The organism is Haloechinothrix halophila YIM 93223, assembly GCF_000504245.1.
Classification (GTDB): Bacteria; Actinomycetota; Actinomycetes; order Mycobacteriales; family Pseudonocardiaceae; genus Haloechinothrix_A; species Haloechinothrix_A halophila.
Window position 1 is genome coordinate 226,867 of record NZ_KI632509.1, and the last position, 57,671, is coordinate 284,537.

At 68.2% G+C, this 57,671-nt stretch carries 54 protein-coding genes (2 of these 54 only partly in view); 11 read left to right on the forward strand and 43 right to left on the reverse strand.

The genetic code is table 11. From position 1 onward, the window contains the following. Nucleotides 1-855: the 3' portion of a glucose-1-phosphate thymidylyltransferase RfbA gene (rfbA, locus tag AMYHA_RS01120; protein WP_034267056.1), read on the forward strand. 27 nt of this gene lie to the left of the window's left edge; the window shows 855 of its 882 coding nt (coding positions 28-882); its start codon lies beyond the left edge, outside the window; the stop codon is at nt 853-855. On the opposite strand, the gene htpX is transcribed toward rfbA, so the two are convergent. The 3 genes from htpX to ddaH form a co-directional block, all read right to left on the reverse strand. Beyond that, nucleotides 856-1,701 carry a zinc metalloprotease HtpX gene (gene htpX, locus AMYHA_RS01125; RefSeq protein ID WP_034267058.1) on the reverse strand — a complete coding sequence of 282 codons (846 nt, stop codon included), beginning with the start codon at nt 1,699-1,701 and terminating at the stop codon, nt 856-858. It abuts the gene before it with no gap. Nucleotides 1,702-1,997: 296 nt separating this feature from the next. Continuing rightward, nucleotides 1,998-3,506, reverse strand: a complete 1,509-nt coding sequence (locus tag AMYHA_RS01130; protein WP_034267061.1) for an alpha/beta fold hydrolase — start codon at nt 3,504-3,506, stop codon at nt 1,998-2,000. 176 nt (nt 3,507-3,682) lie between these two features. Then, nucleotides 3,683-4,522 carry a dimethylargininase gene (gene ddaH / locus AMYHA_RS01135; RefSeq protein ID WP_407919898.1) on the reverse strand — a complete coding sequence of 280 codons (840 nt, stop codon included), beginning with the start codon at nt 4,520-4,522 and terminating at the stop codon, nt 3,683-3,685. 96 nt (nt 4,523-4,618) lie between these two features. Here ddaH and AMYHA_RS01140 point away from each other — a divergent pair, with 96 nt between their 5' ends. The 4 genes from AMYHA_RS01140 (at nt 4,619) to AMYHA_RS01155 (ending at nt 9,180) form a co-directional block, all read left to right on the forward strand. Continuing rightward, nucleotides 4,619-5,062 carry an Lrp/AsnC family transcriptional regulator gene (locus tag AMYHA_RS01140; RefSeq protein WP_034267066.1) on the forward strand — a complete coding sequence of 148 codons (444 nt, stop codon included), beginning with the start codon at nt 4,619-4,621 and terminating at the stop codon, nt 5,060-5,062. A gap of 23 nt (nt 5,063-5,085) precedes the next feature. After that, a complete protein-coding gene (locus tag AMYHA_RS01145) occupies nt 5,086-5,859 on the forward strand; it encodes an enoyl-CoA hydratase (protein WP_034275320.1) in 774 nt (257 codons plus the stop codon). Nucleotides 5,860-6,062: 203 nt separating this feature from the next. Further along, nucleotides 6,063-7,991: a 2-oxoacid:acceptor oxidoreductase subunit alpha gene (locus AMYHA_RS01150; protein ID WP_051399405.1), complete on the forward strand. Its 1,929-nt coding sequence runs from the start codon at nt 6,063-6,065 to the stop codon at nt 7,989-7,991. Nucleotides 7,992-8,112: 121 nt separating this feature from the next. Beyond that, complete coding sequence (locus AMYHA_RS01155; RefSeq protein ID WP_034267069.1) at nt 8,113-9,180, forward strand: 2-oxoacid:ferredoxin oxidoreductase subunit beta; 1,068 nt, start codon at nt 8,113-8,115, stop codon at nt 9,178-9,180. A 37-nt stretch (nt 9,181-9,217) separates the two neighbouring features. On the opposite strand, the gene AMYHA_RS25410 is transcribed toward AMYHA_RS01155, so the two are convergent. The 20 genes from AMYHA_RS25410 to menD all read right to left on the reverse strand — a co-directional run bounded on the left by AMYHA_RS25410 (nt 9,218) and on the right by menD (nt 32,742). After that, nucleotides 9,218-10,669 carry a sunset domain-containing protein gene (locus AMYHA_RS25410; RefSeq protein WP_051399406.1) on the reverse strand — a complete coding sequence of 484 codons (1,452 nt, stop codon included), beginning with the start codon at nt 10,667-10,669 and terminating at the stop codon, nt 9,218-9,220. Nucleotides 10,670-10,733: 64 nt separating this feature from the next. Further along, the gene (locus AMYHA_RS01165) at nt 10,734-11,765 is read right to left on the reverse strand and encodes a polyprenyl synthetase family protein (protein ID WP_051399407.1); all 1,032 of its coding nucleotides are present in this window, start codon (nt 11,763-11,765) and stop codon (nt 10,734-10,736) included. Between the two features lie 135 nt (nt 11,766-11,900). Next, nucleotides 11,901-13,484, reverse strand: a complete 1,584-nt coding sequence (gene nuoN, locus AMYHA_RS01170) for an NADH-quinone oxidoreductase subunit NuoN (RefSeq protein ID WP_034267072.1) — start codon at nt 13,482-13,484, stop codon at nt 11,901-11,903. Continuing rightward, nucleotides 13,484-15,055: an NADH-quinone oxidoreductase subunit M gene (locus AMYHA_RS01175; protein ID WP_034267076.1), complete on the reverse strand. Its 1,572-nt coding sequence runs from the start codon at nt 15,053-15,055 to the stop codon at nt 13,484-13,486. The genes nuoN and AMYHA_RS01175 overlap by 1 nt, the downstream gene beginning before the upstream one ends. Next, nucleotides 15,052-16,947: an NADH-quinone oxidoreductase subunit L gene (gene nuoL, locus AMYHA_RS01180; RefSeq protein WP_034267079.1), complete on the reverse strand. Its 1,896-nt coding sequence runs from the start codon at nt 16,945-16,947 to the stop codon at nt 15,052-15,054. The genes AMYHA_RS01175 and nuoL overlap by 4 nt, the downstream gene beginning before the upstream one ends. 9 nt (nt 16,948-16,956) lie before the next feature. Then, on the reverse strand, nt 16,957-17,256 hold the full coding sequence (gene nuoK, locus AMYHA_RS01185; protein ID WP_034267082.1) for an NADH-quinone oxidoreductase subunit NuoK: 300 nt from the start codon (nt 17,254-17,256) through the stop codon (nt 16,957-16,959). Next, a complete protein-coding gene (locus AMYHA_RS01190) occupies nt 17,253-18,137 on the reverse strand; it encodes an NADH-quinone oxidoreductase subunit J (protein ID WP_034267084.1) in 885 nt (294 codons plus the stop codon). The genes nuoK and AMYHA_RS01190 overlap by 4 nt, the downstream gene beginning before the upstream one ends. Beyond that, complete coding sequence (nuoI, locus tag AMYHA_RS01195) at nt 18,134-18,700, reverse strand: NADH-quinone oxidoreductase subunit NuoI (RefSeq protein WP_034267086.1); 567 nt, start codon at nt 18,698-18,700, stop codon at nt 18,134-18,136. Before nuoI ends, AMYHA_RS01190 begins: the two co-directional genes overlap by 4 nt. Then, nucleotides 18,687-20,072, reverse strand: a complete 1,386-nt coding sequence (gene nuoH / locus AMYHA_RS01200) for an NADH-quinone oxidoreductase subunit NuoH (RefSeq protein ID WP_084036679.1) — start codon at nt 20,070-20,072, stop codon at nt 18,687-18,689. Before nuoH ends, nuoI begins: the two co-directional genes overlap by 14 nt. Beyond that, the gene (locus AMYHA_RS01205) at nt 20,069-22,552 is read right to left on the reverse strand and encodes an NADH-quinone oxidoreductase subunit G (protein WP_034267089.1); all 2,484 of its coding nucleotides are present in this window, start codon (nt 22,550-22,552) and stop codon (nt 20,069-20,071) included. Before AMYHA_RS01205 ends, nuoH begins: the two co-directional genes overlap by 4 nt. 67 nt (nt 22,553-22,619) lie before the next feature. Beyond that, nucleotides 22,620-23,924: an NADH-quinone oxidoreductase subunit NuoF gene (gene nuoF, locus AMYHA_RS01210; RefSeq protein ID WP_034267092.1), complete on the reverse strand. Its 1,305-nt coding sequence runs from the start codon at nt 23,922-23,924 to the stop codon at nt 22,620-22,622. 48 nt (nt 23,925-23,972) lie between these two features. Then, nucleotides 23,973-24,695: an NADH-quinone oxidoreductase subunit NuoE gene (gene nuoE / locus AMYHA_RS01215; RefSeq protein WP_034275330.1), complete on the reverse strand. Its 723-nt coding sequence runs from the start codon at nt 24,693-24,695 to the stop codon at nt 23,973-23,975. Then, a complete protein-coding gene (locus AMYHA_RS01220) occupies nt 24,692-25,975 on the reverse strand; it encodes an NADH-quinone oxidoreductase subunit D (RefSeq protein WP_407919899.1) in 1,284 nt (427 codons plus the stop codon). The genes nuoE and AMYHA_RS01220 overlap by 4 nt, the downstream gene beginning before the upstream one ends. Nucleotides 25,976-26,055: 80 nt before the next feature. Further along, nucleotides 26,056-26,841 (reverse strand): NADH-quinone oxidoreductase subunit C, encoded by a 786-nt coding sequence (locus AMYHA_RS01225; RefSeq protein ID WP_034267097.1) that lies wholly within the window; start codon nt 26,839-26,841, stop codon nt 26,056-26,058. Between the two features lie 7 nt (nt 26,842-26,848). Further along, complete coding sequence (locus AMYHA_RS01230; RefSeq protein WP_084036683.1) at nt 26,849-27,490, reverse strand: NuoB/complex I 20 kDa subunit family protein; 642 nt, start codon at nt 27,488-27,490, stop codon at nt 26,849-26,851. Nucleotides 27,491-27,535: 45 nt separating this feature from the next. After that, nucleotides 27,536-27,928: an NADH-quinone oxidoreductase subunit A gene (locus AMYHA_RS01235; protein ID WP_034275334.1), complete on the reverse strand. Its 393-nt coding sequence runs from the start codon at nt 27,926-27,928 to the stop codon at nt 27,536-27,538. Between the two features lie 380 nt (nt 27,929-28,308). After that, a complete protein-coding gene (locus tag AMYHA_RS01240; protein ID WP_034267100.1) occupies nt 28,309-29,610 on the reverse strand; it encodes a geranylgeranyl reductase family protein in 1,302 nt (433 codons plus the stop codon). Nucleotides 29,611-29,779: 169 nt separating this feature from the next. Continuing rightward, on the reverse strand, nt 29,780-30,472 hold the full coding sequence (locus AMYHA_RS01245) for a demethylmenaquinone methyltransferase (RefSeq protein WP_034267103.1): 693 nt from the start codon (nt 30,470-30,472) through the stop codon (nt 29,780-29,782). 103 nt (nt 30,473-30,575) lie between these two features. After that, complete coding sequence (locus tag AMYHA_RS01250) at nt 30,576-30,998, reverse strand: DUF3592 domain-containing protein (RefSeq protein WP_034267106.1); 423 nt, start codon at nt 30,996-30,998, stop codon at nt 30,576-30,578. 52 nt (nt 30,999-31,050) lie between these two features. Further along, nucleotides 31,051-32,742, reverse strand: coding sequence for a 2-succinyl-5-enolpyruvyl-6-hydroxy-3-cyclohexene-1-carboxylic-acid synthase (menD, locus tag AMYHA_RS01255; RefSeq protein ID WP_034267109.1), 1,692 nt, complete (start codon nt 32,740-32,742; stop codon nt 31,051-31,053). A 54-nt stretch (nt 32,743-32,796) separates the two neighbouring features. Here menD and AMYHA_RS01260 point away from each other — a divergent pair, with 54 nt between their 5' ends. Next, nucleotides 32,797-33,720, forward strand: coding sequence for a 1,4-dihydroxy-2-naphthoyl-CoA synthase (locus tag AMYHA_RS01260; RefSeq protein WP_034267111.1), 924 nt, complete (start codon nt 32,797-32,799; stop codon nt 33,718-33,720). 153 nt (nt 33,721-33,873) lie between these two features. After that, nucleotides 33,874-34,404: an SRPBCC family protein gene (locus tag AMYHA_RS01265; protein ID WP_034267115.1), complete on the forward strand. Its 531-nt coding sequence runs from the start codon at nt 33,874-33,876 to the stop codon at nt 34,402-34,404. A 9-nt stretch (nt 34,405-34,413) separates the two neighbouring features. On the opposite strand, the gene glmS is transcribed toward AMYHA_RS01265, so the two are convergent. Together glmS and AMYHA_RS01275 are read right to left on the reverse strand one after the other, a co-directional pair. Further along, nucleotides 34,414-36,240: a glutamine--fructose-6-phosphate transaminase (isomerizing) gene (glmS, locus tag AMYHA_RS01270; protein WP_034267117.1), complete on the reverse strand. Its 1,827-nt coding sequence runs from the start codon at nt 36,238-36,240 to the stop codon at nt 34,414-34,416. A gap of 13 nt (nt 36,241-36,253) precedes the next feature. Next, nucleotides 36,254-36,532 (reverse strand): hypothetical protein, encoded by a 279-nt coding sequence (locus AMYHA_RS01275; protein ID WP_231104589.1) that lies wholly within the window; start codon nt 36,530-36,532, stop codon nt 36,254-36,256. Between the two features lie 154 nt (nt 36,533-36,686). On the opposite strand from AMYHA_RS01275, the gene menE reads away from it, so the two are divergent. Further along, complete coding sequence (gene menE, locus AMYHA_RS01280; protein WP_034267119.1) at nt 36,687-37,820, forward strand: o-succinylbenzoate--CoA ligase; 1,134 nt, start codon at nt 36,687-36,689, stop codon at nt 37,818-37,820. A gap of 100 nt (nt 37,821-37,920) precedes the next feature. Then, nucleotides 37,921-38,793 carry a 1,4-dihydroxy-2-naphthoate polyprenyltransferase gene (locus AMYHA_RS01285; protein WP_034267122.1) on the forward strand — a complete coding sequence of 291 codons (873 nt, stop codon included), beginning with the start codon at nt 37,921-37,923 and terminating at the stop codon, nt 38,791-38,793. Between the two features lie 4 nt (nt 38,794-38,797). On the opposite strand, the gene cds1 is transcribed toward AMYHA_RS01285, so the two are convergent. Further along, a complete protein-coding gene (gene cds1 / locus AMYHA_RS01290) occupies nt 38,798-39,868 on the reverse strand; it encodes an L-cysteine desulfhydrase Cds1 (protein WP_034267125.1) in 1,071 nt (356 codons plus the stop codon). Next, complete coding sequence (locus tag AMYHA_RS01295; protein ID WP_034267127.1) at nt 39,865-40,164, reverse strand: DUF4229 domain-containing protein; 300 nt, start codon at nt 40,162-40,164, stop codon at nt 39,865-39,867. The genes cds1 and AMYHA_RS01295 overlap by 4 nt, the downstream gene beginning before the upstream one ends. Nucleotides 40,165-40,472: 308 nt before the next feature. On the opposite strand from AMYHA_RS01295, the gene AMYHA_RS01300 reads away from it, so the two are divergent. Together AMYHA_RS01300 and AMYHA_RS01305 are read left to right on the forward strand one after the other, a co-directional pair. After that, entirely contained in the window at nt 40,473-40,688 is a 216-nt protein-coding gene (locus AMYHA_RS01300) for a BldC family transcriptional regulator (protein WP_034267129.1), read from the forward strand. A gap of 159 nt (nt 40,689-40,847) precedes the next feature. Next, the gene (locus tag AMYHA_RS01305; protein WP_034267131.1) at nt 40,848-41,033 is read left to right on the forward strand and encodes a hypothetical protein; all 186 of its coding nucleotides are present in this window, start codon (nt 40,848-40,850) and stop codon (nt 41,031-41,033) included. A 47-nt stretch (nt 41,034-41,080) separates the two neighbouring features. Here the strand turns inward: AMYHA_RS01305 and AMYHA_RS01310 are convergent, their stop codons facing one another. The 16 genes from AMYHA_RS01310 to AMYHA_RS01385 form a co-directional block, all read right to left on the reverse strand. After that, nucleotides 41,081-42,418 (reverse strand): MinD/ParA family ATP-binding protein, encoded by a 1,338-nt coding sequence (locus AMYHA_RS01310; RefSeq protein ID WP_034267134.1) that lies wholly within the window; start codon nt 42,416-42,418, stop codon nt 41,081-41,083. A gap of 112 nt (nt 42,419-42,530) precedes the next feature. Continuing rightward, the gene (gene ccsB / locus AMYHA_RS01315; protein WP_034267137.1) at nt 42,531-43,562 is read right to left on the reverse strand and encodes a c-type cytochrome biogenesis protein CcsB; all 1,032 of its coding nucleotides are present in this window, start codon (nt 43,560-43,562) and stop codon (nt 42,531-42,533) included. After that, nucleotides 43,562-45,175: a cytochrome c biogenesis protein ResB gene (resB, locus tag AMYHA_RS01320; RefSeq protein WP_034267139.1), complete on the reverse strand. Its 1,614-nt coding sequence runs from the start codon at nt 45,173-45,175 to the stop codon at nt 43,562-43,564. Before resB ends, ccsB begins: the two co-directional genes overlap by 1 nt. Further along, nucleotides 45,172-45,951, reverse strand: coding sequence for a cytochrome c biogenesis CcdA family protein (locus AMYHA_RS01325; protein WP_034267142.1), 780 nt, complete (start codon nt 45,949-45,951; stop codon nt 45,172-45,174). The genes resB and AMYHA_RS01325 overlap by 4 nt, the downstream gene beginning before the upstream one ends. A 29-nt stretch (nt 45,952-45,980) precedes the next feature. Continuing rightward, nucleotides 45,981-46,574, reverse strand: a complete 594-nt coding sequence (locus AMYHA_RS01330; protein ID WP_034267145.1) for a TlpA disulfide reductase family protein — start codon at nt 46,572-46,574, stop codon at nt 45,981-45,983. A 47-nt stretch (nt 46,575-46,621) separates the two neighbouring features. Further along, complete coding sequence (locus tag AMYHA_RS01335) at nt 46,622-47,260, reverse strand: histidine phosphatase family protein (protein ID WP_034267148.1); 639 nt, start codon at nt 47,258-47,260, stop codon at nt 46,622-46,624. After that, nucleotides 47,257-48,552, reverse strand: a complete 1,296-nt coding sequence (gene hemL, locus AMYHA_RS01340; RefSeq protein WP_034267151.1) for a glutamate-1-semialdehyde 2,1-aminomutase — start codon at nt 48,550-48,552, stop codon at nt 47,257-47,259. The genes AMYHA_RS01335 and hemL overlap by 4 nt, the downstream gene beginning before the upstream one ends. Nucleotides 48,553-48,665: 113 nt before the next feature. Next, on the reverse strand, nt 48,666-49,085 hold the full coding sequence (locus tag AMYHA_RS01345; RefSeq protein ID WP_051399408.1) for a hypothetical protein: 420 nt from the start codon (nt 49,083-49,085) through the stop codon (nt 48,666-48,668). Between the two features lie 55 nt (nt 49,086-49,140). Then, the gene (locus AMYHA_RS01350) at nt 49,141-49,650 is read right to left on the reverse strand and encodes a DUF3093 family protein (protein ID WP_051399409.1); all 510 of its coding nucleotides are present in this window, start codon (nt 49,648-49,650) and stop codon (nt 49,141-49,143) included. Then, complete coding sequence (locus AMYHA_RS01355; protein WP_051399410.1) at nt 49,647-50,276, reverse strand: hypothetical protein; 630 nt, start codon at nt 50,274-50,276, stop codon at nt 49,647-49,649. Before AMYHA_RS01355 ends, AMYHA_RS01350 begins: the two co-directional genes overlap by 4 nt. 3 nt (nt 50,277-50,279) lie before the next feature. Then, the gene (gene hemB, locus AMYHA_RS01360) at nt 50,280-51,251 is read right to left on the reverse strand and encodes a porphobilinogen synthase (protein ID WP_084036685.1); all 972 of its coding nucleotides are present in this window, start codon (nt 51,249-51,251) and stop codon (nt 50,280-50,282) included. A gap of 180 nt (nt 51,252-51,431) precedes the next feature. Continuing rightward, nucleotides 51,432-52,904 (reverse strand): LPXTG cell wall anchor domain-containing protein, encoded by a 1,473-nt coding sequence (locus tag AMYHA_RS01365; protein WP_157361695.1) that lies wholly within the window; start codon nt 52,902-52,904, stop codon nt 51,432-51,434. A gap of 146 nt (nt 52,905-53,050) precedes the next feature. Then, the gene (locus AMYHA_RS01370; RefSeq protein WP_034267157.1) at nt 53,051-54,592 is read right to left on the reverse strand and encodes a bifunctional uroporphyrinogen-III C-methyltransferase/uroporphyrinogen-III synthase; all 1,542 of its coding nucleotides are present in this window, start codon (nt 54,590-54,592) and stop codon (nt 53,051-53,053) included. Nucleotides 54,593-54,781: 189 nt separating this feature from the next. Beyond that, nucleotides 54,782-55,729 (reverse strand): hydroxymethylbilane synthase, encoded by a 948-nt coding sequence (gene hemC / locus AMYHA_RS01375; protein ID WP_034267160.1) that lies wholly within the window; start codon nt 55,727-55,729, stop codon nt 54,782-54,784. A 14-nt stretch (nt 55,730-55,743) separates the two neighbouring features. Next, complete coding sequence (locus tag AMYHA_RS01380; RefSeq protein ID WP_034267162.1) at nt 55,744-57,081, reverse strand: glutamyl-tRNA reductase; 1,338 nt, start codon at nt 57,079-57,081, stop codon at nt 55,744-55,746. Beyond that, nucleotides 57,082-57,671 carry the 3' portion of a redox-sensing transcriptional repressor Rex gene (locus tag AMYHA_RS01385; protein WP_231104590.1) on the reverse strand. Its footprint extends 238 nt past the window's final position, so the window shows 590 of its 828 coding nt (coding positions 239-828); its start codon lies beyond the right edge, outside the window; it ends in the stop codon at nt 57,082-57,084.

A 57,671-nucleotide genomic window follows, 5' to 3' on the forward strand; every position in this document is an offset into this window, starting at 1 on the left:
ACCGGCACGCGGCTGCACCCGATCACACAGGCAGTGTCGAAGCAGCTTCTGCCGATCTACGACAAGCCGATGGTCTACTACCCGATCTCGGTGCTGATGCTGGCGGGCATCCGCGAAATCCTGATCATCTCGACGCCAACCGACCTGCCGCAGTTCCGAAAACTGCTCGGTGACGGCCAGCAGCTCGGCCTCGAGTTCAGCTACGCCGAGCAACCCAGCCCCAACGGTCTCGCCGAGGCGTTCCTGATCGGCGCCGAGTTCATCGACGGCGACGACGTCGCGCTCGTGCTCGGCGACAACATCTTCTACGGCCAGGGCTTCTCGAACCGGCTGCGGGACGAGGTCGCCCGGCTGGACGGCTGCACGTTGTTCGGCTATCCGGTCACCGACCCGCAGCGCTACGGCGTTGGGGTGAGTGACGACGACGGCAGGTTGATCTCGATTGAAGAAAAACCCGCCGACCCCAAGTCCAATCGGGCGATCACCGGGCTCTACCTCTACGACAATCAGGTGGTCGAGATCGCGCAGTCGCTCACGCCGTCAGCGCGCGGCGAATTGGAGATCACCGACATCAACCTCGCCTACCTGCGGCAAGGGCGCGCCCGCTTGGTCGACCTTGGCCGGGGATTCGCCTGGCTCGACACCGGCACGCACGACTCGCTACTCGAAGCGAGCCAGTTCGTGCAGGTGCTGGAACATCGCACGAGCGTGCGTATCGCCTGTCTGGAGGAGGTCGCCCTTCGGATGGGCTACATCGACCCGGACCAGTGCTTCACGCTCGGTCAGAAGCTAGCGAAGTCCGGGTACGGCGATTACATAATGACCGTGGCACGCGCGGAGGGCGCGACCGGCTGATCACAGCTCGCGCCGGGACATCTCCTCAAGACGTCGAATGCGGTCGTCCATCGGCGGGTGCGAGGCGAACATCCTGGACAGCGACTCGCCGCCGCGGAACGGGTTGGCGATCATCATGTGCGATTGGGAGACCACTCTGGGCTCCGGGGCGAGGGGTGTCGCCGCCGTACCGCGTTCCAGCTTGCGCAAGGCGGACGCCAGCGCGAGCGGGTCGCCGGTCAGCTCGGCACCCGATTCGTCGGCCTGGTACTCACGCGAACGACTGACTGCCATCTTGACAATGCCCGCGGCGAGCGGACCGATGAACATCAACAGCAGACCGAGGAACGGATTGCCTTCCCGGTTGCCGCCGAACATCGCGATGTAGGAAAGGAACGTCACCACGCTGGCCAGTGCGCCCGCGACGGACGAGATCAGGATGTCGCGGTTGTAGACGTGCGACAACTCGTGGCCGAGCACGGCACGTAGCTCGCGCTCGTTGAGGATCTCCAGGATGCCCTGGGTGCAGCACACCGCCGAGTTTCGTGGATTACGGCCGGTGGCGAAGGCGTTCGGGGCCTGCGTCGGGCTGACGTACAGCCGCGGCATGGGCTGCCTAGCCGACGTCGCCAACTCTCGCACGATCCGGTACATCGCGGGCTGTTCTGCCTCGGACACTGGGCGCGCACGCATCGCCCGGAGCGCGAGCTTGTCTGAATTGAAGTAGGCATAGCCGTTCACGCCCAGCGCGATGAGCAGGCCGATGAACAGTGCACCTTCGCCGAACATGCCGCTGATCACGATGATGAGGGCGCTCATCAGGCCGAGCAGCAACGCGGTCTTCAAACCGTTGCGATGCTTATGCACGGGCCCTCCCACTCTTCAGCTAGCCCCTGAACATGGCCTCAGCCGTTCAACGTCCGGGCGACAAAGCGAGTTCCGTAGTGGCATTCGACCATATGGCCTAGCGGTGGCAGGGTGGCTGGCGCGCGCGACGAAGGGCGTCTTCACATCGCTATGTGATGCGAAGACGCCCTTCACAGCGTTGGGTTACCGGCACACGGCGTCCCGAGTGCGCAATACAGCGTCCCGAGCGACGAACACGGCGTCCTGAATGCAGGACACAGCGTCCCGAACGCAGGACACGACGCGCAGCGTCGTGCCTATGGCACCACGGGGAGCTTCGCCGTGACGTCTGCCAGCCGCAGGCCGCCTGGTGTACGACTGCCGTGCAGGGCGAACATGTCCGACGTCGGGCTCACGGTGAGGAACAACGACTCGCCTTCCCCAACCGTCGCGGCGACCGAGGGCAGCTCGATGTTCCGCCGGGTGCCGAGGTTGATGCTCTCCTCGCGGTGCGGCAGGACGTTGTTCTGGATCACCTGCGCATCGGCGGGCGAGGTGCCGACGCTGAGCGCGAAGAACGCCCTGCTGTCCAGGCCGAGCGCGGTGACCAGCGCGTCAAGATGTGGCGTGCCCGCGATGGTCAGCGGACCGTCGGCGATCTTGATCGCCTGCGGCACGCCCGCCGTCGTGGTCGTGGTGATGTCGGGCAGCTCGAACTCCACCGTCGCATCAACGGCGTCGACGCTGAGGCAGTCGCCGCCGGACGTCATCAGGTGGTAGCGCCCGTGCCCGGCGAGCTCGCGCGGCGCCCCCTGCAGGTTCTCTTGGTAGAACCGCAGTTCAAGGTCGTCGTAGCCACCTGCCAGCTTCTCCGAACAGGCGTCACCGGACACCGCGCTCCCAAGCGGCAGGACGTTCGGCAGCGCGTGGCCGCCGTTGTAGCCGATGAGCAGGCTCTTGCGGCGAGCACGGTCGGTCAGCGCGCGGTCGAAGTTCTTGATCGCCTGGTCGAGCGGGAACAGGTTGTCACTGATGCCCTGTCGCAGCAGCACCGGGATATCCAGCTTCCTACCGGCTTCGACGTGGAACGCGGGACCGTTGTTGCGGAAGAACTCATCCTGGCTGGCGGGCCAGTCACCGGTGGCGATGCCCTCCGCGAACCCGGCGTGCACCGTCGACGTGTGCGCGTCCAAGCCAACGGCGTAGAGCCCGCTCACCCAGGTGCTGCGCACGACCTCGTTCGGCGCGAGGCTTTCGTTGAGCGAGTACCAGGTGATCTGCGGAGCGAGCGCGTCGAAGCGGGTGCGACCGGTCTCCATCAGCTCGGTGAACGCGCCCACGAACTGGTAGCCGCCGCCGTACGACCCGCCGAGCGCGCCGAGCACCGGGTCGTTCCGGCCGTTCTGCTTCACCCAGTCCAGTCCAGCGACGTAGTCGATGACGTTGATGACGTCCTGCCCCTCGAACGCCGGGTCCTCCACGTGTGCCTTGCCACCGCTCTCACCGAAGCCGCGCTGGTCGATGCTGACCACGCCGAAGCCAGCGTCGAGATAGCGCTGGAACGAGCCTGGCATGGACGTCCTGCTGCCACCCCAGCCGTGGCTGTGCAGCAGCACCGGGGCGCGGTTGTCCTTGGACGCGCTCGCCGGTTTGAACACGCTCACGCAGATGTCGACCGGACCGGGCTCCAGCGGGTCGGTCTCCGGCACGCTCGGAATGCAGACATTGTCCGGCTCAGGTGTGTCCGCGCTCGCGGGAATGGGCGCGGCGACCGCGATCCCAGCGCCCACCGCGATCGACGTCGCCAGACTGAGAAGGCTGCGCATCGAGAAGGTCTCCTTGTCGTCAATGCGTCGTAATGCCTTCTTCAACGACCAAGACGCGAATGCGATTCGCGCCACACGACGTCACGGGCGTGCAATACGGCGTCCCGAACGCGCCATACGGCGTCGAGAATGCAGGACACAGCGTTCTGAGTGCAGGACACGCCCCCGTGGGGGTCTCAGTCGCGCAGCTCCAGGGTGCAGCACTTCGGGCCGCCGCCAGCCTTGCGCAGCTCCGTCATGTCGACCATGACCGGCTCGTAGCCCCGGTCGGACACCTGCTCAGCGAGGTTCGTCGCCTGCGCGGGCAGCACGACGTTGCGGCCGTCGGAGACGCCGTTGAGGCCGAGCACCGCGGCGTCGTCCGGGCCCGCCAGGATGGCGTCCGGGAACAGCCGCTCCAGCACACGCTGTGAGCCCTCGGAGAACGCGCCGGGGAAGTACGCCACCTCGGCGGGGTCACCGTCACGCGCTGGGGCGAGCACCATCAGCGCGGTGTCCAGGTGGTAGTAGCGCGGGTCGACCAGCCGCAGCGACACCACCGGTACGCCGAGCACCTCCTGCGCCTCGGCGTGCGCGGCCGGATCGGTGCGGAAGCCGGTGCCCGCAAGCAGCACGTCGCCGGCCCAGGTCAGGTCGCCTTCGCCTTCGTTGACCTCGCTCGGCATCACGATGTCGGCGAAGTCGTGCTCCGCGAACCAGCGCCGGTACAGGTCGGCCTCTGCCTGCCGTTCCGGCGCGCGGAACCGAGCACCGAGCACCCGTCCGCCGATGACGGTGCCCGAGTTCGCGGCGAACACCATGTCCGGCAGCCCCAGCTGCGGCTCGATCTCCTCGACGGTGTGGCCGAGCCGCAGGTAGGTGTCGCGCAACTCCTGCCACTGTGCCATCGCCACGTCGACGTCAACCGGCTTCGACGGGTCCATCCACGGATTGATGGCGTAGGTGACCTCGAAGAACCGTGGCGGGCACATCAAGTACCTGCGGGTCTCGGGGGTGCGTGAGCGGGACCGGGACATGCGAAGCGCTGCTGCCGTCATACCGATGAATGTAGCGACGTAAATTATGTGCCATCAATTGCTTGATCTTGCGTCTTTATCTGCTAAATGTTGCGTATGAACACCCTCGATCAGCGAATCATTTCGCAACTCCTCGGCAACGCCCGCGCCAGCTACGCCGAGATCGGCAAAGTGGTCGGACTGTCGGCGCCAGCGGTCAAGCGCAGGGTGGACCGGCTGCTCGACTCCGGCGTCCTGCGCGGGTTCACCGCCGTGGTCGATCCGCAGGCACTCGGCTGGGGCACTGAGGCATTCGTCGAACTGCACTGCCGCGGCAACGTCTCGCCGACGCGGATCAGGGCGCACGTCGAATCGTTGCCCGAAGTGGCCGCCGCATACACGGTCTCTGGCGCGGCGGACGCGATCATCCACCTCCGCGCCGCCGACATCCACCACCTCGAATCCGCGCTGGAACGGCTACGGGCGCTCGACATCGTGGAGAGCACGGTGTCGACAGTCGTGCTGTCGACGTTGCTGGAACGGCCACCAGTACCCCAGTGACGCGCGCCGATACGATCGCGGCCATGACCGCAGAGATCCAGGTGGCCCACGACAGCAACGTCGCCATCATCACGGTGCACGATCCCGAGCGGCGCAACGCGCTGACGCTGCCGCTCTCGGCCGACCTCGCCGCCGCCATCGCGGACGCCGAGCGCGACGAGTCGGTGCACGCCGTCGTCGTCACCGGCACACCGCCCGCCTTCTGCGCCGGAGCGGACCTCAGCGCACTCGGCGAAGCCAAGGACGAGGGACTGCGCGCGATCTACGCCGGATTTCTCGCGGTCGCCAACTGCACGCTGCCGACGATCGCCGCCGTGGGTGGCGCCGCCGTCGGCGCGGGACTGAATCTCGCGCTCGCCGCCGACGTCCGGCTCGCCGGACCGTCCGCGCGGTTCGACGCGCGCTTCCTCAAACTTGGCCTTCATCCCGGCGGTGGCATGACGTGGATGCTGCAGCGGATCGTCGGCCCGCAAACCGCCACCGCCATGACGCTGTTCGGCGAGATCCTCGACGCCGAGGCTGCCACGGCGCGCGGCCTGGCGCACCGGGTCATCGACGGCGACCACGACGCGCTCGTCGCGGCGTCCGTCGAACTGGCGCAGGGCGCGGCGAAGGCCCCGCGTGGCCTGGTACTCGACACCAAACAGTCGATGCGAACCACCCACACGCTCACCGAGCACGCCGACGCCGTCGACACCGAGATCGTGCCGCAGGTGCGGTCCATCGAGTCCCCCGAGTTCGCGGAGCGGCTGGCCGCGATGAAGGCGAAGATCAGCGGCGAGAAGACATCAAAATAGAACATGTTCTACAATGGGCGTCGGTAATGTCCACCGACTGGAACAGCACGACAGCGGTTGGCCGCTGATCAACGAACCGAGCTAGCCTCGAATAGTGAGCATGCGCACATGCGCTGGCAGAGTGCCAGCACCACCGCCAAGGTGACAGCAGGCCAAAACTGTCACCGGTGCCGCCCGTGCAGAAGAGAGGGACAGCCGCGCCCATGAGCCGCGAGACAACGACGTCGCCCGCGAACGCCACCACCGATGTCACCAAACTCGACCGAGTCGTCATCCGGTTCGCGGGGGACTCCGGCGACGGCATGCAGCTCACCGGCGACCGGTTCACGTCAGAAGCCGCCGCGTTCGGCAACGACCTCGCGACGCTGCCGAACTTCCCCGCCGAGATCCGCGCGCCGCAGGGCACCATCCCGGGCGTCTCGTCGTTTCAGGTGCATTTCGCCGACTACGACATCCTCACCCCCGGTGACCGGCCGGACGTCCTCGTCGTCATGAACCCGGCCGCGCTCAAGTCGAACGTGGCCGACGTGCCGCACGGCGGCATCCTCATCATCAACACCGACGAGTTCAGCAAGCGCAACCTGACCAAGGTCGGCTACGACGCGAACCCGCTCGAGGACGGCTCGCTGGAGCCGTACCAGGTGTACGAGGTCGGGATGTCCACGCTCACGCAGGGCGCGCTCGCCGACACCGGCCTCGGCAAGAAGGACGCCGAGCGCTGCAAAAACATGTTCGCGCTCGGGCTGCTGTCCTGGATGTATCACCGGCCGACCGAGAGCACCGAACGCTTCCTTGCCGAGAAGTTCGCGAACAAGCCGCAGATCGCGGAGGCGAATCTGCTGGCGTTCCGCGCGGGCTGGAACTACGGCGAGACCACAGAGGCGTTCGCGAACACCTACGAGGTGGCCCCCGCGAAGCTGCCGCAGGGGACCTACCGGCAGATCACCGGCAACAACGCGCTCGCCTACGGCATCGTCGCGGCGGGCCAGCAATCCAAGCTGCCGGTTGTGCTCGGCTCGTACCCGATCACCCCGGCCTCGGACATCCTGCACGAGCTGTCCAAGCACAAGAACTTCAACGTCACCACGATCCAAGCCGAGGACGAGATCGCGGGCATCGGCGCGGCGCTCGGCGCGGCCTACGGCGGCGCGCTCGGCGTGACGTCGACGTCCGGCCCCGGCGTGGCGCTGAAGTCCGAGACGATCGGGCTCGCGGTGATGACCGAGCTACCGCTGCTGGTCATCGACGTCCAGCGCGGCGGACCGTCCACCGGGCTGCCGACCAAGACCGAGCAGGCCGACCTGTTGCAGGCGATGTTCGGCCGCAATGGCGAATCACCCGTGCCGATCGTCGCGCCGTGCACGCCAGGCGACTGCTTCGACATCGCACTGGAGGCCGTGCGGATCGCGCTGACCTACCGGACGCCGGTGATGCTGCTGTCCGACGGCGCGATCGCCAACGGCTCCGAACCATGGCTCGTCCCGGACGTCGCCGACCTGCCTGACCTGTCGGTGGAATTCGCCTCCGAGCCGAACGCCATGGACGGCTCCGACGAGCACTGGCCGTACGTCCGCAACACCGACACGCTGGCGCGCGAGTGGGCCGTGCCCGGCACGCCCGGCCTGCAGCACCGCATCGGTGGGTTGGAGAAGGCCGACAACCAGGGCCACATCTCGTACGACCCGGACAACCACGACCGCATGGTGCGGCTGCGCCAAGCCAAGATCGACGGCATCGATGTTCCGGATATCACCGTTGACGACCCCGGCGGCAACGCGCGGGTGCTCGCGCTCGGCTGGGGATCGAGCTTCGGGCCGATCGGCGCCGCCTGCCGCCGGGTGCGGAATTCCGGGATGGACATCGCCCAGGCGCATCTGCGCCATCTCAACCCCCTCCCGGCCAACCTCGGACGCATACTTGAGTCGTACGACACTGTTGTCTTGCCCGAGATGAATATGGGGCAGTTGGCGATGTTGCTCCGATCGCGCTACCTGACCGACATCCGCAGCTACACCAAGGTGGCAGGGCTGCCGTTCCGCGCGGCGGAACTGGCGGAAGTGTTCACCGACATCATCAACGACACGGAAGGCAGTGGCGAAGCGGACCACGTGCTCACGGAGGCCACCGAATGACCGCCCCAACCGGCTGCTCGACTCGGCCCAGCGAGGGTAGGCCGAAGGCCTGCCCGAGTGGCCGAACGATGAGCAGCGCAAGCCCGACCAACCATGCGACGTCGAGCAGGCGGGAGGACCGATGAGCATCGACCTGGGACTGCCCGAACTCGGCGGACTCGCAGACGTCCCCACAGCGTCTGATTCGGACGCCCCGCAGAAGGCCAAGGACTACAAGTCCGACCAGGAGGTGCGCTGGTGCCCCGGGTGCGGTGACTACATCGTGCTCAACACCATGCAGTCCTTCCTTCCCACGCTCGGGTTGAAGCCGGAGAACATCGTGTTCGTCTCCGGGATCGGCTGCTCGTCGCGGTTCCCGTATTACATGAACACCTACGGGATGCACTCCATCCACGGCCGCGCCCCCGCGATCGCGACCGGGCTGGCGACGTCCCGGCCTGACCTGTCGGTGTGGGTGATCACCGGTGACGGCGACGCGCTCTCGATCGGTGGCAACCATCTCATCCACGCGCTGCGACGCAACGTGAACTTCAAGATCCTGCTGTTCAACAACCGGATCTACGGGCTCACCAAGGGCCAGTACTCCCCCACGTCGCAAGAGGGCATGCGCACCAAGTCGACGCCGATGGGCTCGCTGGACCACCCGTTCAACCCCATCTCGCTGGCACTCGGCGCCGAGGCCAGCTTCGTCGGACGCGCGCTGGACTCCGACAAGAAGGGCCTCACCGAAGTGCTGACCGCGGCCGCACAGCACCGCGGCTCGGCGTTCGTGGAGATCTACCAGAACTGCCCGATCTTCAACGACGGCGCGTTCGACGTCCTCAAGGACAAGGACGAGGCCGCACGCCGGATCATCCCGCTGCGGCCCGATGAGCCGATCACGTTCGGGCCCGAGAACGAGTACGGCATCGTCCGCTCCGGGTTCGCCGGTCTGGAGACCGCGAAGGTGTCCGAGGTCGGCATCGACAACGTCGTCGTCCACGACCCGACGGTGACCGACCCGGCATACGCCTTCGCGCTCTCCCGCATCGGCGGGCAAGAACTGGAACACACCCCGACCGGCATCTTCCGCCAGATCAACCGCACGACCTACGACGACGCCGCCCGCGCCCAGGTCGCCCAGGCAGCGGAAGCGAAGCCCGCCGACCTCCAGGCGCTGCTGCGGGGCAACGACACCTGGACGGTGTGAAACCCGGAGCTGACAGGGGTTCCGGCCCCGGTCCGCTCTACTGCACCGGGCGGAAGCCGACGCGCTCGGCGTCGTTCGGGGTGGCGAACCAGACCTCGGGGATCATGCTCGCGAACTGTGGTGAGCCTTCGGCGCAGTAGCGCAGTTCCGTCACGCTCGCCTTCACCGTGAACGACGGGTCCGGCCTGCCGCCACCTGGCAGCGGCATCGCGGAGCCGGGACCGAACGGCCCCGGCGGGACCTCGGCCGCATCGGCATGGCCACTCGCCTGCGCGACCCCGCCCGCCTGCTCGCCCTGGCGCGGCTCGAACAACGAGCCGCTGCTGACGCCGCGCTGCGGAGTACGTCGCGTTACCGGACGGATCGACGGCTCGATCGGACGCGGTGGGGCAAAGCCGCCCCGGATGCGGTTCGACGCGCCACGCCTGCGCCTCGGCAGTCCGGTCACCGGGTCGGTATCCGGTTCCGCGCCGTCGTCCTGCTGCTCGGCCGCAGGGTCAGGCGCCTCTACCGTGCCGGTGGCGTCAGGCGCGGATGGCTGCGCGGCTGGGGACGGGTAGCCGTTGCCGTTCTGGCCTTCGTCCTCGTAGGCAGCATCCGGCTCGGCGGGGCCGGACGGCTCGAACAAGCCACCGGGCCGCTGCGCGGGAGCCGCGCGCCGGTCGGTGACATCGGACTCCGCGTCGAAATCGTCGAGGCCGCCTAGTTCGGGCTGCTCGTCGATGTCGCCAAGCCGACCCCGCTCGCTGGACCCGGACAGGTCAGCGGGCGGTTGCTGCTGCCAGCTGGCGGGGTGGACGCGGCCGGTGAACTCCTGCTCCGCGTACTCGTCCCGCTCGTATTCCGACTCGTAGTCCTGCTCATCTTCCGCGTAGTCGCGGTAATCCTCGGGATATCCCTGGGCGTCCTCCGGATACTCCCGCTCGTACTCCTCCCGATACTGGCGCTCCAGCTCGCGGTGGAAGTCCTCCTCCTCCTGCTGCCCGTACGGCGCGGGCGGTTCCGCGGGCACGAACTCGCGCTGGTCCGGCACCTGAGTGTGCTGACCGGGTACCTCTGGCCGCTGCTCGGGCGCTTCGGGAGGCACATCAAGCCGTTGTTCCGGCACCTGCTGCGTGCGCTGTTCGGGCGCCTCACTGCGCTGCGTCCTCACGTCCTGCAGGCTGTCTCGTTCCAGCCACCGCGTGTGCGGGTGGGGCTCGGCGTCTTCCTGCTCCTGGGACTGCTGCCCCGGCCACGCGGGCTGCGACGGCGGCTGCTGGTACGGCGCATGCGGGTGTCCGGCCTGCTGCTCGGGCCGCGGCGGAATCTGCTGCGGCTGGGCGTGGCCGGTGGGCGACTCGGGCGTAGGCCGTTCACCGCGTGGCTGGCGCTCCAACTGCTGCACCCGCTGCTGCGCGGGGCGCACCAACAGCACCCACGTCAGCACCGCACCGATGAGGAACGCGAGCAGACTCCAGAACCAGACTTGCCCAAACAACGAGGACATGTTTCGGATGTCTCCTTCCCGCTGCGGAACGCGGCTACCGTGTCGGGCGCCGCGCCAGCGTGGCTCAGTGCGTACGCTCCGCTAGGTAGTCGGTGACTGACTCACAGGCTTCCCTCGCAGGTGACGCTGGTAGCGCCGTCAGCTCGATTCGTGCTCGCTGAGCGTAGTAGGTCAAGGTCTCACGAGCGTGCTTGAGCCCCGCTGAAGCACGCAACAGCTCAAGAGCTTCGGTGACGTCAGCACTTGTGGTCAACGGCGCCGCAAGCAATTCCATCAGCCGGGTGTTTTCTCGGTCGTCTTCGAGTGCGTAGAGCATCGGAAGCGTCCGAATACCTTCCCTCAAATCGGTGCCTTGCACCTTTCCGAGTTCCTCGGACGGTGACGCTATGTCAATGATGTCGTCCGAGATCTGGAACGCGATACCGATCAGCTCGCCAAAGCTGCGCAGCGCGTCGACGCGCTTCTGCTCCGCCCCGGACAGCATCGCGCCGAACCGGCCAGCCGTGGCGATCAGCGAACCGGTCTTCTGCCCGATGACGGTCAAGTAATGCTCGATCAGGTCGTCGCCGTCGCGCGCGCCGGTCGTCTCGCGCATCTGGCCCGTCACCAGCTCACCGAACGTCTCCGCGATGATCCGGGACGGGTCGGGGCCGAGGTCGGCCACTAGCCGCGACGCGTTGGCGAACAGGTAGTCACCGGTCAGGATCGCGATGGTGTTGTCCCACCGCGCGTTGGCGCTCTGCGCGCCACGGCGCATCGTGGCCTCGTCCATGACGTCGTCGTGGTACAGCGTCGCGAGGTGGACCAGCTCAACCGCCGCCGCGGCCGTGATGACCCGTGACCTGCCGTCCTCGCCCTCCGCGCCGAATTGACCGGCCAGCAGCGTGAACAACGGGCGGAACCGCTTGCCACCCGCGTCCACGAGATGCACCGCCGCGTCGCTGATGAATTGGACGTCGCTGCGAACCACCTCGCGCAACACGGACTCGACTTCGCCGAGACCTTCGGCCAGATCGGCGAGAAGGCCCTCGTCGTCGATTCGCAGCCCTACGGCCGCCTGCAGGTCAGCCACGGTTCGGCGCTTCGCATCAGACACGCTTGCCAGCCTAAAGGTAGGCACGGCACATGACTAAGGCGGTGCGTCCCGGAATACCCGCTCAGCTGTGATGTATAGCACGCCACCAAACTGCCGGAATGGTCCTGGCGCGAAGCCGCCAGCGGCGGCCATCGGCTACGGCACGAAACCACCCGCGCTGGCCCAGTTCAGCGCGAACGCGGGCACGATGCCGAGCACCAGCGTCGCCGCGGTGCCGAGCGTGATCGCCGCCGTGGTGAACGCGCCGGGCACGGTCACCGCGGGGCCCTCCGCCGCGGGCTCGGAGAAGTACATCAGCACCACGACCCGCAAGTAGAAGAACGCCGCCACGGCGCTGGCGACCAGCGCGATCACAACGAGCGCCGCGTTGCCGTCGGCCAGTGCCGCCGAGAACACCGCGAACTTGCCGATGAACCCGCTGGTCAGCGGGATACCGGCCAACGCGAGCAGCAGGAAGGTGAACACCCCAGCCACCAGCGGCGAGCGCTTCGCCAGCCCCGCCCAGGACGACAGGTCGGTCGCCTCGCCATTGGCATCGCGGACCAGGCTGATCACGCCGAACACCGCGATCGTGGTGAAGCCGTAGGCCAGCAGGTAGAACAGCGTCGACGACAGTCCGTCCTCGGTCAGCGTCATCGCGCCGACGACGAGGAACCCGGCATGGGCGATCGACGAGTAGGCGATCATTCGCTTCAAGTCGCGCTGGGTCAGGCCGAAGATCGCGCCGATGGCCATCGAGATCACCGCGATCAGCCACAGCGGGACTTCCCATTCCCAGCTGGCCGGTTCGAACGCCACGGTGAGTACCCGCAGCATCCCGCCGAACGCCGCCACCTTGGTGCACGCCGCCATAAACCCGGTGACCGGGGTGGGCGCACCCTGGTAGACGTCCGGCGTCCAGGTGTGGAACGGCCCGACGGACCCCTTGAACAGCAGCCCGACGACGACCAGCCCGATACCGGCGTAGAGCAGCGTGTCGGAGGCCGAGCTGCCCGCCGTGGCCGCGGCGATCTCGGCCAGCTTGACCGAGCCCGCGTAGCCGTACAGCAACGCGACGCCGTAGAGAAAGAACGCGCTGGCGAACGCGCCGAGCAAGAAGTACTTCACCGCGGCTTCCTGCGAGAGCAGCCTGCGCCTGCGCGCGAGCCCTGCCATCAGGTAGAGCGGCAGGCTCAGCACCTCGAGCGCGATGAACATCGTCAGCAGGTCGTTGGCCGCGACGAACGTCATCATGCCGCCAAGCGCGAACAGCGTCAGCGGGAAGATCTCGGTCTGCATCCCCGTGACGTTCGCCTGCTCCCGCGTCTGCAGCCCGCCGGACTGTAAGCCGGCCTGCGAGATGAACGCGCCGCCAGGTTCGAGCGAGCGGTCCCCGATCATCAGCAGCGAGGCGAGCCCCAGCGCGAGCAGCGTGCCCCACAGGAACAACGCGGGCGTGTCCACTGCGATGGCGCCAGTCGTCGCGCCCTGCGCCATGAACGTCGTGATGCCGCCTTCCGGGGCGTCGCTGATATAGGCGGCGAGCGCGATGCCCGCGCCGACGATCCCGGTCAGGCTCAGCGCGATCTGCGACGACCAGCGCTGGTGCTTGGGCAGGAACGCCTCCAGCAGCACGCCGATCGACGCGGCGCCAAACACGATGAGGATCGGCAGCACGGCGGCGAAGTCGATCGCTGGGACCTGCAACTGCTCGCCCTGCGCGAGGAACTGCTGCGGCATCACTCGTTGCTACCTTCCGAGTCGGACGCTGTGGACACGATGCTCACGGTCTGGTCGACGACGGGGGTGACGACGTCGAGCGCGGGCTTCGGGTAGAAGCCGAGCCCGATGATCAGCACGACCAGCGGCGCGAGCACGCCGAGTTCTTTCAACGACACGTCCCTGACGGACTTCTTCGCGCCCGTCTCCGGCGCCTCGACGGCACCGGGGCCGCCACTGGCGCCGAGCAGCGCGTCACCGCGCACCGGCCCCTGCATGACGCGCTGGTACAGCCACAGCACGTAGACGGCCGCGAGCACCATGCCGATGGTGGCCAGCGTGGTGAACACCGGACGCGTCTCGAACGAGCCAAGCAGCACAAGGAACTCGCTGATGAACGAGTTCGTGCCAGGCAGCGACAGCGTGGACAGTCCAGCCAGCAGGAACATCCCGGCGAGCACCGGTGTCAGCTTCGCCATGCCGCCGTACGCGGAGATCGTCGTCGAGCCGCCGCGCGCGATGACCATTCCGATCACGATGATCAGCATGCCGGTGGCGAGACTGTGGTTGAGCATGTACGTCACCGCGCCGACCTGGGCCTGCGCCGTGAACGCGAAGATGCCGAGCGCGATGAACCCGAAGTGCGCGATGGACACGTAGGCGATGAACCGCTTCATGTCCTGCTGGCCCGCGGCGAGGATCGAGCCGTACAGCACGCCTGCCACCGCGAGACCGAGCACCAGCGGAGCGAGCTCCTTGCTGGCGTCTGGGAACAGCGGAATGCTGTAGCGCAGGAAACCGAACGTGCCGACCTTGTCAAGCACGCCGACCAGCAGCACAGCGACGCCGATCGGCGCCTCCCCCGCCGCGTCCGGCAGCCAGGTGTGGAACGGCACGAGCGGTGCCTTGACCGCGAAGGCGAGGAAGAAGCCGAGGAACAGCCAGATCTGCGTCGTCAGCGGCGCGTTCGGCACCACCTGAGCCAGCGTCTCCCAGTCGAAGGTGCCGGTCCCGAGCTCATCGGCGGCATGGACGTAGGCCCCGATCGCGGCGGCCAGCATGATCAACCCGCCGAGGAACGAGTACAGGAAGAACTTCACCGCCGCGTACTGCCTGCCCTTGCCGCCGTAGCCGCCGATCAGGAAGTACATCGGGATCAGCATGACCTCGAACAGCACGTAGAACAGGAAGACGTCGGTCGCGGCGAACACCGCGATCGTCAGCGACTGCTGCACCAGGATCAGCGAGAGGTACCCGCCAGCGCTGCGGCCTTCCGGCAGCTTGTCGGTGAAGCCGAGCAACCCGATGATCATCGGGACGAGCACGCCGATGACCGCGATCATCAGTAGCGCGATGCCATCGATGCCGAACGAGATGTGGATGTCGAACGGCGGGATCCAGTCGATGCTGCTCGTCTGCTGCAGCCGCGCGCCGTCCGGGTCGTAGCTCAGCCACAGCGGGGCGACCAGCGCCAGCGTGACCAGTGAGAAACCGAACGCGGCCGCCGTGGCGAGCCGGTCGTTGGCGCGCAAACCCGCGACGGCGACCGCCCCGACGAGCGGCAGCAAGATGATTGCGAGCAAGAGGGTCATGCGAACCTCACCATCAACAGCAGGCCGACCAGCAGGAACGACCCGACCAGCATGGACAGCGCGTACGAGCGGACGAAGCCGGTCTGTAGCCGCCGCAGCCTGCCGGAACTACCGCCGAGCAGCGCGGCGAGGCCGTTCACGAAACCGTCGACGCCCTTGTTGTCGACGTAGACAAGCGCCCGCGACAGCCAGGTGCCCGGCCGGGCGAACACCGCCTCGTTCAGCGCGTTGCCGTACAAGTCGCTGCGGGCCGCGCGAACGACGGCGCCAACCGGCTGCCGCTCGACGGCGATCTCTCGCCGCCCGAAGATCAGCCACGCCAGCAGCACACCCAGTGCGGAGATCCCGACGACGATGAACGGAACCGCGCTGTGCGGGACCACACCGTGCTCCGCCTCCTGCAGCGCGCCGAGCGAAGGGGCCAGCCATTCCGCGAGCTGGCCGTTGAACACGAAGAACGCGCCAGCGCCAGCCGAGCCGATCGCGAGGATCATCATCGGGATGGTCATCACCGGCGGCGACTCGTGCGGGTGGAAGTCGCGGCCGTCCTCGCTCTTCAGCTCGGTCCAGCGCCGCTTGCCGAAGAACGTCATCAGCATCAGCCGGGTCATGTAGAACGCCGTCAGCCCGGCGCCGAGCACCGCTGCCCCGCCGAACACCCAAGCCCGCCAGGTCTCCTCCTGGGCGAACGCGGCGGCGATGATGGCGTCCTTGGAGAAGTAGCCCGCGGAGAACGGGAAGCCGATCAGCGCGAGGTAGCCGATGCCGAAGGTGACGAAGGTGATCGGCATCGTGCGCCACAGCCCGCCGAACTTGCGCATGTCGACCTCGTCGTTCATGCCGTGCATCACCGAGCCTGCCCCGAGGAACAGTCCCGCCTTGAAGAAGCCGTGGGTGAGCAGGTGCATGATGCCGAGCGCGTAGCCGATCGGCCCGAGCCCGACCGCGAGCATCATGTAGCCGATCTGACTGACCGTGGAGTACGCGAGCACCTTCTTGATGTCGTCGTAGGCGCAGCCGATGATCGCCCCGAGCAGCAGCGTGAACGCACCGATGATGACGACGGCGAGCTGCGCGTTCGGGGTGGCGTTGTAGATCGGGTTGGCCCGCGCGATCAGGTACACGCCTGCGGTGACCATGGTTGCCGCGTGGATCAGGGCCGAGACCGGGGTCGGGCCTTCCATCGCGTCCGGCAACCACGCCTGCAGCGGGAACTGGCCGGACTTACCGCAGGCGCCGAGCAGCAGAAGCAGGCCGATCGCGAGGATGACACCGCTGTCGACGTCGCCGATACCGGCGAACACCTCGGTGTAGGACACGCTGCCGATGTGCTTCCACATCAGGAAGATCGCCAGCGCGAGGCCGACGTCGCCGACCCGGTTCATGATGAACGCCTTCTTGGCCGCCGTCGCCGCGGACGGCTTCCACTGGTACCAGCCGATCAGCAGGTACGAGGCGAGGCCGACACCCTCCCAGCCGAGGTACAGCGAGACGAAGTTGTCGCCGAGCACCAGGATCAGCATCGCGGTGACGAACAGGTTGAAGTAGCCGAAGAAGCGACGCCGGTCGGTGTCGTCGGACATGTAGCCGATCGCGTAGATGTGGATCAGCGACCCGACTCCGGTGATCAGCAGCACGAACACCAGCGAGAGCGCGTCGATGCGCAGTCCGAGATCGACCTGGAGGTCGGCGACCGGCATCCAGGAGTACAGCGTGGTGTCGGTCGGCTTTCCGTCACTGGCGAAGAACAGCGCCACCCCGTAGGCGAATGACGCGAGCACGGTCGCGCAGCCGAGCAGATGCCCCCAGGCGTCCGTCCGCCTGCCGCCTGCCAGCAGGATGAGCGCGCCGAGCGCCGGGAAGGCGACCAGCAGCCATGATGATGCGATCACACGGGCTCCCTAGTACTTCAGCAGGTTCGTGTCGTCGACGGATGCGGACCGCCTGGCACGGAAGATCGCCATGATGATCGCGAGTCCGACGACCACCTCGGCAGCGGCGACGACCATGACGAAGAACGCCATCACCTGACCGTCCAGCTCGCCGTTGATCCTGGCGAAGGTGACCAGCGACAGGTTCACCGAGTTCAGCATCAGCTCGATGCACATGAACACGACGATCGCGTTGCGCCGCACCAGCACGCCGACCGCGCCGATCGCGAACAGCAGCGCGGACAGCAGCAAGTAGTAGGTGGGGGTCACTTCCGCTCACCCTCCTGTTCGCTCCCCTGCTCGTCTTCGCCAGCGAGCAGCGCGCGGGAGTCGTCGTGCTCGGCCTGCGAGCCGAGGACGCGGTCTTGCTCGGCGATGAGCCGGGCGGTATTGGTCGACTCGATCAGCTCGGACAGCGACTCCGGCGCGATCGAGCCGTCCGGCAGTAGCGCTGGCGTGGCGACCGAGTTGCCGGTCGCGAACACGCCTGGCCCAGGTTGCGGCGAACGGCGCTTGTACTCGCCCCTGAACCGCGCCTCGACCAGATCTCGCTGGCTGCGCTTGGGGCCTTCGCGGCGGTCGCGGTAGGCGAGCACGATCCCAGCCAGCGCCGCCACGATCAGCAGCGCTGCGGTCAGCTCGAAGGCGAACAGGAAGTCGGTGAACACCAGCCTGCCGAGGCCACCAGCACCACCACCGCGCGCCGGGTCGTACGGGTCGGGCGGCACCTGGGCCTGGACGTTCACCAGCGACCGGGCCAGCGCGCCGACGAGCAGCGTGGCGAAGCCGATGCCGAACAACGCGGCGAGCAGCCGCTGCCCGCGCAGCACCTCGACCATCGAATCCGCGCTGTCCCTGCCCGCCATCATCAGCACGAACAAGAACAGCATCATCACCGCGCCGGTATAGACGATGATCTGTGTGAAGCCGAGGAACGGCGCACTCTGCACGATGTAGAGCACGCCGAAGCTAAGCATCGACACCACCAGCCACAACGCCGAGTGCACCGCGTTGCGCACGAAGATCATGCCGAGGCCACCGGCGAGCGCGAGCGGGCCGAGCACCCAGAACGCGATCGCCTCGCCGGTGCCGACGACGTCCTCACCGCCTTGCTGCGCCAGCACCACAGCGGCCTGCGAGAAGGAGGTCACTGGATCGCCTCCTCCTTGCTTGTCTCGACGGTCTCGCCCTCAGGCACGCCCCTGCCGCGCGCGAGCTCGGGGCCCTGCACGTAGTAGTCCTGCTCGTTCTCGCCGAGCCGCATCGGGTGCGGGGGCTCCTCCATGCCTGGCAGCAGCGGCGCCATCAGGTCTTCCTTGGTGTAGATGAGCTTGCGCCGGTCGTCATCGGCGAGCTCGTAGAAGTTGACCATCGTCAGCGACCGAGTGGGGCACGCCTCGATGCACAGCCCGCAGCCGATGCAGCGCAGATAGTTGATCTGGTAGTCGAAGCCGTAGCGCTCGCCAGGCGAGTAGCGCTCCTCCTCCGTGTTGTCCGCGCCCTCGACGAAGATCGCGTCAGCGGGGCAGGCCCAGGCACACAACTCGCAGCCGACACACTTCTCCAGCCCGTCAGGGTGCCGGTTGAGCTGGTGCCTGCCGTGCCAGCGCGGCGCGCTTGGGTAGAAGTCCTCGGGGTACTGCTCGGTGACGACCTTCTTGAACATCGTCGCGAACGTGACGCCGAATCCCTTGAGAGGATCAAACATTCCCATCGTCGGCCTCCTTGCCGGTGCCGTCTGTGGTGGTTGCGCTGCTCCCGCCCGCTGTGCTCGCGCCAGCGCCGACCTCAGCTCGCTTGCGCCTACGCTGTTCCCGTTCCAGGGCGGCCTGCCTCGGCGTCAGCTTCGGCACTTCCAGGTCGAGCGGCGGCAGCGGGTAGCCGCCACCGGTCGTGGGTACGCCACTGTCCTCCTCGACCCGTTTCTCCGGGATCAGCAGGCTCAGCAGCACGATCAGCAGGATCGCGACCGCGCCGAAGATGACCTTCTGACCGGTGGTGACATCGGTCGAGGTGTTGATGGCGCGGACACCCGCGATCATCACGATCCACACCAGGTTGGCCGGGATGAGGACCTTCCAGCCGAGCCGCATGAACTGGTCGTAGCGGAACCTCGGCAGGGTGCCGCGCAGCCAGATGTAGAGGAACAGGAAGATCAGCATCTTCGCGACGAACCACAACACCGGCCACCAGCCGGTGTTGAAATAGCCGTCACCGATGGCCGAGATCGGCCACGGCGCCATGTACCCGCCGAGGAAGAGCGTCACCGCGAAGCCGGAGAGTACGACCATGTTCACGTACTCAGCGAGGAAGAACAGCGCGAACTTCAGCGAGCTGTACTCGGTGTGGAAGCCACCGACGAGTTCCGACTCCGCCTCGGGCAGGTCGAACGGAGCGCGGTTGGTCTCGCCGACCATCGAGATCACGAAGATGATGAAGCTCGGCAGCAGCAGTAGCGCGAACCAGCCGCCCTGCTGCGCGTCGACGATGTCGCCTGTGGACAGCGAGCCCGCATAGAGCACCACTGCGAACAGCGAGAGCCCCAACGCGATCTCGTAGGAGATCACCTGCGCCGCCGAGCGCAGTGAGCCGAGCAGCGGGTACGGCGAGCCGGACGCCCAGCCGCCGAGGATGATGCCGTACACCCCGACCGCCGACGCCGCGAGCACCACAAGCACGCCGACCGGCAGGTCGACCAGCTGCAAGTAGGTTTGCTCGCCGAACATCGATACCTGAGGGCCGAACGGCAGCACGGAGAACGCCACGAACGCGGGCGTCGCGGAGATCACCGGCGCCAGCCAATACACCTTGCGGTCGGCGCTCGTCGGGATGATCTCCTCGGCGAACGCGAGTTTGATGCCGTCCGCGAGCGACTGCAACCAGCCGTTCGGGCCGACCCGGTTCGGGCCGGTGCGGTGCTGCATCCGCGCGACGACCTTGCGCTCCCAGTTGATCATGAACAGGGTCATCAGCACGCCGAAGCCGAACAGCGCGACGACCTTGATCAGGATGAGCCAGACCGGATCGTCCGCGAGGACTTCCGCCCTCGTCATCGGCTCCTGCGCCTGCGCGAGGAAGCTGGTCATCGGGCACCTCCTGACAGCGCGACGCTCGCGCCATGGCCCGCGCCGAGCACGCTTCTGATCGACTCCGGCGACCGGGCAGGCGCCCACACGACGTCGTCCGGCAGGTCAGTGAATTCAACCGGAAGCGTCAGCGCACCGCGCTCGGTGCTGATCGTCGCCCGCTCACCCCTGGTGACGCCGTGCCGCTCCGCGGTGGCGGCCGACATCCGCAGCACCGCGTCCCGCGCGGTGCCAGCCAGGTGCGGCTCCTCCACCTGCAGCGACCCGTTGTCGATCAGCTGCCGCCAGGTGGCGAGGCGGACGGTGCCGTCCGGGGTGTCGGGTGTCGACGCCGCGGGTCGTGAGTGCTGATCCGGGTTAGAACCCTGATGAGCACTCACGACACGCGACCGGCTGAAGTCCGACCACGCCGCCTGCGCGGTCTGGGTGAACAGGTCCGCGTCCATTTCGACGGCGAGGGTGTCGAGCACACGGCAGTCTGGCAACGCGCCGGTGCCTTCCAGCGTGATCGAGAACGGCCGCACACGGCCCTCCCAGTCGAGGAAGGTGCCGGTCTTCTCGTCGACCGGCGCGATCGGCAGCACGACGTCGGCGTGCTCGGTGACCGCGCTCGGCCGCATCTCGAGGCTGAGCACGAACCCGACGTTGGCCAGCGCCTCGCGAGCCGCGGCGGGATCGGGCAGGTCGTCAGGGTCGACACCGCCGACGACCAGCGCGTCCAGCTCACCGGACGCGGCGGCGGCCAGCATCGCGGCGGTGTCGCGGCCCGGCTCGGCAGGCATCGTGCCGGAGTCGAGGCCCCAAGACGTCTCCAGCGTCGCACGGGCGCTGGCATCGGAGACCGGTGCGCCGCCGGGCAGCAGCGTCGGAACCGCGCCCGCTTCCAGCGCGCCCCGCTCACCTGCCCTGCGTGGCACCCATGCGACACGGGTGCCGGTGCGCTCCGCGAGCCGGGTCACCGCACCGAACAGGCCGGGCACCTCGGCCGCGCGATCACCGACAAGGACCACGGCATCGTCGGACGACAGCGCGGCATCGAGATCCTTCGCGTGCTCCGCGATGCCATCGACAGCGGCGGCTTCCCCACCTGGTTCACAGGCGAGCAGCTCACCGAACGTCTTGCGCACAGAGGACGTCGTCCACTGTCCGATGTGGAACACCTTGGTGCCCTTGTCGCGCGCGGCCTTGCGCAGCCGCAGGAAGACAATCGGCGACTCGTCCTCCGGCTCGAACGCCACGCACAGCACGGCGGACGCCTTCTCGAGGCTGGCGTAGCTGACGTGCTCCGGCGTCGTGCCGACTACCGAGGACGCCAGGAAGTCCAGCTCCTCTGCGGAGTGCGGCCGTGCACGGAAGTCGATGTCGTTGCTGCGCAACGTGATCCGGGCGAACTTGGTGTACGCGTAGGCGTCCTCGACGGTGAGCCGCCCGCCGGTGAGCACCCCGGCACCGTTGCTCTCGCGGGCGGCGACGAGCGCGTCGGCCGCGCGCCGCAGCGCCTCGGTCCAGGATGCCTCGACCAGCTCACCGGACTCGTCGCGCACCATCGGCTTGCGGATACGGTCCTTCGCCGCGGCGTAGCGGAACGCGAACCTGCCCTTGTCGCAGGACCATTCCTCATTGACGTCCGGGTCGTCGCCGGCGAGTCGACGCATCACCTTGCCGCGCCGGAAGTCGGTACGCAGCGCGCAGCCGGACGAGCAGTGCTCGCACACGCTGGGCGAAGACACGAGGTCGAACGGACGCGACCGGAACCGATAGGCAGCCGAGGTCAGCGCACCGACCGGGCAGATCTGAATGGTGTTGCCCGAGAAGTAGCTCTGGAACGGCGTGCCGCTGGACGTGTGCGACGCGGAGTTGTGAATATCCGCCGTCTCGGCGGTGCCGATCTGCTGGTGCACGCCACGCTCAAGCAGATCGATGAACGGGTCACCGGCGATCTGATCGGAGAACCGGGTGCAGCGCTGGCAGAGCACGCAACGCTCGCGGTCGAGCAGCACCTGGGTGGAGATCGAGATCGGTTTCGGGAACGTGCGCTTCGTGTCGACAAAACGAGATGTCGACCGACCGTGGGCCATCGCCTGGTTCTGCAGCGGGCATTCCCCGCCCTTGTCGCAGATCGGGCAGTCCAGCGGGTGGTTGATGAGCAGCAGCTCCATCACACCCTCCTGCGCCTTTTCCGCGACGCGGGAGGACTTCTGCGTCTTGACGACCATGCCGTCGGCGACGGTCATCGTGCACGACGCCTGCGGTTTCGGCATCGGGCGGCCGTTCATCTCCACCTCGACCAGACACTGCCGGCACGCACCTGCCGGGTCGAGCAGCGGGTGGTCACAGAAGCGAGGAATGACGGTGCCCAGCCGCTCCGCGGTGCGGATGAGCAACTCGCCCTCCGGCGCGATGACCTCCTCGCCGTCGACGACCAGCTTCACGTGCCCTTCCGGCACCTCGGTCTCGGTGTTTTCCGGTGCGATGGTCATGCGGGCACCTCCCGGCCGCTCGCGCTGAAAGCTGCCGCCACTGCGTTGGTCACCGCGAATGACACTGTCATGCCTTCGCTCCCACCAGTTCAGCCTCGGACTGCTTGCTCTTGTTGTCCTCGCACAGTGCGAGGAACTCGTCGCGGAAGTACTTGATACCGCTCTCGATCGGGCTCACCGCACCGTCACCGAGGGCACAGAACGACCGGCCGAGGATGTTGTCGCAGACATCGAGCATGGTGTCGATGTCTTCCTCGGTGCCCTTACCCGCGACCATGCGCTCAAGCACCTGCGCGAGCCAGAACGTGCCCTCGCGGCACGGCGTGCACTTACCGCAGGACTCGTGCTCGTAGAACTGCGTCCACTTCATCACAGCCCACGGCACCGACACGGTCTCGTTGAAAACCATGATCGCGGTCGTGCCGAGCATCGACCCGGCCTCAGCGGCACCCTCGAAGTCAAGCGGGACGTCGAGGTGGTCGGCGGTGAACATCGGCGTCGACGACCCGCCAGGTGTCCAGAACTTGAGCGGGATGCCGTCCTTCATGCCACCCGCGAGTTCCAGCAGCTCCCGCAGCGTCGTACCGAGCGGGGCCTCGTACTGGCCGGGCTGCTCGACGTGACCCGAGATCGAGAAGATCTTCGGGCCGGGCGATTTCTCGGTACCCATCTCGCGGAACCAGTCGGACCCGCCGTTGACGATGTAGGGCACCGTCGCGATGGTCTCGACGTTGTTGACCGTGGTCGGCTTGGCGTAGAGCCCGGCGGCGGCGGGGAACGGCGGCTTCAGCCGGGGCTGGCCACGACGTCCCTCCAGCGAGTCGAGCAGCGCCGTCTCCTCACCGCAGATGTAGGCGCCAGCGCCGGCGTGCACGACGATGTCGAGGTCGAAGCCGGAGCCGAGGATGTCCTTGCCGAGATACCCGGCGTCGTAAGCCTCGCGGACGGCCGCGTTGAGCCTGCGGATGCAGTGCAGCACCTCGCCGCGCACGTAGATGAAGCAGTGGTGCGCCCGCATCGCGTACGAGGCGATGATGCAGCCCTCGATCAGCGAGTGCGGGTCGGCCATCATCAGCGGGATGTCCTTGCACGTACCCGGCTCGCCCTCATCGGCGTTGATGACTAAATAATGTGGCTTGGCAGCGCCTTTGTCGGCCTGCGGCATGAACGACCACTTCACGCCAGCAGGGAAGCCAGCGCCACCCCGGCCACGCAGACCGGCGTCCTTGATCAGCGCGACCATCTGTTCCGGCGGCTTGCGCAGCGCCTTCTTGACAGCGGTGTAGCCCTCAAGCTGCTCGTAGGTGGACAGCCGCCAGGAGTTCGGCGACAGCCAGCGCTTGGTGAGCACCGGCGTGATCGGATCAGCCATGGCTTCCCCTCACGGTCAGGGTGCGGATGTCGACGGGTGCACCAGGAGTCATCGCGTCTCCTCGTCCCGCATGGCGGGTGCGACCCAGCCGCGTTCCTGCGCGAGCTTCGCGCCGCGCAGCGTCTCCTCGGCGGCCGATGGGCCGTCGACGTCGGTTGCGAACTGCTCGTCCTCCGGGAAGAACCCGGCGAGCTGGAGTTCGACGGACTTCAAGTCGGTCAGCGACGCACCGCGCGTCGGCTGCGGCCGCTCACCCTTGCGCAGCGCGTCGACCAGCTCGACGGCGCTCTGCTCTGTCTGGTTGTCGAAGTACTCGTAGTTGACCTGCAGCACGGGAGCGAGGTCGCAGGCGGCGAGGCACTCGGCGTGTTCGAGGGTGATCGAACCGGTCTCGCCTGGCGTGCCAGCCGTCTCCTCGTGCCCGAGCGGCGTGCCGTTCTCGCCGAGGTGGTCTTGCAGCTTCTTGTAGATCGCATCGCCGCCCATCGCGGCGCACAGCGTGTTGGTGCACACGCTGACCAAGTGCTCGCCGCACGGCTTGCGCTTGTACATGGTGTAGAACGTCGCGACCGCGCTGACCTCGGCGTCGGTGAGGTCCAGCTTCTCGGCACAGAAGGAGATGCCCTCCTGGCTGACGTAGCCCTGCACCGACTGCACCAGGTGCAGCATCGGAAGCAGCGCCGAGCGCGCCTCCGGGTAGCGGCCGATGATCTCGGTGGCCTTGGCGTGGATGTCGGCGTCGAACACGGTCGACTCGGGAACCTGCGTCACCGGTCGCACCCTCCCATCACGGGGTCGAGCGAAGCCACGGCCGCGATCACGTCCGCGACCATGCCGCCCTCAGACATCGCTGGCATCGATTGCAGATTCACGAAGCTTGGGTCGCGCACGTGAACCCGCATCGGACGGGTGCCACCGTCGGAGACCATGTGGTAGCCAAGCTCGCCGCGCGGCGACTCGACCGTGGCGTACACCTGGCCTGGCGGGACGCTGAAGCCCTCGGTAACCAGCTTGAAGTGGTGGATCAGCGACTCCATCGACTGACCCATGATGTTGCGGACGTGCTCAAGCGAGTTGCCCATACCGTCCGAGGAGATCGACAGCTGGGCCGGCCAGGCGATCTTCTTGTCCTCGACCATCACCGGGCCCGGTTCGAGCTTCTTGACCGCCTGCTTGATGATCCGCAGCGACTGGTGGATCTCTTCGACCCGGATCCGGTACCTGGCGTACGAGTCGGCCTCGTGCGCGATGGGGACCTCGAAGTCATAGTCCTCGTAGCCCAGATATGGGTCTGTCCGGCGCAGGTCCCACTCAAGACCAGCCGAGCGCAGCACCGGACCGGTGATGCCAAGCGCGAGGCAAGCATCCACCGGCAGATAGCCGATGCCCTTGAGCCGCTGCTGCCAGATCGGCTGCCCTGTCAGCAGCTTGTCGTAGTCCGGCAGCCGCTTGTCCATCGTCTTGACGAACTCGTCGATCTTCTCTTCGGCGTCCGCGGGCAGGTCCTGCGCGACCCCGCCCGGCCGGATGAAGGCGTGGTTCATCCGCAAGCCGGTGAGGAACTCCAGCAGGTGCAACGCCTCTTCGCGCTCCCGGAAGCCAGCGGTCATCGCGGTCAGCGCGCCGAGCTCCATACCGCCGGTGGCGAGCGCGACCATGTGCGAGCTGATCCGGTTGATCTCGAGCAGCAGCACCCGGATGACCTCGGCGCGCTTGGGGATCTCGATGCCGAGCAGCTTCTCGACGCCCATGCAGTACGCCGCCTCGTTGGACAGCGGCGCGAGGTAGTCCATCCGCGTCACGAACGTGACGCCCTGAGTCCAGGTGCGGTACTCGGTGTTCTTCTCGATGCCGGTGTGCAGGTAACCGATGACCGACCGCAGGTCGGTGACCGTCTCCCCTTCCAGCTCGAGCACCAGCCGGAGCACGCCGTGCGTGGACGGGTGCTGCGGGCCGAGGTTCATGACGATCTTCTCGTCGCCACCGACCTCGGAGATGACGTCGTCCCAGTCGCCACCGGTGACGGTGTAGACCGGGCCCTCCGTCGTCATCCGCGCCGCGGCTGGCTCCTGGCTCTCCGCGCCGTTTTCCGTGGTGTCGGTGCCGGTCGTCGCGTTCGAAAGCCGCTCTGTCACGAGTACGCCCTCCGCTGGTCCGGTGGTGGGATCTCGGTGCCCTTGTATTCCACGGGGATGCCACCGAGCGGGTAGTCCTTGCGCTGCGGATAGCCGTCCCAGTCATCCGGCATCAGGATCCTGGTCAGCGCGGGGTGGCCGTCGTAGACGATGCCGAACATGTCGTAGGCCTCCCGCTCGTGCCAGTCGGCCGTCGGGTAGACGTCCACAATGGATGGCACGTGCGGGTCGTCGATGTCGAGGCAGACCTCGAGCCGAATCCGGCGCCGGTAGGTCATCGACAGCAGGTGATAGACCGAGTGCAGCCGCTGCGGCACGTCGGGACCGTAGTCAACGCCGGACACCGAGCTGCACATCTCGAACCGCAGCCCCGAGTCGTCCCGCAGCGTGCGGCACACCTCGACCAGGTGCTCGCGCTGCACGTAGAAGGTGATCTCACCGCGGTCGATGGTCACCTGCTGGATCACGCTCGCGTCGATGCCCCTGTCCGAGAGCGCCGCGAGGAACTCGTCAGCGAACTCGTCGAAACCGCCGCCGAACGGCCGCTCCGCCGCGGGCGGGGTGTAGGCGGGCAGCCGGAGGCCGCCATAGCCCGAGGTGTCCCCCGTGCCTCGAACACCGAACATGCCCTTGCGCTCGCGGCCCGCGACGACCGCGCGGGCGGGCTCGGTGCCGAACGGCTCGAGACCGGCTTCCTTACGCTCCGCGCTGGACTGGGCCTCGCCGGGCTGCGGCTGACCGTCCTGGTTCTCTGTGGTGGTGGGCTCGTCAGATTCGGTCACGCCAGCGTCAGCGCTCCTCTAGCAGTTGCAGCGGGATGGTGCTGCTGCGTTTGCCTTCCACCTCGTTGGGCGGGACGGTTCGCAGCCGCTCGTCACGGGTCTTGGCCGAGGCGTGGGCGACGGACGACGGCGGGAGCGCGAGTTCCTCGCCCTTCTCCGCCTTGAGCTTGGCGCGGTTCGGGCCCATCGGCTCGTGCTTGATCTTCTCGTGCAGCTTCATGATCGCGTCGATCAGCATCTCCGGCCGGGGCGGGCACCCAGGCAGGTACATGTCCACCGGCACGATGTGATCGACACCCTGCACGATGGCGTAGTTGTTGAACATGCCACCGGACGAGGCGCAGACCCCCATGGAGAGCACCCACTTGGGCTCGGACATCTGGTCGTAGATCTGGCGCAGAACGGGGGCCATCTTCTGGCTGACCCTGCCAGCGACGATCATCAGATCCGCCTGCCGAGGCGAAGCCCGGAACACCTCCATGCCGAACCGCGACAGGTCGTAGCGGGGGCCGCCGCTGGTCATCATCTCGATGGCACAGCACGCGAGGCCGAACGTCGCGGGCCACAGCGAGGACTGACGCGACCAGTTAGCCAGTTTCTCCACGCTGGCGAGCAAAACCCCGCTCGGCAGTTTCTCCTCAAGCCCCATGCCAGGCTCCTCCCTGAACGTCGATCGCGGACACCGCAGGCCCGATCAGTCCCATTCCAGGCCCCCTCGCGCCCACTCGTACACGTAGGGAATCGTGATCGCGACGATGAAGATGGTGACGGCGATGAAGCCGAACATCCCAACGGCGTCCGCTGCCACCGCGTACGGATAGAGGAAGACCATTTCGATGTCGAAGAGGATGAACAGCATCCCGGTCAGGTAGAACTTCACCGGAATCCGCCCACCACCAGCGACCGGCTGCGGCGAGGGCTCGATGCCGCACTCATACGGCTCGCTCTTGGCTTTGTTGAACCGCTTCGGCCCGACGAGCGGGGCGATCGCCACCGAGAACACGGCGAACCCGAACGAGAGCGCGAGGAGCATCACCAGCGGCAGGTAGGCATCGAGCCCGCCCGAAGCTGCGATGTCGTCCGGCATGACCACACCCATCCCTTCCGCGATGGCACAATAGGCTTGTGAAATCCTTCACGAGCCCTGGCAGCGACGTTGTGAAGGGGTTCACAAGGCTTTGGGACCGCAGTCTAGGACCCTCGTCACGTTCTTGTCTGCGGGGGATGGTCAACGGCCGTCGTTTCCGTCCGCATGATGCGAAATCGAGCGTGAAACGCCCAGTTGAGAGAGCCGTCGGTCACATTCGCCATGCGGTGTTACGGTTCTCACAACGCAGGGTTACCAGCGGGTAACTTGTGGCGGGCGTCTCCCCCGGATGCGCGGCGTGCGGCGCGAGGCCGCGCGGGCGCGTTCGGCGGCTTGAGGCGCCGGTGAGCGCGCTCAGGGGACGCGGTGTCGCGCGGTGCTCAGCGGGGCGCTGGAGCGAGCCGGGACGCCGCGGCGATGATGCGGTCGACGGCGTCGCCGCCCTTGGCGTCGTAGCAGCCGGAAAGGCCCTTGTAGATCAACGGGATCAGCCGATTGATCCGCAGCCCGTACTTCGTCGCGGTTCGCATCACCTTCGGGTTGCCGATGGCCTTCGCGAACGCGTTGCCGAGCTGGTAGTAGCCGCCCATCAGCTCGGACAGCGCGAGCGGGTACGCCGCCAGCGCGCGCTCCCGCGACGGACCCTCCGGCCGCGCGAGCGCCTGCACCACGCACTCGGCGGCGACCTGAGCGGATTCCATGGCGGCGGATATGCCCTCGCCGTTGAACGGGCTCACCATGCCGCCCGCGTCGCCAAGCAGCAGCAGGCCGTCGCGGTAGTGCGGGGTACGGTTGAAGCCCATCGGCAGGCCAGCGCCGCCGATCTTGCCGACCGCGTTCTCCTCGCGGAAGCCCCACTCCTCCGGCGTCGAGTCGAGCCACGTGCGCAGCAGCGCACGGTAGTCGGTGTTGCGGAACGCCGCCGAGGTTGACAACATCCCGAGCCCGACGTTGACCGTGCCGTCGCCAAGCGGGAACGCCCAGCCGTAGCCGGGCAGCAGGCGCGGGTTGGCGGGGTCGCTGCGATCCCACAGCTCGAGGTGGCCCTCGATGTAGGGCTCGTCGTGGCGAGGACTCTTGTAGTAGCGCCGGACAGCGACGCCCATCGGGCGCTTGTCGTTGCGGTCGATGCCGACGCTGCGCGCGATCCGACCCGACACGCCGTCACAGGCGAGCACCAGCGGCGCGCGGTAGGTCACCGGGGTCTTCTCCGGGCCGACCTTGGCGGTGACGCCGATAACGCGCCCGGTGCGCTCGTCGGTGACGGCGCCGGTCACCGATGTTCGTTCGTACAACCGCGCGCCGGCTTTCTGCGCTGTCTGCGCGAGCAGCTGGTCAAAGTCGTCGCGGGTGCGGGAGACGCCGTACGGCGGGTAGCTGGCCAGATCCGGCCACGGCAGTTCCAGCGTGATGTCGCCCGCCAGGATGCGCAGGCCGGTGCTGTGCACCCAGCCCGCCTCTTCGCGGGTGTCGATCCCGAGGTCGATCAGCTGCTTCACACCGCGCGGGGTGAGCCCATCGCCGCAGACCTTCTCCCTGGGAAACGACGTCTTCTCCAGTACAAGGACGTCGAGGCCTGCCCGTGCGAGGTAGGTCGCTGCCGTCGATCCCGCTGGTCCAGCGCCGACGACAAGGACGTCGGCGTCCTCGTGCGGCGCGCGTCGGCTAGGCGTCTGGCTCATATCCGACACTGTACGGGGCGTGATCTATCCGGCCGTCGAGATGTGCACCACGGCGCGCGCCGGCGGCGCGGGTGCAGGCGGTGTTAGCCGAGGCGATCTTGAGGCGTTGTGGCTGCTATGGCGACCAGAACGCCTCAAGATCGACCGAGGTGGCGCCGTCCGCGTGCGCCTATGCCGTTGGCTTGGTGGCCCGGTGTACCGCGACGACGCCGAAGGTGAGGTTCAGCCACTCGACGTTCTCCCAGCCAGCCGAGGCGATGATCTCGCCAAGCTGGTGCTGCTCCGGCCACGCGGCCATGGACTCCGCGAGGTAGGAGTACGCATCCGGATTGGACGACTGGCGCTTGCCGAGCCAGGTCAGCGCGCGCATCAGGACCTTCTCGTGCATCAGCCGGATCGGCGCGAATGGTGGCGTGGACACCTCGCAGATCACCAGCCTGCCGCCCGGCTTAACCACGCGGGCGATCTCGGTCAGCGCTGCCTTGGTGTCGACGAAGTTGCGCAGGCCGAACGCGATCGTCACGGCGTCGAAGCTCTCGTCAGCGAACGGCAGCCGGAGCGCGTCGGCGGCCACCATCGGCACCTGCCGGTGTTTGCCGCTGCGCAGCATGCCGAGCGAGAAGTCCGCGGCGACACACCACGCGCCAGCCTGGCCGAACTCCACTGTGGACACACCGGTGCCCGCGGCGAGGTCGAGCACCCGCTCGCCAGGCTGGGCATTGAGCACCCTGCCGGTTGTGATGCGCCAGCGGCGGTCGAAGCCGAACGTCATGACCGAGTTCGCCCGGTCATAGCCGCTGGCGACGTCGTCGAACATCGCGGCGACGTCGCGGGGATCTTTGTCAAGGCTCGCGCGAGACATGTCGTGCAGCCTAGTCGGGGGCGGGTGCGACTCACGACCACCAAGGTGCGACTCACGCGAAATAGGGTGCGACTCGCGGCCACCAAGGTGCGACTCGCGGCACCTAAGCGGGGGACTCGCGACGGCGGAGCCACCAGAGCAACGGGCCCGCGATGAGCCAGGTGACCGCGATGGTGACACCCGTGGGGAGCAGGCTCAGCGTGAACGTCCTGCCAGCGACCCGCACCAGGTCGGGGTTGGTGACGTCGTACTCGACGTGCACCAACTGCCCCTCAACGAGGCCACCTGGGTAGAGCACGCCGTCCTGCGAGATGTGCACCGCGCCGTCCGCTGTCTCGAACCGGACGATAGTCCGGTCCCAGCCGACCGACAGCACCTCGGCGTTAGCCGCACCGAGGTTCGACTCGATCGCGCTGTCATTGCGGTAGGCGGCGAGCACAAGGACCAGCATCAGCAGCGTGATCAGGCCAGCGACGCCGAGCACAACCCAGCGCGCGATCCGCCATCGCCGTCGCTGCCGCGCCATCGTCGTCACACCTGCAGAGGCTACTGCGGCGCCGTCACGCACTGCCGTCCCGTCAGGCACCGACGCCGTCCCGCACCGCGCGGGAGACGGCCGCGCGCAGCCTGCCGTGCAGGTCCCTGCGGGTGTCACGGTCGATACCGACCTCGACAACGCGCAGGCCGTCCGGCGGCCGCAGCGCATCGCGCAGCTCATCGCTGCTGGTCACCAGCGTGTGCGGGACGCCGTAGCCCGCGCAGAGCGCCCCGATATTCGCGCCGTGTGGCGTGCCGAAGACCCGCTCGAAGCTGCGGCTGTGCGCCGGTTCACCCTGTTCGAGCAGCGAGAAGATACCGCCGCCGTCGTCGTTGACGACCACGATCGTCAAGTCGGGGCGGCGTTCGAGAGTACCGGTGAGCAGACCGTTGCTGTCGTGCAGGAACGTCAGGTCACCGAGCAACGCATACGACGGGCCGTGGTGCACCAAAGCGGCGCCGACGGCGGCGGACACCGTGCCGTCGATGCCTGCTACGCCCCGGTTGCGGTGCACGATCACGTCGGGCCGCACCGGACCAGCTGCGAGCGCGATATCGCGAGTCGGGTTGGACGAGCCGACAACCAGCAGCGAGTCGCTGGGCAGCGCGGCCATGACGTCGGCGGCCACGGCGGGGCCGGTCGGCCACGGCTCTGCGGCGAGTGCGGCGTTCACGGCGTCGCGGGCGGCGGCGTCGGCGGCACGCCAGCACGCGAGCCACTCTGGGTCGGCGGGCTTCGTCGGCTCGGCGAACCACTGCCCGACCTGCCGCACGTTGTGGGCAGGCGCTGGCCAGTCCGTGTCCGGCCGGACGAGCAGCACCTCAACGTCCGCGTCCGCGAGCAGTTGCTGCACCTGCCGGAACACCGTGGGACGTCCGATGCAGAGGACCTGCTCCGGCTTATGGGCCGCGACAAACTCCGGCACCGCGAGCAGCCACGCGCCGCTGGTGATCGCGGAGTCGCCAGACACCCCCGCACCACCGGTCTCGGCGATCAACGGCCAGCCATTGGCCTCCGCCCACTCGGCGGCCGCCGCGACCCCCGAGTCACAGGCGATGACGAGGCCGGTACGGGTGGAGGGCACGACGAACGCGGGCAGCGCGCCGTAGTCGGGCAGTTCGGTCCAGCGCTGGCCGTTTGGCCTGCCGTCGAGTGGTTCCGGCCACGCATCGGCGTCCTGCCCCGCGTCGGGGACCAGCGGCTCGCGAAACGGCACGTTGAGGTGCACCGGACCGGAACGCCACTCGCCGTAGGCGGCGTTCCACGCCCGGCAGACCTGGCTGCGCCAGTAGGCGTTCTGCCCGGTGTGGGTGTCGGCGATAGCCAGCTCATTGAAGTAGCGAACGGCATCGCCGTAGAGCCGATCCTGGTCGATGACCTGGTTCGCGCCGGACGCGCGCAGCTCGGGCGGGCGGTCGGCGGTCAGCACGATCAGCGGCACCCCCGCGCGGTCGGCTTCGAGCACGGCGGGGTGGAAGTTGGCGGCAGCGGTGCCAGAGGTGCAGACGACCACGGTGGGACGTCCGGTACGCGCGGCGATGCCCAGCGCAAGGAAGCCAGCGGAGCGCTCGTCAATGCGAACGTGCAGGCTGACCCTGCCCGCCTCGGCGGCATCGAACAGCGCCATGGACAGCGGCGCGTTTCGGGAGCCTGGGCACAGCACGACGTGCGACACGGTGTTGCGCACGAGTTCGTCGACGAGCACCCTCGCCTGAGCTGTCGACGGATTCACCTGGCGGCCCCGCTGCGATCACTGGGTGTCGGCACACGGCATATTCTCCCAGACATGCCAGCCACACGAGTGTCCGAACTGTTCGACCCCTCCGCGTGGGAAGAGGTCGACGGGTTCGACTTCACCGACATCACCTATCACTGCTCCACCGAGAGCCGCTCGGGTAAGCGCGTGCTCCGGATTGCCTTCAACCGTCCTGACGTGCGCAACGCGTTCCGTCCGCACACTGTGGACGAGCTGTACCGCGCGCTCGACCACGCGAGGATGTGCTCCGACGTCGGCGCCGTCCTGCTCACCGGGAACGGACCGTCGCCGCGCGATGGCGGCTGGGCGTTCTGTTCCGGTGGTGACCAGCGTATTCGCGGCAAGACCGGATATCAGTACGCCGACGGGGAGACGTCAGACACGGTGGACCCGGCGCGGGCCGGTCGGCTGCACATCCTCGAGGTGCAGCGGTTGATCCGTTTCATGCCGAAGGTCGTGATCTGCGTGGTGCCTGGTTGGGCAGCGGGCGGCGGCCACTCGCTGCACGTGGTGTGCGATCTCACACTCGCCTCGCGCGAGCACGCGCGATTCAAGCAGACCGACGCCGACGTCGGCTCGTTCGACGGCGGATTCGGCTCGGCGTACCTGGCGAAGATGGTCGGGCAGAAGTTCGCGCGGGAGATCTTCTTCCTCGGCCGCTCATACGACGCCGAACAGATGCACAACATGGGCGCGGTCAACGCCGTCGTGCCGCACGAGTCGCTTGAGGCCGAGGCGCTGGAGTGGGCGTGGGACGTCAATGGCAAGTCGCCAACGGCGCAGCGGATGCTCAAGTACGCCTTCAACCTGGTCGACGACGGCCTTGTCGGCCAGCAACTGTTCGCTGGCGAGACCACGCGGCTGGCGTACATGACGGACGAAGCCGTCGAGGGCAGGGACTCGTTCCTGCAGAAGCGGGAGCCGGACTGGTCGGCGTATCCGTACTTTTACTGACGGCGTGCCGTGCGGTGCCGAGTGGTCCGGTGTTGATCTACTTCCTGCGCGCCGCGACCACGAGAACCGAAAATATCGGACATACCCTGGTCGCACGGCGCAGGAAGCTGATCAACTACGTGCGGCACAGCTAGCCGAGAACGGGAGTGTGGCGTGAGGTACGCGGACGCACCGGAAGCGCACGTCGAGTGCCGGGTACAAGCGTCGCCGTCGCGGGTGTGGTCGCTGGTGAGCGACATCGAACTGCCCGTCCGGTTCAGTCCCGAGCTGCAGCGAGTCGAGTGGACCGGCGACGCGACCGGTCCCGCGCTCGGTGCGACGTTCATCGGGCACAACCGCAACCAGATCCTCGGCGAGTGGCGGACGCTCTCGCGGGTCGTCGAGCTGGTGCCGGAGCGCGTGTTCGCCTGGGCGGTCTTCGACGCGGACGGCGTCTTCGGCGGATCGGCCGCGAAGCCGGACGCTCCCGCGGCGACCTGGCGGTTCGAGCTGGCGCCGGACGGCGACGGCGACGCGACGCTGCTGCGGCAGTCCGCCCGGCTCGGGCCGGGTCCGTCCGGGCTCACGCTGGCCATCGACCGCGCGCCGGACCGGGAGGAGGCGATCGTCGCCTACCGGGTGGACGACCTCCACAACGGCATGCGGACCACGCTCGACGGCATCAAGGCCCTCGCGGAGGCCTAGCGGGTCTTCTCACTCCACGGTGACACTCTTCGCCAGGTTGCGCGGCTTGTCGATGTCGCGGCCGAGGCGCAGCGCCAAGTGATAGGCGAACAGTTGCAGCGGGATCGTCAGCAGGATCGGGTCCAGCTCCGGCGTCGCGTGCGGCACGCGGATCTCGGCGTCAACGAGGCCGGCTGGCAGGTCGGCGTTGGTCACCGCGATCACCGGGCCACCACGCGCCTTGATCTGCTCGATCGTGCCGACGTTCTTGGCGAGCAGTTCATCGTCCGGGACGAGTACCACCGACGGCATCGTCTCGTCGATCAGCGCGAGCGGCCCGTGCTTCAACTCGGAAGCCTGGTACGCCTCGGCGTGAACGTAGGAGATCTCCTTGAGCTTCTGCGCGCCTTCGCGCGCGGCGGGCCAGCACCGCACGCGACCGATGAAGAACATCCCGCGCGCCTCGTGGAATCGGTCGGCGACCTTGGCGATCTGGTCCTCGGTCGCCAAGATCTCGGCCAACAGCTCTGGCAGCGCGGCGAGCCCGTTGACGAGCCGGGTGCCATTGGCGACCGAGAGGTCACGCACCCGCCCGAGCAGCAGTGCGAGCAACGCGAACGAGAAACTCATACTGGTCACGGCCTTGGTCGACGCCACGGACACCTCTGGCCCTGAGTGCAGCAGCACGCCGTGGCCGCACTCCCGCGCGATGGCGCTGCCGACGACGTTGACGACGCCGATGACCTGCCCGCCCTTGCGTTGCAGCTCGCGCACGGCGGCGAGGGTGTCCGCGGTTTCACCTGACTGGCTGACGGCGACGTAGAGCGTGTCGCCGTCGATGACCGGGTTGCGGTAGCGGAACTCCGACGCGGGCTCGGCGTCCGCTGGCAGCCGCGCCAGCTCCTCGACAAGGTTCGCGCCGATCTGGCCCGCGTAGTACGCCGAGCCGCAGCCGAGGAACTTCACGCTGCGCACGGCCCTGAGCGCCCGTGCGTCCAGGTTGATCCCGCCGAGCCTGGCGGTGGAGAACCGCTCGTCGAGCCTGCCGAGCAGCGCCCGCCGGATGGCCTCCGGCTGCTCGTGCATCTCCTTGTGCATGAAGTTGTCGTAGCCGTCGAGCTGGAAGTCGGTGTCGTCGACGTCCACTGTGGTGGGTGACTTCGCTGTGCTGCGGGCCTGCAACGTGCTGGTGCGGTAGTCATCGGCCGTCAGGGTGGCCAGCTCGCCGTCGTCCAGGTAGACGACGCTCTGGGTATAGCGGACCAGCGCGGCGACGTCGGAGGCGACGAACATCTCGCCGTCGCCCACACCGAGCACGATCGGGCTGCCGTTGCGCGCGACCACCAGCTCCCCCGGCTTGGTCGCGTCGATGACGACGATCCCGTACGCGCCGTCGACGTCGTGCAACGCGGTGCGCACCGCCGCTTCCAGTGATTCCGCGCCGTCGTCGAGCGCTTTGGCGACCAGGTGCGCGATGGCCTCGGTGTCGGTGTCCGATGCGAAGCTGACGCCGTCGGCGGTGAGGCGAGCCCGCAGCTCGTCGGCGTTTTCCAGGATGCCGTTGTGGACGACGGCGATGCGCTTGCTCGCGTCCTGCTGCGGGTGAGCGTTGGCGTCGGTCGGCTCGCCGTGGGTGGCCCAGCGGGTGTGCGCGATGCCGGACGTCGCGGGCAGTCCCTCGCCAACGAGTTCCCGCAGCTCACCGACCCGCACGGCAGCCTTGGTGACCTTGAGCCGGTTGCGGTGCGGCACGGCGATACCGGCCGAGTCGTAGCCGCGATACTCCAGCCGGTGCAGGCCCTCAAGCAGGATCGGGGTCGCGCGTCTGCCGCCGACGTAGCCCACGATGCCGCACATGTGTCCTCCCTTGTTAGCCGTAGACGATGCGCCGTAGCTGACGCTCCGTCACCTCGCCAGCGCCGACTGGCCGCCGCGCCAGTTCCGCTGCGATCCGCGTCCACGCCTCGGCGTTCTTGCGGCCTCTGCGGCGCAGTTCGGCATGCCGCCGCCGGACGTACTCCTCCCGCGTCTCGCCGTAGTAAGCGATGACGTCGGCGATCACGCGCGCCGCGACGTTCTCCGGGAGTCCTGTCGTGCCTGCGACGTGCCGGACGAGATCTTCCGGCAGGTGTCGGTCGGCAGCGGGCACAGGCGTCAGCCTGTCACCCGGTCGAGTGTTTCAGCAAGCTTCTTGCCCGATTTCGGGCAGGGACGAGTTTCGGCGGAGGTTGTTCGGCCCGGCTGGGAGTGAGTAAGAGCCCTTCGTCGCACTGCCCACGGCCACATACCGCACAATCGTTCGGATGAACGTGGTGGAGGTCGACGGCACGCCGGACGCAGCGCGGAGGCTGATGCGGGCGCTAACCGACGCGCTCGACGGCGGCGACACCGTGCTGCCCCTCGCGGCCAACACCCCCGACGCCGAACCGCCGCCGGACGCGCCGTCGTCGGCCGCCGCGGTGATCAGGACATCGGGCTCGACGGGGACACCGAAGGACGTGCTGCTGTCCGCCCGCGCGCTCACCGCATCGGCGACGGCCACGCACGCGCGACTAGGCGGGCCAGGGCATTGGCTACTCGCCACGCCCGCGCATTACATCGGCGGCTTGCAGGTGCTGGTGCGTTCGTTGCTCGCGGGCACAGAGCCGGGCGTGCTCGATCTGTCCAGTGGCTTCCAGCCCGAGGCCTTCGCGCAGGTCAGCAAGGCCCTACCGGGGGAAGGTCCGCGCTACACCGCGCTGGTGCCGACACAGCTCGCCCGGCTGCTCGACGCCGGGCAAGCCGACGCCGCGGCGTCGTTCGACGCGATCATCATCGGCGGCGCCGCCCTGCCTACCGGGTTACGCGAGCGCGCCGAGGACAACGGCGTCCGCGTGATCAGCGCGTACGGCATGAGCGAAACGGCGGGCGGCTGCGTCTACGACGGCGTCCCGCTCGACGGCGTGCGGGTGGCGACAGACGCGCCCACCGAGGCAGGACGCGTGCGGCTCACCGGACCGATACTGGCGGACGGTTACCTGAACGACGATGCCGAGACGTCAGCCGCCTTCCGAGACGGCTGGTTCCACACCAACGACCTCGGCCGCATCTCCCCGGACGGCCGCCTGGAGATCCTGGGACGCGCGGACGACGTCATCAACACCGGCGGGGTAAAGGTCGCCGCCCACGCCGTCGCGGATGCCCTGCTGTCCCACCGGGGTGTGCGGGACGCCTGCGTCGTCGGCCTGCAAGACCCGGACTGGGGCGAGGCGGTCGTCGCCGCCGTCGTCCCGCACGACCCCGAGCGGCCACCAGCACCGGACGACCTCACGGCGCACGTCCGGACCGCCCTCGGCGCGCCGTCCGCACCGAAGCGTGTCCGGTTCGTCGCGGAACTCCCGCTGCGGGGTCCAGGCAAGCCGGACCACGACGCCGTGCGCCGCCTGTTGCGAAGCTGACCCGCGCATTATTGCCAAGAAGGGATTCTTGCGAGCGCCACACGCGAGTAGGAAGCCCTTCGTCGCACCCCACCCGGCGACATCGGCAAGAATGCACCCCATGGCAACGATCACCGCATGGGTGCAGGGCGCACGTCTCCGCACGCTGCCAAACGCCGTCGCGCCGGTCGTCGTCGGCGCAGGGGCCGCGGCCGAACTGGACGCGTTCTCCTGGCTGCGCTCGACACTGGCGCTCATCGTCGCGCTGGCGCTGATCGTCGGCGTGAACTACGCGAACGACTACTCCGACGGCGTGCGTGGCACCGACGACGATCGCGTCGGACCGCTGCGGCTGGTCGCCTCCGGCACCGCCGAAGCGAAGTCCGTGCTCGCGGCGGCACTCAGCAGTTTCGTGCTCGCCTGCGTCGCGGGGCTCGCGCTGGTCATCCTCAGCGGCGCATGGTGGCTGCTCGCGGTCGGGGCGGCGTGCGTCGGCGGCGCATGGTTTTACACCGGCGGCACACGCCCGTACGGCTACGCGGGCTTCGGCGAGATCGCGGTGTTCGTGTTCTTCGGCCTCGCCGCCGTGCTCGGCACGGTCTATGTCCAGGCGGGCACGGTCAGCCTGCTCGCGCTGGGCAGCGCGGTGGCGGTGGGCGCGTTCTCGTCTGCGGTGCTGCTGGCCAACAACCTGCGAGACATCCCAAGCGACGCCGAGGCTGGCAAGCGCACCCTCGCGGTCAAGCTCGGCGATCGCCACACGCGGACGCTCTACCTCGCGCTGATCGTGCTGCCGTTCGCGGTGACCATCGCGATGGCGTTCGCACTGCCGCCAGTGCTGCTCGCGTCCGTGACCGCGCTCGCGTTACTCCGCCCGGCACGCACCATCCTCAGCCGCGCGACGGGCCGCGCACTCATCCCCGTCCTCGCCGACACCGGGCTGGCACTCCTGCTCTGGGCGGTCGTCACCGGCGCGGTGCTGGCAGCGGCCTGAGCGGCTAGCCCCAGCGCCCCGTGGCCAAGAATGACTCCAGCCGCTCCCGGTGCGGTGCCAGGTCCAGCCCCTGCTCGGCGATCCACCCGTCGTCGTAGTAGGTGTGCGCGTACCGCTCGCCGCCGTCGCAGACCAGCGTCACCACACTCCCGGTGCGGCCCTCCGCCAGCATCCGCGCGATCAGTTGGAACGCACCGTAGAGGTTCGTGCCGGTCGAGCCACCCGCCCAGTGCCCGGTGCGCTCCCGCAGCAGCCGGATCGCGGCGAACGACCCCGCGTCCGGGATCGGCAGCATCTCATCGATCACGCCCGGCAGGAACGACGGCTCCACCCGTGGCCGACCGATTCCCTCGATCCGCGACGGCATCCCGGTGGTGTAGTCCATCGCCCCGGTGCACCAGGCGTGGTAGAAGGACGAATTCTCCGGGTCGACCACCGCGATGCGGGTGGCATGACGTCGATAACGCACGTAGCGGCCCAGCGTCGCGCTGGTACCGCCGGTGCCCGCTCCGACGACGACCCAGGTGGGCACTGGATGCCGTTCCTGACGCATCTGCGCGAAGATCGACTCGGCGATGTTGTTGTTGCCACGCCAATCGGTCGCACGCTCTGCGTAGGTGAACTGGTCGAGATAGTGCCCATCGCACTCGGCCGCGAGCCGTTCGGCCTCGGCGTAGATCTCCGGCGGCTTATCGACGTAGTGACAGCGCCCGCCGTAGAACTCGATCAGGTCGATCTTCTCTTTACTCGTGCTGCGCGGCACAACGGTGACGAAGTCGAGCCCGAGCAGCCGGGCGAAGTACGCCTCGGAGACCGCCGTCGACCCGCTCGACGCCTCGACAAGCACGGTTTTCGGCCCGATGTCGCCGTTGACCAGTCCGTACAGCAGCAGCGACCGCGCGAGCCGGTGCTTGAGCGAGCCGGTCGGGTGCACCGACTCGTCCTTCAAATACAGGTCGATGCCCCACTCCAGCGGCAGCGGGAAGACGTGCAGGTGGGTGTCGGCGCTGCGGTTGGCGTCGGCATCGATGACGCGCACCGCCTCGTCCACCCATGCGGGATCGGGACGACTCACGTCTGGGAATCCCCTTCGGCCTCCCGGTCGCCACGCAGTTCCGCGCGCAGCCGCGCCTTCTCGGCTTTACGACGCTCTCCCCTGACCGCGAGACCCGCCGTGACTCGCGCGTTGAGCCCACGGAACAGCAGCAGGCCGAGCGGGAAGCTGACGACCAGCGCGACGATCAGCGCGACAAGCGGCGGCGCGCCCGCGAGCCCGACGAGCAGCGCCGTGACCACGGCGACCAGCCCAAGTCGTGCGAGCAAATACAGCGTCAAGTCGACGCCGAAGCGGTCGTTAGTCCGTTCACTCACAAAAGACCACGTTACGCTTTCCCCACCGGGCCGAGTGACCCCAGGACCCCGGCGGTACGGTGCGAGCCCAGCGAGTCCTTGCGAGTTGCGACTGGATGCGGTGAACTTTCGTCACGGCATGACCGGTGCCTAACGCCCGATTCGTACCCCTAAAGACCCTTACCTCCCCTTTACTATCAGCCAACCGTTCGAGTACTCGACGCGTCCGGTGCAATGATTGTGGTGTTATTTGCCCATCCGTGGGCGTCCGTATGCCGCACTCACGTCATGCGGGGATAGTAGCGAAAGTCGCAAAGGAGGCTCGAAGGATGACCGCAACAGTGCCTCAGTCGGGGGGACGTCTGCTCACCCCTGGCGAAGTGGCATCCCTGTTCCGTGTTGACCCGAAGACGGTGACCCGGTGGGCTGCCGCGGGTCGCATCGGATCGATCAGGACGCCCGGTGGGCACCGTAGGTTCCGCGAAGAAGAGGTCAACGAACTGCTCGCGAAGTTGACGACGGAAGCCACCGACCTCGTCGAGTAACGACTGGGACTCATCCCAGCGTAGGCATCGAGCCGAAGACGGCAGGGCGTGCCGTGACGCACCCGCCTGCCGCCTTCGGCTCGATGCGTTTACACATATCTCAGCTCCAGCGGGCTACCCTCGTAGTAGGCACCCCTGCCCGCCATGGAAGGAGCGAGAATGCACTACCTGCTTGCCGCTATCGGCGCGGTGACGATCGCAGTGCTGCTGTGGCGGGCGTTTGTCGCCTCCGAGCGCGTCGGAGTGCCCACAGAACGCCCGCAAGTCGCTCCCGACGACGACCCGGATTTCTTGCGCAAGCTCAGCGAACAGCAGCGCAAGAAAAAGAAGGACGAAGAGGAGTAGCTCGTGCGACTGGCCCGGCTATCAGCACGCCGGGCCAGCTAACCCCGCTACTGGCCACCGAACCCGTCCGCGACGGCGGCGCCGAGCTCAAGCAGCTTCGTGCGGGTGGCGTCGTGCAGCTGGTCCAGCTCGATCTCGGCCCCCTCCTCCAGATGCGGATCGAACGGGATCTGGCAGACCGCCCGCACCCGCGCCGCGAAGTGTGCCTCCAGCTTGTCCAGGTCGACCGATCCCGCCCTCGGCCGCACCGAGTTGATCACCGCGACGGAGCGTTTCACCAGCTCGCCGTACCCGTGCGCGTCCAGCCAGTCCAGCGTCGCCGATGCGCTGCGAGCGCCGTCGACCGAACCAGATGAGACGAGCACCAGCGAGTCGGCCAGCTCGAGCACGCCCTTCATCGCGGAATGCATCAGTCCGGTGCCGCAGTCGGTCAGCACGATGTTGTAGAAGTGCTCAAGCAGATCGACCGCGCGCCGGTAGTCGTTCTCGGAGAACGCCTCGGAGACGGCGGGATCCTGCTCGCTCGCCAGGATCTCCAGCCTGCTTGGCCCCTGCGAGGTGTAGGCGCGGATGTCGCTGTAGCGCGTGATCCGGTCGGCGTCGCGCAGCAGGTGCCGAACCGTCGCCGTCGTCTCCATCGGGATCTTCTGCGACAGCGTGCCCCTGTCGGGGTTGGCGTCGACGGCGACCACCCTGTCCCCGCGCAGCGAAGCGAACGTCGAGCCGAGGGTCGTGGTCATCGTCGTCTTGCCGACGCCGCCCTTGAGGCTGAGCATCGCGATCTTGTAGCAGCCCCGCAGCGGCTGGTTGACCCGCATGATCAGCTCGCGCTTTCTGCGGTCCTCCGGGCTCTCCCCCGGGTTGATCAGCCTGCCGCTCGCCACGTAGACGGCCTTGCGCCAGCCGGACTGCGGCCGCCGCTTCACCGGCCGGATCAGGTGCGCCGACGCGAGATCGCCGTTCGGGCCAGCGGCGTGCCTTCCCCTGTGCGGCGGCTGCTGCGGATACTGCTGCCCCATGGGCGGCATCATGTGCTGCTGCTGATCGACGGGTACCTGCGGCGGATACCCGGGCACGGCCTGCTGCGGCCCCGGCTGCCCTGGCATGGGCTGCTGCATCGCGTGGTGGTGCGGGTGATACGGCTGCTGGTGCGGCCGCGCGGCGTACGGATCACTGTCGGGGACGACGGGCGGCACCTCGTCGTGTCCGACAGGCTGCGCTGAAGCGGCCCCGTATTGACCGTACGTCGCGGGGAACTCATGCGAGTCGGTACGGCCATCCGATGGCGCCTCGTCGATATCACCGATGTCACCAAGGTCGGCGATGTCGTCGGCATCGGCCGGCCCTGGGTGCGCCGAGGTGGCTTCGTGGTTCGGCTCGCTCACTCCGGTCCTCCTGTGTGTCGCTGGGCGCGCGAAAAGATCGGCAGGCCCCGTCCCTCAACGACGGTAGCCGCCAGCCCGCCCCGGTGCATATGTCGTCATATGCACCACCGTGTTAGCCCACTCCGGCGTAGGAGTGCAGGCCGGTGGTGACGAGGTTGATGAAGAAGAGGTTGAACACGATCAGCGCGAACCCGGTGACGTTGATCCACGCGGCAGGCCTGCCTCGCCAGCCAGCGGTCGCGCGAGCGTGCAAGTACGCAGCGTAGACAACCCAGGCGACGAACGCCACCGTCTCCTTCGGGTCCCAGCCCCAGAACCGGCCCCATGCCGCCTCTGCCCAGATCGCGCCGCAAACTACCCCGAACGTGTAAATGGGGAAGGCCAGCACGGTGGTGCGATAGGACAGCCGGTCCAGCAGGTCGCGGCCGGGCAGATGCCCCGCCAGCTTCGCGAACCGGGACGAGTTGGACTCGTGGCTGTCGCGCATCAGATACAGCACGCTCGCCACCCCTGGCACCAGGAACATCCCCGACGACACGATCGCAGCGGCGACGTGCACGATCAGCCAGTAGGACTGCAACGCGGGCTGCACCGGGGCAGCCGTCGCGTACAGCATCGTGCCGCCAACGAACAGCAAGATCACCACCGGCAGCAGCACGAACGCCGACAGGTGGCGCACCGACGGGTACTTCCGCAGCACGACGAGCCAGGTGACGACCGCGATCAGGCAGACGGCCATCACGTACTCGTACATGTTGCCCCAAGGCACGCGGCTTGTCGCGAGCCCGCGCAGCACCAGCGCCGCGAGGTGCAGCAGCGCGCCGAGCACCGTCAGCGAGACGCCCATCCTGCCGAACCTGGCCGCCCGCGACGTCGACCGCCGCGCCGACGGCGACAGCGGCGGCTCAGCCGAACCGGCCGGAGTGGAGATCGGCGCGGGAGTCCGTGCGGTCGCGTCGACCGCCCCGCCGGCCGACGCGCCCACCAGCTCGTGCTTCCGGGCCGCGGTGCGCTCCGCACGCAGCCGCCCCGCACGGCCGAACGCCTGCTCGACGGCGAAGAACACCATCGCGAGCACGTAGATCAGCGTCGCGGTGTTGTACGACCAGTCGCTGAACCGCGACAGCGTCTCGTCAACCGGCATCACGGACTCCTTGTGTCCTGGTTGAGCAGGTCAGCGGCGATCTCGTCGAACTCGTCGCCATAACCCGCCTGGTCGGTTCGCGCCAGGCCACCGACCTCGATAACGGTACGTCCCCCGCCTTCCGCGCCGGCGGCAGGGGCGACGCGAATCCACACCCGTCGCCGCTTGACCAGCAACGACAGCGCGAGGCCCACCAGCATCGCCACCGCGAAACCGAGCACCCACAGCTGCGTCGGGTCGTGCGAGACCTGCAACGACACCCAGCGCTGCACGCCGTCGAAGGAGATCGTGGTGCCGTCGTCCAGCGTGATGGACTCGCCAACCCGCAGGTTCTCCCGTGCGACCCGCTCCAGCGCGCCCTTCTCCACCATCGACTGGTCGATCGCGAAGATGGACTGGCCGTAGCCGGAGTCGATGCCGAGATCGCCACGCATGATGTCGACGGCGACGGTGGGATCGGTCAGCTTCGGGCCCGCCGAGCTGAGGATCTTGCCGTTGAACACCGGGGTCGGCGCGAACAGCCCGGTCACCGCGAGCTGGTTGTCCCTGCGCGTGGCCGAGTCGGTGATACCGGGCGGGTCGAACTTCGTCGCGCCGTCCGACAGCAGCGTCGTCTGGTCGGCCGGCCGCCACTGCGTCGCCTGTGTCCGCTTCTCCCCGTTCGGGAACGTCACGGTGAACACCGGGGCGAAGCCGTGACCGAGCAGGTAGACCCGGTCGCCAGCGGTGCGCAGCGGCTCGTTCACCTCGAGCTGGTACGGGCGCCAGGTGTTGCTGGCGAGGTCGGCGCCGGAGGAGTACTCGATATCCGCGCGGTATTGGATGGGTTGGCCGAGTTCGGTGTAGGTCGGCTTGAAGTCGTTCACCCTGACGCAGAACGGCGTCAGTTCGGTGCCGTCCACCCGCAGTCCCGGGTTGAACGAGTCGTACGCGTAGATGCCGGAGTTGCAGAACTCCGAGCCGTCCGCGTGCACGATGACCTGTCCCTCGTAGACGACCATCTTGCCGATGGCGAACGAGATGATCAGTCCGAGCATCGCGAAGTGGAACAGCAGGTTACCGGTCTCGCGCAGGTAGCCCTTCTCCGCGCTGATGCTGCGGACGCCGTCACCCTCGTCGCGTTCGGTCGTGCGCCAGCCCTTGAACCGCTTACGCGCCGTGGCAAGGACGTCGTCGGCGTCGCTGGTCACGGTGCTCGACGCGTGGTGCGGCAGCCGAGACAGGTTGCGCGGGGTCAGCACCGGCTTGGCGCGCATCGAACGCACGTACTCCACGCTGCGCGGCGCGAGGCAGCCGACCAACGAGATCATCAGCAGCAGGTAGATCGCGGAGAACCACACGCTGCCGTAGACCGCGAAGAAACCGAGGGTGTCCAGCAGCTCGCCCCACCAGCCGTGCTCGGCGATGTACTCCCGCACCTTGGGCTCGTTCAGCGAGCGCTGCGGCAGCATCGCGCCAGGCATCGCGGCGAGCGCGAGCAGGAACAGCAGGATCAGCGCGGTGCGCATCGATGTCAGGCCGCGCCAGGTGTTGCGGACGAACGCGAAGGCACGCCGCGCGGGAGTCGCGCGGTACCCCCGCGACTCCTGGTTCGTCCGCGTCTCGCTGCTCACAGCGGCAGCACCACGTCCGAGATGAAGGCGTCCCGCATCCAGCCGACCATCTCGCCCCACAGCCCGGTCACCAGCATGATGCCGACGACGAGCAGCAGCCCGCCGCCAGCGAGCTGGACCTTGCGGCCGTTGCGGCGCAGCCAGTCGGTGGCGCGCACCGCCCACCGCGCGCCGAAGGCGATCAGCACGAACGGCAGCCCGAGGCCGAGGCAGTAGATGATCACCAGAAGGAAGCCGCGCGCCGCGGTGTCACCTGTCGAGCTCGCGATGGCGAGCACCCCCGCCAGCGTCGGGCCGATGCAGGGTGTCCAGCCGATCGCGAAGATGCCACCGAGCACGGGGGCGCCCGCGAGACCGATACGCGGCACGGTGTGGATCCGCGCCTCGCGTTGCAGCATCGGCACCATGCCGAGGAAGACCAGCGCCATGGCGATGGTCAGTACTCCACCGATGCGTTCCAGCAGCTGCTGGTTCACCAACAGCGCGTCGGCCAGCCACACCAGGCTGCCAACGGTGGCTGCGAAGACAAGCGTGAACCCGATGACGAACAGCGCCGCCGCGCCGACGACGCGGAACCGACCCTGCCTGGCCTGCTCGCTGTCCTCGGCGTCTACCGCGGGCGCGTCCGCGCCGACCAGCGCGGCCAGGTAGGCGAGGTAGCCAGGCACGAGCGGCACGACGCACGGCGATGCGAACGAGATCGTCCCCGCGAGCAGCGCGAGTCCTGCCGCGAGCAGCAGCGGACCCGAGGTCGCTAACTCGGTGATGGAGTCCACGTAGCTCAGGGTAGGCAGTGACGTACGTCCTACCGCCGCCGGGCGTCAGGTTCGTCCGCCAGCCGCCGCACGACCGGCAGCAGGTCCTCCGCCAGCAGTTCCTTGAGGAAGACGACGGCGACGCGGTGTTGCTTGTCCAGCACGATCGTCGACGGCACGATGTTGCGCGGATAGCCCTTCAGCGGCAGCAGCGAGCGGCCAGGCGGGTCGTAGATCGACGGGTAGGTCAGTCCCCTGTCCCGCATGAAGTCCTGCGGCGCGGCGCGGGAGTGGTCGCGGACGTCGATGCCGAGCACCTGCACGCCGTCGTCCTTGGTCTTGTCGTACACCTGCTGCAGCTCGGGGGCTTCGCGGCGGCACGGGCCGCACCACTGGCCCCAGATGTTGATGACGACGACCTTGCCTTCGTAATCAGCCGTCGAGATGGTTTCGCCCTCGTTGAACAGGTCCTCGCCCGAGATCTCCAACGACTGCCGGTCCGCACTGTCGTAGCGGATGGTCGTCTTGCCCTCTGGCGCGACGAAGTTGAACTGGCTGCCCGCCACGACGGCGTCGTCCCCCGTGCTACAGCCGGTCAGCACGAGCAGCGCCACGGCGGCAAGCGCGGCCGCCCTGCGCCCCATCCCGGCGGACGCGACACGTCCGGCCGGTGACTCACGCCGTCGCCGAGTCATGCGCCACGCACCTTCGGGTCGGTGTGTCCCGCCGGTTCGCAGTAGTCGATGTCCACGAGTGTCTCGTTGTCGAAGACCAGGCTGGTCAGCGAGGCCAGCGAGCACTGCCTGCTGCGCGGGTCGTGCCACAACGGGCGTGCCTCGAGGAATCGCCGCAGCGTCCAGATCGGCAGCTGGTGCGACACGCACACCGCCTCGCGGCCTTCCGCGGCAGCCCGCGCCCGGTACGCCGCGCCGAGCATCCTGCGCGCGACGTCACGGTACGGCTCGCCCCATGAGGGCAGGAACGGGTTGCGCAGCTTCGGCCAGTGCCTCGGCTGCCGCAGCACCCCATCACCGACCGAGACCCGCATGCCCTCGAAGTCGTTCTCCGACTCGATCAACTGCTCGTCGGTGGCGACGTCGAGCCGGTGCGCGGACGCGATCGGTGTCGCCGTCTCCTGCGCGCGCTGCAACGGCGACGCGACGACGTGCGCGATGTCGTGGTGGGCCAGCGTCTCGGCGACCGTGATGGCCTGCCGCTGGCCCTGCTCCGACAGCTTGTAGCCGGACAACCGGCCGTAGAGGATCCCGTCCGGGTTGTGCACCTCGCCGTGGCGGAGGAAGTGCACAACCGTTCGGCGGGCCCGCGTCATCTCGTGGCCTCCGCGGCTGCCTGCGCGGCGCGCGGCAGCGCGGCCTCGATCCGCTCGAACGCCTCGTCATCCATCGCGGCGTTGACGAACCACGCCTCGAACGCGCTCGGCGGCGGGTAAATGCCCTGCTCAAGCATGGCGTGGAAGAACGGCGCGAACCGGAACGTCTCGGCAGCGGCAGCGCCCGCGTAGTCGTGCACCGGCTGGTCGGTGAAGAACACCGACACCAGGTTGCCCGCGAACTGCACGGCGTGCGCCACCCCCGCCTTGGTCAGCGCCTCGTCGAGCAGGCCGCCAAGCCGCTGCGCGTTGGCATCCAGCGCGCGGTAGACGTCCGCGTCGGCGTTGCGCAGCGTGGTGAGGCCAGCGGCGACGGCGACGGGGTTCCCGGCGAGCGTGCCAGCCTGGTAGACGGGGCCGCTCGGCGCGAGCGATGCCATGACGTCGGCGCGCCCGCCGAACGCGGCGGCAGGCAGCCCTCCTGACATCACCTTGCCGAAGGTGTAGAGGTCACCCGCGACGCCGTCGATGCCGTACCAACCGGCGGACGACACGCGAAAGCCGGTCATCACCTCGTCCATGATCAGCAGCGCGCCGTTCTCGCTGGCGAGCCGCTTGAGTTCGGCGTTGAACCCGTCGCGCGGGGCGATGGCGCCCATGTTGCCGGGGGCGGCCTCGGTGATAACGGCGGCGATCTCGCCGTCGTGGTCGGCGAATGCCTTCCGCACGGCGTCGACGTCGTTGTAGGGCAGCACGATGGTGTCGGCCGCGGACGCGCCGGTGACACCGGGCGTCTTGGGTAGTCCGAGCGTGGCGACACCGGAGCCAGCCTCAGCGAGCAGCGCGTCGACGTGGCCGTGGTAGCAGCCGGCGAACTTGACGATCTTGCTGCGGCCGGTGAAACCGCGGGCGAGGCGGATCGCGCTCATGGTGGCCTCGGTGCCTGAGTTGACCAGCCGCACCTGCTCGACCGGCGCCACGCGCTCGATCAGCGCCTCGGCGAGCTCGACCTCGCCCATGGTCGGCGTGCCGAACGAGAGGCCAGAGCTCGCCACCGAGCGCACTGCGTCTACCACGGCGGGATGCGCGTGGCCGAGGATCATCGGGCCCCAGGAGGCGACCAGGTCAACGTAGCTGTTGCCGTCGGCGTCGCGCAGGTACGCGCCGTCACCGGCGACCATGAACCGGGGCGTGCCACCGACCGCGCTGAACGCGCGCACCGGGGAATTCACGCCACCGGGTGTCACCGCTGTCGCGCGATCGAACCATGCCTGCGACTGCTCGAAACTCATGCTCGCAGTCTCCCAGGCGAACCGCACGGCCGCCGAAGTGGCCTTGGCCAGACGTGAGCTAGGTAGCGCGGCGATGGTCGCTGTCGGGCGGGCGGCGTCCGGCGTGCCCGGTGCTACGCGGCGAATCCCCGCGCGGTGATGTCGGTCAGATCCTGCCCGCGCTCGTCACGCTTCTGCTTCGCACGCACCGGGCGCGCCCGCAGCGCGAGCACGCACTGCCGAGCGGCATCGAGCACGAACAACGAAGCCAGCGTGCCGAGCGCGATGGTGGCCGAGATGACGTCGCCGTGATAGCGGGTCAGCGTGACCTCCCTGCCCTCGCTGACCGGCATCTGGATCTCGGTGATGCCGTACGGCCACAACCGGAACGCCAGCCACACCGCGACACCGGCCAGCGCCATCTCGGCGACAGCGATCAGCGCGCGCACCGGCTGGTTCAGCCGAGGTTCCTGTTGCGACGCCTGCGCATCCTGCTGCTCGGGCTCCGCGTTCGCCCCCAGCGCGCTGCTTTCGCTGCTGCTCGTCACGCTCACCAAACCAGCCTCTCACACCTGGACATATCAGACCGCACCCAGCGTCGTCCGACCATCACGCAGACAGCAGCTCACGCAGGGCCGTGCGCAGGGCCTGCCCGTCTCGTGCCCACGCAAGCACTACCGTGCCGTCGTCAAGGCGCAGCGGCAACTCGTCGTACTTCCTCGGTGGGGCGAGGCCACCGCCAAGGACCCGGGACCCTCGCGGCACGCCACCCGTCGTACCCGTTGTGCCACCGGCGCTTCCCACGGCATCGGCGGCATCCTCCGCTTCGTCCTCTTCATCCGCGATGGCGGAGATGCGGTCGACCGGCAGCGTCTCCTCCCCCTGCCGCAGCAGATCGGGTGTCAGCCGGACGACGGCAAACCGCTTCCGGGCGTACACCCACATCGCCGTGAACCCGCTCAGCGCGAGCCCCGCGATGAGCCATACCGGATACAGCACCGGTCCTGGCGTGAGGACCTCGAACAGGATGCCCGCGACCGCGAAGCCAGGCCCGAACAGCAACGCCCACCAGCTCGCCGCCAGTTCCTCGTAGCGGACGTCAGTGGTGCCGATGGTCACGAGTAGTCCTGCCAGCGCCTGCGAACCTTGGGCAGCGGCGGGAAGTAGCCGGAAACGTTCGGCAGGAACAGCAGCACCGCCGCGATCACGGCCAGCCCGAGCGCGATCACGTGCAGCGGGTTGACGAACGCCGACGGCATGCCGACGACGAACACCAGCAGTAACGCGGCCAGCAGCAGCAACGCGGTACGGGCCGAGCGAGTGCCCTCCCGCACGCGGTAGGCGAACAGTCCAATCAGGCCGGCGATCATCAAGGAACCGACCAGCAACAGCCATAACAAGCCGGGCACGCCCGCCGCGACCTCGGAGTCGCTGATCCCCCGGTTGGCGATCGACTCGCCTGCGCGCTGGGCGGTCTGGTAGGCGTCAAGCAGTTCCTCGGTGATCGCGCGCTGATTCGCCAGCATCAGCACGAACCCCGCGACCATTACGCCCGCAGCGAGCAGCCACAGCAGCACCGAGATCCGCACCAGCTGCGGCGGGTCGGCACGCTCGCGGCGGTCGGACGACAGTGGCGGCAAGCCCATCGCCGCGCGTTCGGCCTCGTCGACCGGGTAGTAGTCGTCATCGCGCGGCGAGGGGCCGTCCTCGTCGGGATCGTTGGGTCCGTACGGTCCTGTTGTCATCACTCAGTCCAGCCACGCAGCGGCCTCGGCCGCCCAGTACGTCAGCACCATGTCCGCGCCTGCGCGACAGATCGACGTCAGCATCTCGACGACGGTGCGCTCACGGTCCAGCCAGCCACGCTCCACGGCGGCCTCCACCATGGAGTACTCGCCGGAGACGAGGTAGGCGGCGACCGGGACGTCGGAGATCTCCGACGCCGCCGACACGATGTCCAGATAGGACATCGCGGGCTTGACCATCACCGCATCAGCACCCTCGGCGAGATCGAGCTCGATCTCGCGGATCGCCTCGCGCGCGTTGGCCGGGTCCTGTTGGTAGGTCTTGCGGTCGCCCTTGAGCTGGGAGTTCACCGCCTCGCGGAACGGGCCGTAGAACGCGCTGGCGTACTTGGCGGCGTAGGCGAGGATCGCGACGTCGGAGTGCCCGGCGTCGTCCAGCTCGGCACGGATGGTGGCGACCTGGCCGTCCATCATGCCGCTCGGGCCGAGCATGTGCGCGCCCGCTTCCGCCTGCGCGACGGCCATCTCGGCGTAGCGCGTGAGCGTGGCGTCGTTGTCCACCTTGCCCTCGGAATCCAGCACGCCGCAGTGGCCGTGATCGGTGAACTCGTCGAGACAGGTGTCGGCCATGATCACGGTGTCATCGCCCAGATCGGAGCGCAGATCGCGCAGCGAGACGTTGAGGACGCCGTCCGGGTCGCTACCAGCGGAGCCGGTGGCGTCGTGCGTGCGCGGAACGCCGAAGATCATGATGCCGCCGACGCCTGCGTTTACCGCCTCGGCCGCCGCCTTGCGCAGCGAATCGCGCGAGTGGTGCACCACGCCGGGCATGCTGCCGATCGGCTTCGGCTCGGACAGCCCCTCGGCGACGAACATCGGCAGGATCAGCTGTCGTGGTCGCACGGTCGTCTCGCGCACCAGCCGCCGCATCGCCGGTGTGCTCCGCAACCGCCGTGGTCGCTGTTCGGGAAACACACCGCCGACCGTACTCCGGGTGGCGTACGCAGCAACGTCGCGGGGTGCGGCACGGAGCGGGGTGGCCCCTGCCGGAGTTGATCAACTCCCTGCGCACTGTGACGAGCATAACCGGACAAACCGGACGTGAAATGGTCACACGGCGCAGGAAGTTGATCGACTTCGACTAGGGCGGTCCAGTCAGCGCTCCGGAGCCGTCTTGCGTCGGCGCATCCACCACGTCAGGCCAGCACCAACCGCGAGCAACCCCGCACCGGCAGCGGCGAGCCAGCGGATCGCGGCGTTAGCCCCCGTTTGCGGCAGGTCCCCGGCTGCCTGGTCCGGCGGCGCCGGTTTGTCATGATCGCCCCCTCCTGGCGCGCTTGGTTGCGTAGGCGGGTTCGACGGCGGCGTCGACGGGTCGCTGGGTGACGGTGACGGACTGGGTGACGGTGACGGACTGGGTGACGGTGACGGACTGGGCGACGGTGACGGACTGGGCGACGGGGTCGGCTCGGGTTCCGGGTCTGGGTCTGGATCGCCGTTGTCGATGTTGCTGGCACTGGTGCCGCCCAGGAAGGCGGTCTCCGTATTGCGATACGCGGTTTCGGTTCGCTGCGACGTCTTGGTGGTCTCGGCCGTCCGCGGATGCTGCGAGTCGAACTCGGCCTTCGTGACGTTCCGCTTCGGAGCCTTGGAGAAGTCCACGCCGCCTGCGCCTTGGTTGTACACCTTGCCGCCGTACTCCAGCTCGAACCACTCGATGCCCTCGCGGAGCGTCGTCATGTACTGCTGCCAGACCTCGTGCTTGCTCCAGTCGGCGTTCTCGCCCCGAAGCGGCCAGCGGGACACGTCGTTGCTGTTGATGATCTCCCGGAAGTCGGTCGCCTTCTTCGCGTCCTGCTGCCGGACCCACTCGGCCGCGATCCGGGAGGCGTACACCCGCCGCAGGTCGGCGTACTCCGGGTTGTTGTTCACCCGCTTCTCGACCTCGGGCATGATCCACCGCCGCACCGACTCTTCGCTGAGCCGCTTCTCGGGCTCGGTCAGATCACACTCACGCGCGCCGGGTGCCTGCCAGTCGGTTTCCAGCCACTCGGCGTCGACACGCAGCGGGGCGTCGAGGATGTAGATGCCGCCGTTCTGCTCCCGGACCTTCGCGGGCTTTGGCTCGATCCAGAACCGCACCGTCGGGAAACAGGGGATGCCGTCCCGCCGGGGCGCGGTGTCCCAGTAGAGCTGGGCTTCCTCCCGATTCTCCGGGTTGATCGCCTCGGCGAAGTCGTACTTCATCGCCAGATCGGCCTCAAGGAGGACGCGGCCCGCGTCGGTGCTGGCGAACGCGCTGTCCATGATCGTGTCCGGCTGGTCAGGGTTGAGGTTGACCCAGAACTTGTCCGGGGTCAGCGCGAGCCACGTGAAGAAGGCGTCGGACGCGAGTTGCAGCTTCTTCTGCCCGCCATAGCCGGGTTTCGCGTCCGGATCGGGGACGTAGTCGGCCTGGAACGAGTAGTCGATCCCCTTGCCCTTGTGCGGGTTGCCGACGTACTGGAGTTCGAGCGTGGTGAAGTCGATGCCACCGGGGCCACGCCCGAACGCGCCACCGGAGTACATCCGCTGGAGTTGCTTGGCTTTGGTTCTAACGACGTCAACCGCACAGCGGCGCGGTGACACGGTGAAAGACGCATTCCCTGCGCCTACCCCGCGAAGTCGATCAACTTACCCTGGGCTGCGACCATCTAAACCGAACATAACAGACACAGTTTGGTCGCGAGGCAGGGTAAGTTGATCGACTTCGACGCCCTGCGCGCTCGTCGCCGTCAGGACGACGACGAGCGGCGCTGGCGCTTGGCCTTACGGGGTGGCGGCAGCGCACCCTCGGCGCGCAGCTTCGCCGCGTGCGCGGCCAGCTCGTCGACCAGCACGGTGACCAGCGGCTTCGAGGCGTGGACGTCGACCCGCAGGCCGAACTCGGTCGCCGTCTCGGCCGTCTTCGGGCCGATGCAGGCCACCAGCGTGCGGGCGTGCGGCTTACCGGCGATACCGACCAGGTTGCGCACGGTCGACGCCGAGGTGAAGCACACCGCGTCGAAGCCACCCGTCTTGATCATCTCGCGAGTCTCGGCTGGCGGCGGCGATGCGCGCACGGTGCGGTACGCCGTGACGTCGTCGACCTCCCAGCCGCGCTCGGCAAGTCCCGCGGACAGCGTCTCGGTGGCGATGTCGGCGCGCGGCAGCAGCACCCGGTTGACCGGGTCGAGGATGTCGTCGAACGGCGCGAACTCCGCGAGCAGGCCCTCGCTGGACTGCTCACCCTCCGGCACCAGCTCCGGCTCGATGCCGAACCCACGTACCTTCGCGGCGGTCGCCTCACCGACGCAGGCGATCTTGACGCCGGAGAACGCGCGGGCGTCGAGACCGAACTCGGTGAACTTCTCCCACACCGCTCGGACGGCGTTCGCCGAGGTGAACACCACCCACTGGTAGCGGCCGTCGACCAGGCCCTTCACCGAGCGCTCCATCTGCGCGGGGCTGCGCGGCGGCTCGACGGAGATCGTCGGGACCTCGTGCGAGGTGGCGCCGTGGCTCTCCAGCCGCTCCGCCATCGCACCAGCCTGCTCCTTGGTACGCGGCACGAGCACCTTCCAGCCATACAGCGCGCGGGACTCCCACCAAGACAGCTTCGCGCGGTCGCCGACGGCGTCGCCGATGGTGATGACCAGCGGGCCGACCGCTTCACCGACGTCCGCGGCCATGGTCGACAGCGTGGTGTCGATGGTGCGCTGGGTGTTGATGGTGCCGTTGCTGGTGACCGCGACCGGGGTGTCCGGCTTGCGGCCGTGCTCGACCAGCTGGGAGGCAGCCTCGGCGAGGTGCGCCGACGTGCCGCTGAGCACCAGCGGGCCAGGCGTGGCAGCGAGACCGGCCCAGTCCACCTCGGCGTGCAGGTCAACCTCGGTGTGCTCGCCGCCGAGCGCGATCCCGGCGTAGGCGGGCACGGCGACGCCGGGCGAGACGGCGGGCACGATGTCGAACACCGCCGGTGTCTTGGCGACCTCGTTGGCCTCCGCGACGACGGCGGGGCGGGTCAGCGGGTCGCCCGAGATCAGCCGCAGCACGAGCCTGCCGGACTCGGCGGCGTCGGCCAGGTCCTTGGCGACCTCGCTCGACTCGCCGACGGCTGGCCGCACCTCCGCCTCGTCACCCGCGAGCGCGAGCACGGTCGAAGGCACATCGGGGTCGGTCACAATGAGGTCGGCCTTACCGAGTAGCTCCGTTGCCCGCGCCGTGATCAGGCCGACGTCGCCTGGGCCGGAACCGACGAAGACGACTCGCCCGGTTGAAGTCCGTGCGGGGGTCATGTTCTGCGTTCTCCTCTGTCGTTCTCGCGGGTTTTCGCTATGGGAGTTGTGGTGCGCCGCGACGTCTCGCTCACCGAGAAGTGTCGCGCCGCACGGTGTCGTGCACGGCGACCCCGCCTCGCCAGTGGCAACAGCGGCACATGCCGCGACTGCCGCTCACGAGGCGGTGGCCACCTGGCCCAGCGGGGGTCAGGCCCCTGGGCCGGAAGGGGCGGACGCGCCGAGATCGAGTAACTCGACCGCCAGATCGCGGCCAAGCGACTCGGCATCGGCCAGCTCGCCGGTAGCCGACGCCCGCACCATGTCGACCGCGCCGGAGGACGTCTCCGTCGCCGCGACGCCGCGCAGCGACAGCCGCTCGACGACTGACCCGTCATCGGCGAGGTCCTCGACGACATCGGCCAGCGCGCCGACCGGCGCGCTGCAGCCCGCCTCGAGCCTGGCGAGCACCGCCCGCTCAGCCGTCACGGCGGCCCTGGTCGCCTTGTCGTCCACAGTGGATGCGAGCAGATGTTCGATGTCGACGTCGTCCGCGCGGCATTCCACCGCGAGCGCACCCTGCGCCGGGGCGGGCAGCATCTGGATCGGGTCGATCGTCTCGGTGATCTCGTCCAGCCTGCCGACCCGAGCCAGCCCAGCGCGGGCGAGCACGACGCCGTCAAGCTCGCCGTCGAACACCTTGCGCATCCTGGTGTCGATGTTGCCCCTGATGCCGACAACCTCGAGGCCGAGGCCCAGCGCACGGAGCTGCGCCGCCCTGCGCGGCGAGCCGGTGCCGATCACGGATCCGGGCGGCAACTCGCCGAGCGCGAGGCCGTCACGAGCGATCAGCGCGTCGCGCGGGTCCTCCCGCTCCGGCACGCCCGCGATAACGAGGCCGGGCTCCGGAGTGGTCGGCAGGTCCTTGTACGAGTGCACCGCGACGTCGATCTCACCGGACGCGAGCGCTTCCCGCAGCGCCGACGTGAACACGCCGACGCCGATCTCGGCGATCGGCGCACTGGAACGGTCACCGGGCGTCGAGATCGTGACGATCTCCACCTGCTGCCCGCTGCGCTCGATGCGCTCGGCGATGGCCGACGTCTGCGCGAGCGCGAGCCCGCTGCCTCGGGTGCCGATCCTGATCGTCTTAGTCACCGTGGGAACAGCCCTCACTGGGTTTCACCATCCGTGTCGATCTGGTCGTGCTTCGGGGTGTGCGCGGCTGGCTTCGACACCGCGACCGGCGCTGCCGGGTCGAGCCCGAACAGTTCCCGCAGCGCATCGGCGTAGTCGGTGGACTCTGGACTGGCCGCGAGCTGCTTGACCCGCACGGTCGGGGTGTGCAGCAGCTTGTCGACGACGCGGCGCACGGTCTTGCCGACCTCGTCGCGCACATCGCTGTCGAGTTCCGGCATCCGCCGGTGCAGCCGCAGCAGTTCGGCGTCGACCACTTCGGCCGCCTGCTTGCGCAGCGCGGCGACGGTCGGCGTCACCTCGGCGCTGCGCTGGCCCGCCAGGTACTCCCGCACCTCATCCAGCACGATGCCGGACGCCCGCGCGGTCTGCTTGGCGGTGTCCGACGTCGCGCTCGTGTCCATCCTGCGGCGCACCGACTCGAGGTCGACGATCCGCACGTCGTCGAAGTCGTCGATGGCCGGTGCGACGTCGCGCGGCAGCCCGAGGTCGCAGACGACGAGCGGACGGCCCTGCCTCGGCAGCACGTGCTCCGTCGAGACCACGACGTCCTGCGCGCCGGTGCAGGCCACCGCGAGGTCGGCGTCGGCGAGCGCGGTGGCGAGATCGGCCATCTCGACGGCCCGCGCGTCGCCACCCGTCTCGGTGATGTTCGCGGCGAGCCTCTCGGCGTTCTCCAGCGTGCGGTTGGCGACAACGATCCGGCCAATACCGGCCTTGCGCAGCTGCGACGCCGCCAGCGCTCCCATCGAGCCAGCGCCGACGATCACCGCGGTGCGGCCTTCGATGTCACCCGCGTCGGCGAGCGCCTCGGATACCACCGACGCCCCGAGCGAGCCGAGTCCCGTCTCGGTGTGCACCCGCTTGCCGACCCGCAACGTGGTCTGCACCAGCCCGTGCAGCGCGCTGCCGACGGTGCCCGCGTCACGGGCGTCGGCGTACGCGGCGCGCACCTGGCCGAGGATCTGCGTCTCACCGAGCACCATCGAGTCGAGCCCGGACGCCACCGAGAAGATGTGCTCCACCGCGGCGGCGGCGTAGTGCACGTAGAGGTTGTCGTAGAGCGCTGTCGGCTCGACGCCAGCCTTGTCGGCAAGCACCCTCGACACCGATGTCAGGCCGCCGTGGAATGCCTCGACGATCGCGTAGACCTCGATGCGGTTGCACGTCGACAGCAGCATGACCTCGGCGATGTCCGGCGACTGCTGCAACTCGTGCAGGACTTTCGGCAGGTCGGCCTGAGTGACGGCGACCTGCTCAAGGGTGTCGAGGTCCGCTGTACGGTGCGAGAGCCCCACGACGAGCACGTTCATTCAGACCACCTCACCATTCGAGGATGCGCGCGCCGCCGCTGCCCGTCGACTCGCACGTTGCTCGGCGTTGCGAGCGACGTGGAAAGACAGGATTTGCAGCTCGATCGCGAGGTCGACCTTTCGGACCTCGACGTGCTCCGGGACCTGGAGTACGACCGGCGCGAAGTTCAGCACGCAGTGCACGCCGCCATCGACGAGGCGGTCGCACACCGCCTGCGCAGCGGTGGGCGGCGTCGCGATCACACCGATGGCGATCTTGCGCTTGGCGCAGATGTCGGGGATGTCGTCGATGTGGTTGACCGGGAGGCCCCCGACTGGGATGCCGATCAAGTCGGGATCGACGTCGAACAGCGCCTCGACCGGGAAACCCCTGCCAGGGAAGCCGCCGTAGTTGGCGAGCGCGTGGCCGAGGTTACCGATGCCGACGACGGCGACCTTCTGTTGTCCCGTCAGCCCGAGCACCCGCTCGATCTCGCTGGTCAGGACATCGACCTCGTAGCCGACGCCGCGCGTGCCGTAGGTGCCGATGTAGGAGAGGTCCTTGCGCAACTTCGCCGAGTTGACCCCGGCGGCGGTGGCGAGTTCTTCGC

Coding starts and splice junctions, on each gene's coding strand:
- AMYHA_RS01130 (WP_034267061.1), bottom strand. CDS start 3,506: ATGCGCAGCCTTCTCAGTCTGGCGACGTCGATCGCGGTGGGCGCTGGG.
- ddaH (WP_407919898.1), bottom strand. CDS start 4,522: ATGTCCCGGTCCCGCTCACGCACCCCCGAGACCCGCAGGTACTTGATG.
- AMYHA_RS01140 (WP_034267066.1), top strand. CDS start 4,619: ATGAACACCCTCGATCAGCGAATCATTTCGCAACTCCTCGGCAACGCC.
- AMYHA_RS01145 (WP_034275320.1), top strand. CDS start 5,086: ATGACCGCAGAGATCCAGGTGGCCCACGACAGCAACGTCGCCATCATC.
- AMYHA_RS01150 (WP_051399405.1), top strand. CDS start 6,063: ATGAGCCGCGAGACAACGACGTCGCCCGCGAACGCCACCACCGATGTC.
- AMYHA_RS01155 (WP_034267069.1), top strand. CDS start 8,113: ATGAGCATCGACCTGGGACTGCCCGAACTCGGCGGACTCGCAGACGTC.
- AMYHA_RS25410 (WP_051399406.1), bottom strand. CDS start 10,669: ATGTCCTCGTTGTTTGGGCAAGTCTGGTTCTGGAGTCTGCTCGCGTTC.
- nuoN (WP_034267072.1), bottom strand. CDS start 13,484: ATGCCGCAGCAGTTCCTCGCGCAGGGCGAGCAGTTGCAGGTCCCAGCG.
- AMYHA_RS01175 (WP_034267076.1), bottom strand. CDS start 15,055: ATGACCCTCTTGCTCGCAATCATCTTGCTGCCGCTCGTCGGGGCGGTC.
- nuoI (WP_034267086.1), bottom strand. CDS start 18,700: ATGGGAATGTTTGATCCTCTCAAGGGATTCGGCGTCACGTTCGCGACG.
- nuoH (WP_084036679.1), bottom strand. CDS start 20,072: ATGACCAGCTTCCTCGCGCAGGCGCAGGAGCCGATGACGAGGGCGGAA.
- AMYHA_RS01205 (WP_034267089.1), bottom strand. CDS start 22,552: ATGACCATCGCACCGGAAAACACCGAGACCGAGGTGCCGGAAGGGCAC.
- nuoF (WP_034267092.1), bottom strand. CDS start 23,924: ATGGCTGATCCGATCACGCCGGTGCTCACCAAGCGCTGGCTGTCGCCG.
- AMYHA_RS01220 (WP_407919899.1), bottom strand. CDS start 25,975: ATGACGACGGAGGGCCCGGTCTACACCGTCACCGGTGGCGACTGGGAC.
- AMYHA_RS01230 (WP_084036683.1), bottom strand. CDS start 27,490: ATGGGGCTTGAGGAGAAACTGCCGAGCGGGGTTTTGCTCGCCAGCGTG.
- AMYHA_RS01235 (WP_034275334.1), bottom strand. CDS start 27,928: ATGCCGGACGACATCGCAGCTTCGGGCGGGCTCGATGCCTACCTGCCG.
- AMYHA_RS01240 (WP_034267100.1), bottom strand. CDS start 29,610: ATGAGCCAGACGCCTAGCCGACGCGCGCCGCACGAGGACGCCGACGTC.
- AMYHA_RS01245 (WP_034267103.1), bottom strand. CDS start 30,472: ATGTCTCGCGCGAGCCTTGACAAAGATCCCCGCGACGTCGCCGCGATG.
- AMYHA_RS01250 (WP_034267106.1), bottom strand. CDS start 30,998: ATGGCGCGGCAGCGACGGCGATGGCGGATCGCGCGCTGGGTTGTGCTC.
- AMYHA_RS01260 (WP_034267111.1), top strand. CDS start 32,797: ATGCCAGCCACACGAGTGTCCGAACTGTTCGACCCCTCCGCGTGGGAA.
- glmS (WP_034267117.1), bottom strand. CDS start 36,240: ATGTGCGGCATCGTGGGCTACGTCGGCGGCAGACGCGCGACCCCGATC.
- menE (WP_034267119.1), top strand. CDS start 36,687: ATGAACGTGGTGGAGGTCGACGGCACGCCGGACGCAGCGCGGAGGCTG.
- AMYHA_RS01285 (WP_034267122.1), top strand. CDS start 37,921: ATGGCAACGATCACCGCATGGGTGCAGGGCGCACGTCTCCGCACGCTG.
- AMYHA_RS01300 (WP_034267129.1), top strand. CDS start 40,473: ATGACCGCAACAGTGCCTCAGTCGGGGGGACGTCTGCTCACCCCTGGC.
- AMYHA_RS01305 (WP_034267131.1), top strand. CDS start 40,848: ATGCACTACCTGCTTGCCGCTATCGGCGCGGTGACGATCGCAGTGCTG.
- ccsB (WP_034267137.1), bottom strand. CDS start 43,562: ATGCCGGTTGACGAGACGCTGTCGCGGTTCAGCGACTGGTCGTACAAC.
- AMYHA_RS01330 (WP_034267145.1), bottom strand. CDS start 46,574: ATGGGGCGCAGGGCGGCCGCGCTTGCCGCCGTGGCGCTGCTCGTGCTG.
- AMYHA_RS01335 (WP_034267148.1), bottom strand. CDS start 47,260: ATGACGCGGGCCCGCCGAACGGTTGTGCACTTCCTCCGCCACGGCGAG.
- hemL (WP_034267151.1), bottom strand. CDS start 48,552: ATGAGTTTCGAGCAGTCGCAGGCATGGTTCGATCGCGCGACAGCGGTG.
- AMYHA_RS01355 (WP_051399410.1), bottom strand. CDS start 50,276: ATGACAACAGGACCGTACGGACCCAACGATCCCGACGAGGACGGCCCC.
- AMYHA_RS01370 (WP_034267157.1), bottom strand. CDS start 54,592: ATGACCCCCGCACGGACTTCAACCGGGCGAGTCGTCTTCGTCGGTTCC.
- AMYHA_RS01380 (WP_034267162.1), bottom strand. CDS start 57,081: ATGAACGTGCTCGTCGTGGGGCTCTCGCACCGTACAGCGGACCTCGAC.